The 55256-nt window shown below is 66.7% G+C and carries 54 protein-coding genes and 1 tRNA gene; 35 read left to right on the top strand and 20 right to left on the bottom strand.

Translation table 11 applies throughout. The features are described from left to right. Positions 1-208: 208 nt before the first annotated feature. The 6 genes from Q0632_RS00295 to nirB form a co-directional block, all read right to left on the bottom strand. Entirely contained in the window at positions 209-1447 is a 1239-nt protein-coding gene (locus tag Q0632_RS00295; RefSeq protein WP_298923148.1) for an NAD(P)/FAD-dependent oxidoreductase, read from the bottom strand. 31 nt (positions 1448-1478) lie between these two features. Then, positions 1479-2270, bottom strand: coding sequence for a uroporphyrinogen-III C-methyltransferase (gene cobA / locus Q0632_RS00290; RefSeq protein WP_298923146.1), 792 nt, complete (start codon positions 2268-2270; stop codon positions 1479-1481). Further along, complete coding sequence (ybiB, locus tag Q0632_RS00285) at positions 2267-3199, bottom strand: DNA-binding protein YbiB (RefSeq protein ID WP_298923144.1); 933 nt, start codon at positions 3197-3199, stop codon at positions 2267-2269. The genes cobA and ybiB overlap by 4 nt, the downstream gene beginning before the upstream one ends. Positions 3200-3267: 68 nt before the next feature. Next, positions 3268-6060: a nitrate reductase gene (locus tag Q0632_RS00280; RefSeq protein ID WP_298923875.1), complete on the bottom strand. Its 2793-nt coding sequence runs from the start codon at positions 6058-6060 to the stop codon at positions 3268-3270. A gap of 15 nt (positions 6061-6075) precedes the next feature. Continuing rightward, positions 6076-6498, bottom strand: a complete 423-nt coding sequence (nirD, locus tag Q0632_RS00275; RefSeq protein WP_298923873.1) for a nitrite reductase small subunit NirD — start codon at positions 6496-6498, stop codon at positions 6076-6078. Positions 6499-6500: 2 nt separating this feature from the next. Further along, a complete protein-coding gene (nirB, locus tag Q0632_RS00270; RefSeq protein ID WP_298923142.1) occupies positions 6501-8948 on the bottom strand; it encodes a nitrite reductase large subunit NirB in 2448 nt (815 codons plus the stop codon). Positions 8949-9219: 271 nt separating this feature from the next. Here nirB and Q0632_RS00265 point away from each other — a divergent pair, with 271 nt between their 5' ends. Next, entirely contained in the window at positions 9220-10467 is a 1248-nt protein-coding gene (locus tag Q0632_RS00265; protein WP_298923140.1) for a type IV pili methyl-accepting chemotaxis transducer N-terminal domain-containing protein, read from the top strand. Positions 10468-10491: 24 nt separating this feature from the next. On the opposite strand, the gene Q0632_RS00260 is transcribed toward Q0632_RS00265, so the two are convergent. The 4 genes from Q0632_RS00260 to Q0632_RS00245 all read right to left on the bottom strand — a co-directional run bounded on the left by Q0632_RS00260 (position 10492) and on the right by Q0632_RS00245 (position 15012). After that, on the bottom strand, positions 10492-11298 hold the full coding sequence (locus tag Q0632_RS00260; RefSeq protein ID WP_298923139.1) for an ABC transporter ATP-binding protein: 807 nt from the start codon (positions 11296-11298) through the stop codon (positions 10492-10494). Continuing rightward, positions 11295-12224 carry a nitrate ABC transporter permease gene (gene ntrB, locus Q0632_RS00255; protein WP_298923137.1) on the bottom strand — a complete coding sequence of 310 codons (930 nt, stop codon included), beginning with the start codon at positions 12222-12224 and terminating at the stop codon, positions 11295-11297. The genes Q0632_RS00260 and ntrB overlap by 4 nt, the downstream gene beginning before the upstream one ends. Before the next feature lie 9 nt (positions 12225-12233). Continuing rightward, positions 12234-13481, bottom strand: a complete 1248-nt coding sequence (locus Q0632_RS00250; protein WP_298923135.1) for a CmpA/NrtA family ABC transporter substrate-binding protein — start codon at positions 13479-13481, stop codon at positions 12234-12236. Positions 13482-13785: 304 nt separating this feature from the next. Next, positions 13786-15012 carry a nitrate regulatory protein gene (locus tag Q0632_RS00245; protein ID WP_298923133.1) on the bottom strand — a complete coding sequence of 409 codons (1227 nt, stop codon included), beginning with the start codon at positions 15010-15012 and terminating at the stop codon, positions 13786-13788. Positions 15013-15060: 48 nt separating this feature from the next. Here Q0632_RS00245 and tsaD point away from each other — a divergent pair, with 48 nt between their 5' ends. After that, positions 15061-16107 carry a tRNA (adenosine(37)-N6)-threonylcarbamoyltransferase complex transferase subunit TsaD gene (tsaD, locus tag Q0632_RS00240; protein WP_298923131.1) on the top strand — a complete coding sequence of 349 codons (1047 nt, stop codon included), beginning with the start codon at positions 15061-15063 and terminating at the stop codon, positions 16105-16107. On the opposite strand, the gene Q0632_RS00235 is transcribed toward tsaD, so the two are convergent. Further along, a complete protein-coding gene (locus Q0632_RS00235) occupies positions 16100-16480 on the bottom strand; it encodes an Hsp20 family protein (protein ID WP_298923129.1) in 381 nt (126 codons plus the stop codon). The two genes, tsaD and Q0632_RS00235, sit on opposite strands and share 8 nt — an antisense overlap. Positions 16481-16579: 99 nt before the next feature. Between Q0632_RS00235 and Q0632_RS00230 the strand changes: the two genes are divergently transcribed. From Q0632_RS00230 to Q0632_RS00105, 26 genes are all read left to right on the top strand, one after another. Continuing rightward, entirely contained in the window at positions 16580-17857 is a 1278-nt protein-coding gene (locus Q0632_RS00230) for a branched-chain amino acid ABC transporter substrate-binding protein (protein ID WP_298923127.1), read from the top strand. A gap of 9 nt (positions 17858-17866) precedes the next feature. Next, entirely contained in the window at positions 17867-19030 is a 1164-nt protein-coding gene (locus Q0632_RS00225; RefSeq protein ID WP_298923125.1) for a pyridoxal phosphate-dependent aminotransferase, read from the top strand. A gap of 123 nt (positions 19031-19153) precedes the next feature. Further along, positions 19154-19420, top strand: coding sequence for a 30S ribosomal protein S15 (rpsO, locus tag Q0632_RS00220; RefSeq protein WP_298923123.1), 267 nt, complete (start codon positions 19154-19156; stop codon positions 19418-19420). A gap of 200 nt (positions 19421-19620) precedes the next feature. Next, positions 19621-21852: a polyribonucleotide nucleotidyltransferase gene (gene pnp / locus Q0632_RS00215; RefSeq protein WP_298923121.1), complete on the top strand. Its 2232-nt coding sequence runs from the start codon at positions 19621-19623 to the stop codon at positions 21850-21852. A 59-nt stretch (positions 21853-21911) separates the two neighbouring features. After that, positions 21912-22895 carry an NAD(P)H-quinone oxidoreductase gene (locus tag Q0632_RS00210; RefSeq protein WP_298923119.1) on the top strand — a complete coding sequence of 328 codons (984 nt, stop codon included), beginning with the start codon at positions 21912-21914 and terminating at the stop codon, positions 22893-22895. Between the two features lie 13 nt (positions 22896-22908). Next, a complete protein-coding gene (tpiA, locus tag Q0632_RS00205) occupies positions 22909-23670 on the top strand; it encodes a triose-phosphate isomerase (RefSeq protein ID WP_298923117.1) in 762 nt (253 codons plus the stop codon). A gap of 28 nt (positions 23671-23698) precedes the next feature. Continuing rightward, the gene (gene secG / locus Q0632_RS00200; RefSeq protein WP_298923115.1) at positions 23699-24109 is read left to right on the top strand and encodes a preprotein translocase subunit SecG; all 411 of its coding nucleotides are present in this window, start codon (positions 23699-23701) and stop codon (positions 24107-24109) included. 126 nt (positions 24110-24235) lie between these two features. Beyond that, a tRNA-Leu gene (locus tag Q0632_RS00195) sits at positions 24236-24320 on the top strand. 59 nt (positions 24321-24379) lie between these two features. After that, positions 24380-24751: an NADH-quinone oxidoreductase subunit A gene (locus Q0632_RS00190; protein ID WP_298923113.1), complete on the top strand. Its 372-nt coding sequence runs from the start codon at positions 24380-24382 to the stop codon at positions 24749-24751. Positions 24752-24781: 30 nt separating this feature from the next. Then, complete coding sequence (locus tag Q0632_RS00185; RefSeq protein WP_172220173.1) at positions 24782-25261, top strand: NADH-quinone oxidoreductase subunit B family protein; 480 nt, start codon at positions 24782-24784, stop codon at positions 25259-25261. 10 nt (positions 25262-25271) lie between these two features. After that, positions 25272-25886 (top strand): NADH-quinone oxidoreductase subunit C, encoded by a 615-nt coding sequence (locus Q0632_RS00180; RefSeq protein WP_298923108.1) that lies wholly within the window; start codon positions 25272-25274, stop codon positions 25884-25886. A gap of 5 nt (positions 25887-25891) precedes the next feature. Further along, the gene (locus Q0632_RS00175) at positions 25892-27145 is read left to right on the top strand and encodes an NADH-quinone oxidoreductase subunit D (protein WP_298923106.1); all 1254 of its coding nucleotides are present in this window, start codon (positions 25892-25894) and stop codon (positions 27143-27145) included. Further along, on the top strand, positions 27142-27627 hold the full coding sequence (nuoE, locus tag Q0632_RS00170) for an NADH-quinone oxidoreductase subunit NuoE (protein WP_298923104.1): 486 nt from the start codon (positions 27142-27144) through the stop codon (positions 27625-27627). The genes Q0632_RS00175 and nuoE overlap by 4 nt, the downstream gene beginning before the upstream one ends. Further along, positions 27624-28976, top strand: coding sequence for an NADH-quinone oxidoreductase subunit NuoF (gene nuoF, locus Q0632_RS00165; RefSeq protein ID WP_298923102.1), 1353 nt, complete (start codon positions 27624-27626; stop codon positions 28974-28976). The genes nuoE and nuoF overlap by 4 nt, the downstream gene beginning before the upstream one ends. A 14-nt stretch (positions 28977-28990) precedes the next feature. After that, positions 28991-31126, top strand: a complete 2136-nt coding sequence (gene nuoG / locus Q0632_RS00160; protein WP_298923100.1) for an NADH-quinone oxidoreductase subunit NuoG — start codon at positions 28991-28993, stop codon at positions 31124-31126. After that, positions 31123-32199 (top strand): NADH-quinone oxidoreductase subunit NuoH, encoded by a 1077-nt coding sequence (nuoH, locus tag Q0632_RS00155; protein WP_298923098.1) that lies wholly within the window; start codon positions 31123-31125, stop codon positions 32197-32199. Before nuoG ends, nuoH begins: the two co-directional genes overlap by 4 nt. Positions 32200-32203: 4 nt before the next feature. Then, positions 32204-32719: an NADH-quinone oxidoreductase subunit NuoI gene (nuoI, locus tag Q0632_RS00150; protein WP_298923096.1), complete on the top strand. Its 516-nt coding sequence runs from the start codon at positions 32204-32206 to the stop codon at positions 32717-32719. A 24-nt stretch (positions 32720-32743) separates the two neighbouring features. Continuing rightward, positions 32744-33394 carry an NADH-quinone oxidoreductase subunit J gene (locus Q0632_RS00145; protein ID WP_298923093.1) on the top strand — a complete coding sequence of 217 codons (651 nt, stop codon included), beginning with the start codon at positions 32744-32746 and terminating at the stop codon, positions 33392-33394. After that, a complete protein-coding gene (gene nuoK / locus Q0632_RS00140) occupies positions 33391-33699 on the top strand; it encodes an NADH-quinone oxidoreductase subunit NuoK (RefSeq protein WP_153585205.1) in 309 nt (102 codons plus the stop codon). Before Q0632_RS00145 ends, nuoK begins: the two co-directional genes overlap by 4 nt. A gap of 7 nt (positions 33700-33706) precedes the next feature. Further along, positions 33707-35734 (top strand): NADH-quinone oxidoreductase subunit L, encoded by a 2028-nt coding sequence (gene nuoL, locus Q0632_RS00135; protein WP_298923086.1) that lies wholly within the window; start codon positions 33707-33709, stop codon positions 35732-35734. 18 nt (positions 35735-35752) lie between these two features. Further along, positions 35753-37228: an NADH-quinone oxidoreductase subunit M gene (locus Q0632_RS00130; RefSeq protein ID WP_298923084.1), complete on the top strand. Its 1476-nt coding sequence runs from the start codon at positions 35753-35755 to the stop codon at positions 37226-37228. A 10-nt stretch (positions 37229-37238) separates the two neighbouring features. Then, on the top strand, positions 37239-38726 hold the full coding sequence (gene nuoN, locus Q0632_RS00125) for an NADH-quinone oxidoreductase subunit NuoN (protein ID WP_298923082.1): 1488 nt from the start codon (positions 37239-37241) through the stop codon (positions 38724-38726). A 12-nt stretch (positions 38727-38738) separates the two neighbouring features. Then, entirely contained in the window at positions 38739-39044 is a 306-nt protein-coding gene (locus Q0632_RS00120; protein ID WP_298923080.1) for a DUF2818 family protein, read from the top strand. After that, positions 39041-39619, top strand: coding sequence for an NUDIX hydrolase (locus Q0632_RS00115; RefSeq protein WP_298923079.1), 579 nt, complete (start codon positions 39041-39043; stop codon positions 39617-39619). Before Q0632_RS00120 ends, Q0632_RS00115 begins: the two co-directional genes overlap by 4 nt. A 9-nt stretch (positions 39620-39628) precedes the next feature. Continuing rightward, entirely contained in the window at positions 39629-40066 is a 438-nt protein-coding gene (locus tag Q0632_RS00110; protein ID WP_298923078.1) for a DUF1178 family protein, read from the top strand. Positions 40067-40082: 16 nt separating this feature from the next. Beyond that, positions 40083-40580: a thioesterase family protein gene (locus Q0632_RS00105; RefSeq protein ID WP_298923077.1), complete on the top strand. Its 498-nt coding sequence runs from the start codon at positions 40083-40085 to the stop codon at positions 40578-40580. A 6-nt stretch (positions 40581-40586) separates the two neighbouring features. On the opposite strand, the gene Q0632_RS00100 is transcribed toward Q0632_RS00105, so the two are convergent. Both Q0632_RS00100 and Q0632_RS00095 read right to left on the bottom strand, forming a co-directional pair. Continuing rightward, entirely contained in the window at positions 40587-40985 is a 399-nt protein-coding gene (locus Q0632_RS00100; RefSeq protein ID WP_298923075.1) for a 4-oxalocrotonate tautomerase family protein, read from the bottom strand. Positions 40986-41054: 69 nt separating this feature from the next. Beyond that, on the bottom strand, positions 41055-41471 hold the full coding sequence (locus Q0632_RS00095) for a MarR family winged helix-turn-helix transcriptional regulator (protein ID WP_298923072.1): 417 nt from the start codon (positions 41469-41471) through the stop codon (positions 41055-41057). Positions 41472-41573: 102 nt separating this feature from the next. Here Q0632_RS00095 and Q0632_RS00090 point away from each other — a divergent pair, with 102 nt between their 5' ends. Further along, positions 41574-41984 (top strand): low affinity iron permease family protein, encoded by a 411-nt coding sequence (locus Q0632_RS00090; protein WP_298923071.1) that lies wholly within the window; start codon positions 41574-41576, stop codon positions 41982-41984. 6 nt (positions 41985-41990) lie between these two features. Here Q0632_RS00090 and Q0632_RS00085 read toward each other — a convergent pair whose 3' ends face one another. Then, positions 41991-43772, bottom strand: coding sequence for an ABC transporter transmembrane domain-containing protein (locus tag Q0632_RS00085; RefSeq protein WP_298923069.1), 1782 nt, complete (start codon positions 43770-43772; stop codon positions 41991-41993). Positions 43773-43844: 72 nt separating this feature from the next. Here Q0632_RS00085 and Q0632_RS00080 point away from each other — a divergent pair, with 72 nt between their 5' ends. From Q0632_RS00080 to Q0632_RS00065, 4 genes are read left to right on the top strand one after another with little or no spacing between them, the layout of a single operon-like run. Further along, a complete protein-coding gene (locus tag Q0632_RS00080) occupies positions 43845-44330 on the top strand; it encodes a MarR family winged helix-turn-helix transcriptional regulator (RefSeq protein ID WP_298923067.1) in 486 nt (161 codons plus the stop codon). 5 nt (positions 44331-44335) lie between these two features. Next, positions 44336-45760: an efflux transporter outer membrane subunit gene (locus tag Q0632_RS00075; RefSeq protein WP_298923065.1), complete on the top strand. Its 1425-nt coding sequence runs from the start codon at positions 44336-44338 to the stop codon at positions 45758-45760. Positions 45761-45790: 30 nt separating this feature from the next. Then, a complete protein-coding gene (locus tag Q0632_RS00070; RefSeq protein ID WP_298923063.1) occupies positions 45791-47086 on the top strand; it encodes an efflux RND transporter periplasmic adaptor subunit in 1296 nt (431 codons plus the stop codon). Between the two features lies 1 nt (position 47087). Continuing rightward, positions 47088-48650 carry a DHA2 family efflux MFS transporter permease subunit gene (locus Q0632_RS00065; protein WP_298923061.1) on the top strand — a complete coding sequence of 521 codons (1563 nt, stop codon included), beginning with the start codon at positions 47088-47090 and terminating at the stop codon, positions 48648-48650. Between the two features lie 21 nt (positions 48651-48671). Here the strand turns inward: Q0632_RS00065 and Q0632_RS00060 are convergent, their stop codons facing one another. From Q0632_RS00060 to Q0632_RS00050, 3 genes are read right to left on the bottom strand one after another with little or no spacing between them, the layout of a single operon-like run. After that, positions 48672-50246, bottom strand: coding sequence for a phospholipase D family protein (locus tag Q0632_RS00060; RefSeq protein ID WP_298923059.1), 1575 nt, complete (start codon positions 50244-50246; stop codon positions 48672-48674). A gap of 13 nt (positions 50247-50259) precedes the next feature. Further along, positions 50260-50877, bottom strand: coding sequence for a hypothetical protein (locus Q0632_RS00055; protein WP_298923057.1), 618 nt, complete (start codon positions 50875-50877; stop codon positions 50260-50262). Further along, positions 50843-51334, bottom strand: coding sequence for a hypothetical protein (locus tag Q0632_RS00050; protein WP_298923055.1), 492 nt, complete (start codon positions 51332-51334; stop codon positions 50843-50845). The genes Q0632_RS00055 and Q0632_RS00050 overlap by 35 nt, the downstream gene beginning before the upstream one ends. A 100-nt stretch (positions 51335-51434) precedes the next feature. Between Q0632_RS00050 and Q0632_RS00045 the strand changes: the two genes are divergently transcribed. Beyond that, the gene (locus Q0632_RS00045) at positions 51435-51920 is read left to right on the top strand and encodes a BON domain-containing protein (protein WP_298923053.1); all 486 of its coding nucleotides are present in this window, start codon (positions 51435-51437) and stop codon (positions 51918-51920) included. Here the strand turns inward: Q0632_RS00045 and Q0632_RS00040 are convergent. Next, positions 51917-52903, bottom strand: coding sequence for a recombination-associated protein RdgC (locus tag Q0632_RS00040; RefSeq protein ID WP_298923050.1), 987 nt, complete (start codon positions 52901-52903; stop codon positions 51917-51919). The genes Q0632_RS00045 and Q0632_RS00040 overlap by 4 nt on opposite strands. 94 nt (positions 52904-52997) lie before the next feature. Here Q0632_RS00040 and Q0632_RS00035 point away from each other — a divergent pair, with 94 nt between their 5' ends. Continuing rightward, positions 52998-53702, top strand: a complete 705-nt coding sequence (locus Q0632_RS00035) for a glutathione S-transferase N-terminal domain-containing protein (protein WP_298923048.1) — start codon at positions 52998-53000, stop codon at positions 53700-53702. 22 nt (positions 53703-53724) lie between these two features. Here the strand turns inward: Q0632_RS00035 and Q0632_RS00030 are convergent, their stop codons facing one another. Next, positions 53725-54783 carry a carotenoid 1,2-hydratase gene (locus Q0632_RS00030; protein ID WP_298923046.1) on the bottom strand — a complete coding sequence of 353 codons (1059 nt, stop codon included), beginning with the start codon at positions 54781-54783 and terminating at the stop codon, positions 53725-53727. 186 nt (positions 54784-54969) lie between these two features. Beyond that, positions 54970-55256 (bottom strand): transposase (locus tag Q0632_RS00025; protein ID WP_298923044.1); only part of this gene is annotated, 287 nt, incomplete at its 5' end.

Below are 55256 nucleotides of genomic sequence, written 5' to 3'. Positions count from 1 at the left end.
ATTTCAAAATGTGCCGGGAGAAGATCAGGCTCCGGGCGGGGGTCCCCAACTGTAAGTTGATCAGGCCGTTGGGGTTTGCCAGCAAAGCCCGAGATTATAGCCTCCCCGCGGCTTTGGGCAAGCGGCACCGTCCAAGCCCCCCGCGCGGCGGGAAATCTGGCCGAATTCCCCGGCCCGCCCCAGGCGCACCGCCGGGCTTGGGTGCGCCCTAGGCCTGGGCCTGGGCCATCGCCTGGGCGCAGGCATGGCCGCTGGCCCAGGCCCACTGGAAGTTGTAGCCGCCCAGCCAGCCGGTCACGTCCACCACCTCGCCGATGAAGTACAGGCCGGGCTGCTTCGATTCCAGGCTTTGCGAGGACAGGTCGCGCGTGTCCACGCCGCCGGCCGTGACTTCGGCCTTCTTGTAGCCCTCGCTGCCGGTGGGCACCAGCTCCCACTGGACCAGGCGCGCGGCCAGCGCAGCCAGGGCCTTGTCGCTGGTATCGGCCACCGGCCGCTGCCAGGCCGCATCCTGCTGCACCCAGGCCTCGGCCAGGCGCGAGGGCACGATGGCCGCCAGCTCGTTGACCAGCAGCTTGCGCGAGCTGACCTTGGCCTGGGCCAGGGCCTCGATCAGGCCCGCCTCGGGCGCCAGGTTCAGGCGGATCGACTCGCCGCTGCGCCAGTAGCTGGAGATCTGCAGCACGGCCGGCCCCGACAGGCCGCGGTGGGTGAACAGCAGGTCTTCCTGGAAGGCCATGCGCTGCTTCTTCGTCCCGGTCTCGATCACCACAGGCAGGGCCAGGCCGGCCAGCTGCGCATAGGGGGCCCAGGCCTCGCCGTCGAAGGTCAGGGGCACCAGGGCCGGGCGGGGTTCGACCACGCGCAGGCCGAACTGGCGCGCGACGCGGTAGCCGAAGTCGGTGGCGCCTATCTTGGGGATGGACAGCCCGCCGGTGGCGATGACCACGTGGCGGGCCTGGACCACGCCCCGATCGCTATCGATTTCATAGCGGTAGGCGTCCGTTCCATGAGGGCTGGAGGCCGATTCGCGGATATTTTCGACTTTGCAGGGCTGCCAGCGGGTGACGCCGCCGGCCTCGCACTCGGCCAGCAGCATGCGGATGAAGTCCTCGGAGGAGCGGTCGCCGAACAGTTGGCCCTTGTGCTTCTCGTGGAAGGGGATGGCGTGTTTTTGCACCAGGGCGATGAAGTCCTGCGGCGTGTAACGCGACAGGGCCGAGCGGCAGAAGTTCGGGTTCTCGCCCAGAAAGTGCTTGTGCGGCGCGCGCGGGTCGAGGTCGCGGTTGGTGAAGTTGCAGCGCCCGCCACCGGCGATGCGCACCTTCTCGGCGACTTTTTCGCTGTGGTCGACCAGCAGGACCTTCAGGCCCAGCTGGCCGGCGACGCCGGCGCAGAACAGGCCGGCCGCGCCGGCGCCGATGACGACGGTATCGAAAGATTGCATGCGCCGCAGTGTATGCGGCGGGGCGACCCGCTCAGGCGGCGCGCGAGTGGGTCTGCGTTGCGGTGCTTGCAGCCACGCCGCGCACCACGTCACCCACGACGATGACCGAGGGGCTGGCCAGCTGCTCGCTGTCCAGCGTGGCGGCCAGCGCACCCAGCGTGGTCACGGCGTGGCGCTGGTCGGGCAGGCTGGCGCGCTGCACGATGGCCACCGGCGTGGAAGCCGGCAGGCCGGTGAGCAACTCCTGCTGGATGCGCGTGGCGCCGGTGACGCCCATGTAGATCACCAGAGTCAGGCGGGCGTCGCGCACCGTCGCGGCCAGCGCGCGCCAGTCCGTGCCTTCGGCGCCGGGCCGCGCATGGCCGGTGACGAAGACCACGCCATGGGCATGCTCGCGGTGGGTCAGGGCCACGCCCAGCGAGGTGACTGCCGCCAGGCCCGCCGTGATGCCGTTGACCACGCGCACCTCGATGCCGGCGGCCTTCAGGTGCTCGACCTCCTCGCCGCCGCGGCCGAAGATGAAGGGATCTCCACCCTTGAGGCGCACCACGTTCTCGCCCTCGCGTGCCGCCATCACCATCAGCTTCTCGATGAAGGCCTGCGGTGTGCTCTTGCAGCCGCCGCGCTTGCCGACGTGGACGATGCGCGCACCCGGCGCGGCCAGTGCCACGACCTCGTCGCTGACCAGGTCGTCCACCATCAGCACGGTGGCCGCCTGGATGGCCTTGACGGCCTTGAGCGTCAGCAGCTCCGGGTCGCCGGGGCCGGCGCCGACCAGGGTGACCAGGCCTGCGCCGGGAAAGGTGTCGATGCTGCTGCTCATGCTGTTTCTGCCATGGGGGTCGGGGTGGATGCGTGGACCAATTGCAAGATATGTTCCACCTGCAGGGCCAGCGAGTCCGGCACCGGTTTGCGCCCTGCCAGCACATCCTGGATGTAGGCGGCGGTGGTTTCGGGCGAGATGTCCTTGGGCAGGTCGGGCAGATCGGTGAGCGTGCCCTTGCGGCCTTCCTGCAGCGCCACCCGCCGACCGGCAATGAAGCCGTCCATCTGCGGCAGGCGGCGGGCGTCGGCCACCACTTCGCCCTCGGTGCCGCGCAGCAGCAAGGCCGTGGAGCCCATCAGTTCGAACACCTCGGCCATCGAGATGGCGTATTCCGGATGGGTGTAGCTGCTGACGATCACGGCCGGGCCGGCGCAGGGATTCATCAGCTTGACCAGGCTGTGGCCGGAGTTGCGCAGGCCGACAACCCGCCGCACGTCCAGCAGGCGTTTCAGGCCGGGGCTGAGCAATTCGGTCGGCAGGTAGGCCGCTTCGCCGTTGGCAATCGGACCCACCGAGGTGCGCGCACGCATGCCCAGGGCCTCGAGCACGTGCGGGACGAAAACGCGGCTGGTCTCGGTGGCCGTGCCGTGCACCAGCACGGGCACGCCGCGCTGCGCCAGCAGCAGGGCCAGCAGGGGCGTGAGCACCGGCAGCTTGCGCGCGCCGTTGTAGCTGGGCAGGACCACCAGCGGCTTGTCACCCGCGGGCACATGGTTCAGGCGCGCAGCCATGGCATCGAGAAAGCCGGCCATCTCCTGCGCTGTCTCGCCCTTGATGCGCATGGCCAGGCAAAAGCCGCCCAGTTCCAGGTCGCTGACCGTGCCGTCCAGGATCTGGCCGAACAGGTCGGTGGCCTGGGCGCGGCTGAGCGAACGCGCGCCCTGCTTGCCGCGGCCGATTTCCTTGATGTACTGGCTGATGCCCATGGTCTTTGCTTGTTGCCCCGATTTTCACAGAGCGCTGATGACTTCCAGCTATATGCCGAATATGGCCATCATGCCGCCTGCGGCAGGGCGCTGGCCGGCAGGCTGGCGCGCACCATGCGCTTGAGTTCGGGCACGCAGGAGCCGCAGTTGGTACCGCACTTGAGCGCTGCCTGCAGCGAGGCCAGGCGCGCTTCGGGGCCGCCGGTGGCGCTGGACAGCTGGTGGGCGATCGCCGTGTCGCTGACATTGAAGCAGGTGCAGATCTGCTTGCCAGCGGCGCGCACGGCCAGCGGCGGCTGGCCGCCGGGCGCCAGCAGCTGGCGGCCATAGGCCTGGGCCGGCAGTTCGTCCTGCAGCAGGGTGCGGATCCAGGCCTGGGCGCTGGTGTCGCCGGCCAGCACAAAGGCTTCCAGCTGGGCCTGGTCGCCGTGGCGTACCAGGCGCATGGCGCGGCGCTGGCCCTTGCGCTTGTCGGCATAGCGCAGGGCGTCGGCCCCACCCACGCCCATCAGGCCCTCGATGCGTTGCAGCAGCTCGTCGGGCGGCGCCTCATGGGCTGCGGCGCGCAGCATCACGCCGGCGCGCTCGCGTCCGAAGGGCACACAGGAGGCGAAGGGGAACAGGCCCATGATCTGGCGCAGCTGCTCGCGCGTCGCCAGGGCGTCGGCCTCGGGCAGCCAGGCCAGGGCCAGCAGCGACCAGGGCAGTTCGGCCTTGAGGATCTTCACCGCCGCGTGTTTGAGTTCGGGCTGCTTGGAGCTGGGGCAATAGGCCGAGGTGGTCAGCGCGTTGACGCCAGCGAGCCGCTCGCCGCTGGCGGAGCAGCCGCTGAGGAACTCGCCGCCCCAGTGCATGGCCATGAAGGCCTGGTTCAGGCCCAGCGCGTTGCTGGCCTGCGCCGGCACCACGATGGAGCCGCGCTTGCTGGTGACGTGGACCAGGTCTCCTTCGACCAAGCCGCGGCGCTGCATGTCCTGAGGATGCAGCTCGATGGACGGCTCGGCCACATGGCCGAACAGCCGGCCCAGCGTGCCGGTGCGGCTCATGCCGTGCCAGTGGTCGCGCAGCCGGCCGGTGGTCAGCGAAAAGGGATAGCGCGACTCGCGCGGCTCGGCCAGCGGCTTGTAGACCGTGTTGGCGAAGCGCGCTTTGCCATCGGCCGTCGGGAAGACGCCGTCTTCGTACAGCCTGGCCTTGCCTGTGCTTTGCCCTTCGCGCAGCGGCCATTGCTGCGGCGCGCGCTCCAGCATGGCGTAGCCCATGCCGGTGATGTCCAGGTCGCGGCCGCGGGTCGATTCGCGGTGCTCGTTCCAGATCATTTCGGCGCCGGCGTCGGTCAGGGGATAGGGGAAGAGCGTGGGCTGGCCGGGCCGCAACTGTTTTTCGAGCCGCTGCGCGAATTCCACCGCGATCGCCCAGTCATGGCGCGTGCCGCCGGGCGCCGGCACGGCAGGCAGCACCCGGCTGATGCGGCGTTCGCTGTTGGTGACGGTGCCGGTCTTCTCGCCCCAGCTGGTGGCCGGCAGCAGCAGGTCGGCGTAGTCGCAGCTGGCGGTGGTGGAAAACGCCTCCTGCACGACGATGAATTCGGCGCGCTGCAGGGCGCGGCGCACCGTGGCCTGGTCGGGCATGGACTGGGCCGGGTTGGTGCAGGCAATCCACAAGGCCTTGATCTCGCCGTCGGCCGCGGCCTGGAACATCTCCACCGCAGTCTTGCCCGGCTTGTCCGGCACCGAGGGAACACCCCACAGTGCCGCGACTTCGGCGCGGTGCTGCGGGTTGGCCATGTCGCGGTGGGCACTGAGCAGGTTGGCCAGGCCGCCGACCTCGCGCCCTCCCATGGCATTGGGCTGGCCGGTCAGCGAGAAGGGGCCGGCGCCGGGTTTGCCAATCTGGCCAGTGGCCAGGTGCAGGTTGATCAGGGCGGCGTTCTTGGCCGTGCCGCTGCTGGACTGGTTCAGGCCCTGGCAGTACAGGCTGAGTGTTGCGGGGGATGTTGCGAACATCTTCGCCGCGGCGAACAGGTCTTCCTTGGTGATGCCGCAGATCTGGGCCACCAGCTCGGGCGTGCAGTCGCGCACCGTGGCCTTGAGTTCGTCGAAGCCGCTGGTGTGGGCGGCGATGTAGGCGGGGGCTGTCCAGCCCTCCCACAGCATGATGTGCAGCAGGCCGTTGAACAGCATCACGTCCGTGCCCGGCTGGATGGGCAGGTAGAGATCGGCGATCTCGGCGGTGTCTGTCTTGCGCGGGTCGCAGAAGATGATCTTGAGCTGCGGGTTGGCGGCCCTGGCGTCCTCGATACGGCGAAACAGGATGGGATGGGCCCAGGCCGTGTTGCTGCCGACGATGAAGATGCAGCCGGCGTGGTTGACGTCGTCGTAGCAGTTGGGCGGCGCATCGGCGCCCAGGGTGAGCTTGTAACCGGCCACCGCGCTGCTCATGCACAGGCGCGAGTTGGTGTCGACGTTGTTGGTGGCGATCAGGCCCTTGGCCAGCTTGTTGAAGACGTAGTAGTCCTCGGTCAGCAACTGGCCCGAGATGTAGAAGCCGACCGCGTCGGGCCCGTGCTCCTGGATGACGCGACCGAAGCGAGCGGCCGCCAGGTCCAGCGCCTCGTCCCAGCCGACGCGCTGCGGTGTGTCGCCGCGCTGTTCGCGGCGCATGGGATGCAGCAGGCGGGCCTGGCGGGTGATGGGTGCGGTGGCGGTCAGATGCAGGGTCGAGCCCTTGGTGCACAGGCGGCCGAAGTTGGCCGGATGGTCCGGGTCGCCGCGCACGCCGGTGATCTGCTCACCCTCGCTCTCGATCACCACGCCGCAGCCCACGCCGCAGTAGGGGCAGGTGGACTTGGTTTCTTTCAGGGCCATGTGCAGGACTCAGGCTGTGTGCGGTGCCTGCACGTCGAAGGTCTGGTCGCCGACGGCGCCGGTGCTGGCCTGGGGACCGGCCTTGGGGGCGGCCAGGTCCAGCGCCAGGGTGGCCAGCTCCACCGCGTCCAGCAGCACCTGGCCGGCCTCGACCTTGCAAGCGAATCTGGGCGTGCAGCCTTCGTCCGCGCCCTTGGCGCAGCCATCGTCCAGGCCGATGGTCCAGTTGTGCAGCGGGCAGGCGACGCTGGTGCCGAAGACGATGCCCTGCGACAGCGGGCCGCCCTTGTGCGGGCAGCGGTCCAGCAGGGCGAAGACCTGGTCCTCGCTGTTGCGGAACACCGCCACGTCCACCCCTTGGGGCCGCGCCACCCGGCGCGAGCCCAGCACCGGGATGTCTTCGACCCGGCAGATGACGGTCCAATCGTTCATGTTCATGCCTTTTGCTCCGCCAATTCCAGCTTGTTGAACTGGCGGGTGTCGACCGCCGCCTTGTCGTGCTCGAACCAGGGGTCGGGCTCGCCGTCCAGGCTGAACTGCAGGCGATCCCACAGGGCCTTGCGGCCTTCGTGGTCCTCCAGGATCTTCTGCTTCACATGCTCCATGCCGACCCGGCCCACGTAATGCACGGTGCGCTCCAGATACCAGCCTTCCTCGCGGTACAGCTGCAGGAAGGCGCCGGAATACTCCAGCACCTCGGCGGCGGTCTTGAGCTTGCAGAAGAACTGGCCGGCCTCGGTCTTGATGCCGCCGTTGCCGGCGATGTAGATCTCCCAGCCGGAGTCGACGCCGATCACGCCCACGTCCTTGATGCCCGACTCGGCGCAGTTGCGCGGGCAGCCGGAGACGGCGAGCTTGACCTTGTGCGGCGCATACATGCGCCACAGGGCGCGCTCCAGGTCCTTGCCCATCTGCGTGCTGTCCTGCGTGCCGAAGCGGCACCACTCGCTGCCCACGCAGGTCTTGACCGTGCGCAAAGCCTTGGCATAGGCGTGGCCCGAGGGCATGCCGATGTCCTTCCAGACGTTCTGCAGGTCTTCCTTCTTGACGCCCAGCAGGTCGATGCGCTGGCCGCCTGTGACCTTGACGGTGGGGATCTTGTACTTGTCCACCGCGTCGGCGATGCGGCGCAGCTCGTCGGCCGTGGTCTCGCCGCCCCACATGCGCGGGATCACCGAGTAGGTGCCGTCCTTCTGGATGTTGGCGTGGCTGCGCTCGTTGATGTAGCGGCTTTGCGGATCGTCCTGGTACTCCTTGGGCCAGGTCGACAGCAGGTAGTAGTTGACCGCCGGCCGGCAGGAGGCGCAGCCGTTGGGTGTGCGCCAGGCCATGGCCTTGTAGACATCGGCGACGGCCAGCAGGTGGTCGGCCTTGATGGTGTCGCGCACTTCCTGGTGGCTGCGGTCGGTGCAGCCGCACATGGCCTTTGTCTTGGGCGCGGCCGAATAGTCGCCGCCGGCGGTGAACATGATGATCTGCTCGACCAGGCCGGTGCAGGAGCCGCAGGAGGCGCTGGCCTTGGTGTGCTTGCGCACCTCGTCCAGGGTGAACAGGCCTTTTTCCTTGATGGCCTTGCAGATCGTTCCCTTGCTGATGCCGTTGCAGCCGCAGACCTCGTCGGCGTCTGCCATGGCAGCGGCGCGGTTCTGTCCCTGGTGGCCGGTGTCACCCAGGTTGGACTCGCCGAACATCAGCTTGTCGCGGATCCCGGCCACGCTGCGGCCCTCGCGCAGCAGCTTGAAGTACCAGCTGCCGTCCACTGTGTCGCCATACAGGCAGGCGCCCACCAGCTTGTCGTCCTTGATCACCAGCTTCTTGTAGACGCCGCCGAAGGGATCGGACATCACCAGCTCCTCGGTGCCTTCGCCGCCCATGAATTCCCCGGCGGAAAACAGGTCGATGCCGGTGACCTTGAGTTTGGTGGAGGTGAGCGAGCCGGTGTAGCGGCCGATGCCGTACTGGGCCAGGTGGTTGGCCGCCACCTTGGCCTGCTCGAACAGCGGCGCCACCAGGCCGTAGGCGATGCCGCGGTGCGCCGCGCACTCGCCCACCGAATAGATGCGCGCATCGGTCACGGTCTGCATGGTGTCGTTGACCACGATGCCGCGGTTGCAATGCAGGCGCATGGCCTCGGCCAGCTGGGTGTTGGGGCGGATGCCCACGGCCATGACCACCAGGTCGGTTGCGACCTCGGTGCCATCCTTGAACTTGATCGATTGCACGCGACCCTCGGCGTTGCCGGTGAGCTCCTGGGTCTGGGCGCCAATCATGAACTTCAGGCCGCGGTCTTCCAGCGACTTTTGCAGCAGCTTGCCGGCCACATCATCGAGCTGGCGCTCCATCAGCCAGGGCATGACGTGGACCACGGTGACCTCCATGCCGCGCAGCATCAGGCCGTTGGCCGCTTCCAGGCCCAGCAGGCCGCCGCCGATGACGACTGCCTTCTTGTACTTGGTCGAAGCATCGATCATCGCGTTGGTGTCGGCGATGTCGCGGTAGGCGATCACGCCTTGCAGGTCCTTGCCCGGCACAGGCAGGATGAAGGGATTGGAGCCGGTGCACATCAGCAGCCTGTCGTATTCCTCTTCGGTGCCGTCGTCGGCGCGCACGATGCGCTTGACGCGGTCGACCTCGACCACCTTCTTGCCGGCGTGCAGGGTGATGCCGTTGTCTTTGTACCAGTCCCAGGAATTGAGCACGATCTCGTCCAGGGTCTGCTCGCCAGCCAGCACCGGCGACAGCAGGATGCGGTTGTAGTTGGGATGCGGCTCGGCGCCGAACACGCTGATGTCGTACTGGCCGGGCGCGATCTTGATCAGCTCTTCCAGGGTGCGGACGCCGGCCATGCCGTTGCCGACCATCACGAGTTTCATCTTCTTCATCGCGGAACTCCTGTCTGGGAAAGGGGGACGCCGTTCATTGCGCGCCGGCCTCTGAGGGAGGCACAGCAGCAAAGACTGGAAGGGGGGGCGGTCCGAGGCCAGGCTTGGCGGCTCGAACTGGACAGCGCACGGCGTTGTGCGCGCGACCGAAGGCAGGGATGCACGGTCCGGGTGCAGCGTCACACCCGTTGGCAAGACTGAGGCATGGACCGTGCCAGTTGTGCGGGGCTTGCACTATGCTGGAGACCCTTTTGCCTGCTGCTGCGCCGCCGTGACCACTGTTTTGCTGATCCAATCGCCCGACCCCGCCGCACCGGCGCTGGCCGCCGACCTGCGCGCCGCCGGCTTCACCCTGCAGGACAGCATGGAACCGGTGCATCTGGTGCGCGAGGCCGTGCGCGGCAGTCCCGATGTCCTTGTCTGCTGGGTGGCGCGGCCCGATGCCGCCTTCTTCACGGCGCTGCGCACCCTGCAGGCTCAGCAGGCCCTGCCGGTGCTGGTGTTCACCCAGGATGCCGGCGTCGAGGCCATGACCCAGGCGCTGGAGGCCGGCGTCCACGCCTGGGTGGTCCAGGGCTATGCGCCGCAGCGCCTGCGGCCTCTGGTGCATCTGGCGCAGGCCCGCGCCGCCCACGAAGCGCGCCTGCGCGGCACGCTGGCCGACCTGTCCGAGCGTTTCGAGGAGCGCAAGCTGGTCGACCAGGCCAAGGGCCTGCTGATGCGCGCCAGCCGGGTCTCGGAGGAGGAGGCCTTCGGCTTGTTGCGCACCGCTTCCATGCATGGCAACCAGCGCGTCGGCCAGGTCTCTCGCCAGGTCATCGATGCCGCGCGCACGGCCGAGGCGATCAACCGGGCCGGCCAGCAGCGCATGCTGTCGCAGCGCCTGGTCAAGCTCTATGCATTGGCCTGCAGCCAGACCGATGCGCCCGCCGCCCTGGCTTTGCTGCGCCAGTCGGTGCAGCGGGTCGACGAGAACCTCAAGGCACTGGACAAGGGCCTGTCCGATGCCACCTACGGCGACCTGCTGCGCGCCACACGCGCCGGCTGGGAGGGCTTGCGCACCACGCTGGAGCAGGCCCCGGTGCTGCAGCAGCTGGCGGCCCTGGACAGCCAGGCCGAGGCCATGCGGTTGCAGGCCGACGCCCTGGTGCTGGCGCTGGAGGGCTCCGGCCAGGCAACGACCGTGCATGTGGTCAACGTGGCGGGCCGCCAGCGCATGCTGTCGCAGCGCGTGGCCAAGCAGGCCCTGTTGGGCGTGACGGGCGCGCTGCTGCAAGAGAGCATCGTCGCTGTCGAGGAAGGTTTGGCCAGCCTGGCTGCCGCGCCCTTGTCCACGGGCGAGATCCGCGAGCTGCTGGCGGCGGCGCAGCAGGCCTGGGCCGCGCTGCGCACGGCCTTGCCGCGCGCAGGCGATACCGCAGGCCGGCGCAAGCTGGCCGCTGCCAGCGAAGAGCTGCTGGCGCTTTTCGAGCGGCTGACGGCGGCGTACCAGCACAGCGTCCAGGTTCTGTTGGGTTGACGGCGGCACGGCCAGCGGCGGGGTTCAGGCCGCCTGCTTCTCCACATGGGCCTGGCGCGTGTAGAGGAAGTCGATCACTGCCTTGCGGTAGTGCACGTATTGCGGGTCTTCGGCCAGCGCCACGCGGTTGCGCGGGCGCGGCAGCTCCACGCTCAGGATCTCGCCGATGGTGGCGGCCGGCCCATTGGTCATCATCACGATACGGTCGGACAGCAGCACTGCCTCGTCCACGTCGTGCGTCACCATCACCACCGTGCTGCGTGTCTTGGCCACGATCTGCAGCAGCTCGTCCTGCAGCTTTGCGCGCGTCAGCGCATCCAGCGCGCCAAAGGGCTCGTCCATGAGCAGCACCTTGGGCTCCATCGACAGGGCGCGTGCTATCCCCACCCGCTGCTTCATGCCCCCGGAGATTTCGCCCGGGCGCTTCTGCGCCGCGGCGGTCAGGCCCACCAGGGCCAGCGCCGCCTCGGTGCGGGCCTTGAGCTGCGCCTTGTTCTCGGTGGCGGCGAACACCCGTTCGACCGCCAGGTAGACGTTTTCGAAGCAGGTCAGCCAGGGCAGCAGGGAATGGTTCTGGAACACCACGCCGCGGTCCGGGCCGGGGCCTGAGATCTCGCGGTTGGCGCAGATCAGGGTGCCGTCGCTGGGCAGGGTCAGGCCGGCGATCAGGTTGAGCAGGGTGGACTTGCCGCAGCCCGAGTGCCCGATCAGTGCCACGAACTCGCCCTTGGCAACCGCTAGGTCGATGTCGCGCAGCGCGACGAAGGGACCCTTCTTGGTCTTGAAGGTCTGGCCCACGCCCTGGATCTCGATGTACTTGCTGTCACTCATGATTTGACCTCTTCAAAGGTGAATGCCGTGGCCAGCTTGATCAGCGCGAACTCCAGCAGCAGGCCCACCATGCCGATGACGAAGATGGCGATGATGATGTTCTTGACGTTGAGGTTGTTCCACTCATCCCAGACCCAGAAGCCGATGCCGACGCCGCCGGTCAGCATCTCGGCCGCCACGATCACCAGCCAGGCCGTGCCCACCGCCAGTCGCACGCCGGTCAGCATGTAGGGCAGGACGGCGGGAAACAGGATCTTGGTGAAGATCTTCCATTCGCTCAGATTGAGCACGCGGGCCACGTTCATGTAGTCGCTGGGCACGCGCTGCACGCCGACGGCGGTGTTGATCACCATCGGCCAGATCGAGCAGATGAAGATGGTCCAGATGGCGGCCGGGTTGGCGCCCTTGAACACCAGCAGGCCGATCGGCAGCCAGGCCAGGGGCGACACCGGCCGCAGCAGGCTGATCAGCGGGTTGAACATGCGTGACAGGAAGGTGAAACGGCCAATCAGGAAGCCGGCCGGGATGCCGACGATGGCCGCCAGTCCGAAGCCCATGGCCACGCGCTTGAGCGAGGACAGGATGTTCCAGCCGATACCCTGGTCGTTCGGGCCCTTGGAATAGAAGGGGTCGCTGAAGACGCCGACTGCCTGCTTGAAGGTCTCGGCCGGCGAGGGGATGCTGGCACCCGTGCCCATGGACACCATGGCCCAGATGCCGACCAGGAAGGCCAGGCCCAGCACCGGCGGCAGCACCTGCAGCCACAGGCCGCGCCAGTCAAAGGGCTGGCGCGTGACGGCTGTCGCGGGCTTGGTGTGCATGGGCTCGTTGGCCGCCACGGCATGGGCGGCCGAAGGCCCGGTGCGCGGCGATTCGGAGGGCTCGGGCATGACAGAGGTAGGGGTGTGGAATACGGCGCTGACCATGGCGGCTCCTTAAACGCGGACCTTGAACGAGTCGGCATACTTCTTCGGGTCCTTGCCATCCCAGGTGACGCCGTCGATCATCTTGACGCTGCGCATCACGTCCTTGGGCACGCTGGCCTTGGCCTGGGTGGCGGCCTGCTTGTACAGGTCGATCTGGTTGATCTGCTTGGCGACGGCCAGGTAGTCCGGATGCTCCTTGAGCAGGCCCCAGCGCTTGTGCTGGGTGAGGAACCACATGCCGTCGGTCAGATAGGGCATGCCCACCAGACCATCGTTGTAGAACTTCATGTGGTTGGGGTCGTCCCAGGTCTTGCCCATGCCATCCTGGTAGCGGCCCAGGATGCGCTGGTTGATGGCGTCGACGCTGGTGTTGACGTAGCTCTTGTCGGCCACCGTCTCGGCCATCTTCTGCTTGTTGGCAAGGCTGGCGTCGATCCACTTGCCGGCCTCGATGATGGCGGCCGTGACGGCGCGCGAGGTGTTGGGATACTTCTTGACGAACTCCGCCGTCGTGCCCAGCGCCTTTTCGGGATGGTCCTTCCAGATGTCCTGGGTGGTCACGCCGGTCACGCCGATGCCGTCGATGATGGCGCGGTGCCCCCAGGGCTCGCCCACGCAGTAGCCATCCATGTTGCCCACCCGCATGTTGGCCACCATCTGCGGCGGCGGCACGGTGATGACCTTGACGTCCTTCATCGGGTTCACGCCGTATGTGGCCAGCCAGTAATACAGCCACATGGCATGGGTGCCCGTGGGGAAGGTCTGGGCAAAGGTGTATTCGCGCTTTTCCGTGGCCATCAGCTTGGCCAGCGAGGCGCCATCGACGGCGCCCTTGTCGGCCAGTTTCTTGGACAGCGTGATGGCCTGGCCGTTGTGGTTCAGGTTCATCAGGATGGCCATGTCCTTCTTGGGGCCGCTGGTGCCCAGGTGCACGCCGTAGATCAGGCCCCACAGCACGTGGGCCATGTCCAGTTCGCCGCTGACCAGCTTGTCGCGCACGCCGGCCCAGGAGGCTTCCTTGGTCGGGATGATCTTCACGCCGTATTTCTTGTCGAAGCCCAGCACCGAGGCCATGACCACGCTGGCGCAATCGGTCAGCGGGATGAAGCCGATCCTGACTTCCTCTTTCTCTGGCTTGTCCGAGCCCTGGGCGTAGACCATGCTGCGCAGGGCGGGCGAGACACCGGCCACGCCAACAGCGGCGGCCTGCAGCACGGTGCGTCGTGAGAGTTTGGTGCGAAGTGTGTCGTGGTTCACGGTGTTCTCCAGGCAGAAGTCAAAGCAAAGGCAAAAAAGAAAACGGCGCCCATCGCACCACTGCCTTGCAGTGGGGATGGACGCCGTTGTCCAGAGATTCAGGGTTGAAAACCGCAACCTGTGCCGCCGTTGGCCCAGGTCTCCCGGAGTTCAAAGCAGGGACTGTGCCAGCCTGCGCATTTGACCTTGTTTTCCCTCTGTGGAGGCCTGTTTTCCGGCCTGCTGGAGCGCTGCTGGCCCGCACGGTTTTGGGCCTTTTCGTGCCTGGGCGGGCACGACTTTTGTGCGCCGCCGCAAAAAGAACTCAGCGGCCGGCCGGCAGGGCCTGGGCCAGGGCCAGGACGGCTTCGGCGACGTCGATCAGGCGCCGCTTCTGGTTCATGGCCATCTGGCGCAGGGTCTTGTAGGCCTCTTCTTCGGTCAGTTGCCGGTGCGCCATGAGCAGGCCCTTGGCGCGTTCGACCACTTTGCGCTCCTTGAGCGTCGCACGCACGGTGTCGAGCTCGTCGCTCATGGCCTGCAGGCGCTGGGCCTGCTCCTGCACCATGCCCAGGATGGAACGCTCCAGATGCGGGCCATAGCGCGTCGGCATGCCAGGCCCGGCGCCGCCGGCCTGGCGTGACAGGTCCTCCAGGATGGCCTGCTGGTCGCGCAGCTCTTCCCGGGCCTGCAGGATGCGGCGTTCGCACAGCCGCCGCAGATTGGCTTCCAGCACGTCCTCCACCGTCTTCATGGCGTCGATGCGGCGGGTGCAGCACTCGTACCAGGTCTGGCTCAGGCCGGGGTCCAGCGCCGCTTCGGCGCGGGCGGTGCAGCCGACCCGGCGCAGACGCTCCTGTTCGGCCCGCACGCTGGCGTCCTGGCTGGCGTGGCAGGCGGCCAGCACGGCGGCATCGCTGAAGTCCTGAAACACCTGGAAGCAGGAGTCCTGCGATTCGATCAGATGGCGCCACTGCTGCTGGCTGGGCAGGTCGGCCTGGCCCGAGGCGAACACCGCCGCGCCGCAGGCACGCTCCTGGCCGGCGAACTCCTTGCCCTGCATGAAATTGAACAGGGCGACCAGGGCGCGCGAGATCTCCGGATCGGTGGCGCTGTCGGCCGCCTCGAAGACCACGGCCAGCAAGCCCGCAATCAGGCGCACAAAGGCGACGGTGGCCTCGCGCGGTGTGAGCGCCTGGGTGGCGATGCGCTGGCGCAAGGCGGGCAGGGTGTCCAGGGCGTGCAGGACGATGGCGACCCTGCTGAACAGGCGGGCGCCGTTGCGAACACGCCCGGTCTCGGTGTCCAGCAGGTCGAACTGGGCCAGCACGTCCTGCGCGGCGCGCTCGCATTCGAGCACCTGCTGCAGGCGCTGGTCGCCATAGCGCACGCCATGCGAGCCCAGGTAGATGTTGGAAATGCCGCGTTCGCGCTGCAGGGCATGGACCAGGCGGCCGACCACGCCCACCAGTTCACTGGTGCGGGCGAGCTGTTCGAGCTCGCCGATCTCGCACTGGCGGGCGGCAACGAGAAAGTTCAGGCGCGAGGTCATTGCCAGGGCATCAGCAACAAGCGTGCCGCGCAGACTTACACTTCATGCATGCTTGTCCTGGGAATCGAGTCGTCGTGCGACGAAACCGGCGCTGCGCTGGTCGAGGCGGGCGCCGTCGGCGTGCCGCGGCTGCTGGCCGACGCGCTGCACAGCCAGATTGAAATGCACCAGGCTTATGGCGGCGTTGTGCCCGAGCTGGCCAGCCGCGACCACATCCGCCGCGTTCTGCCGCTGACCGAACAGGTGCTGCAGGCCAGCGGCCGCCGCCTGGATGAGGTGGACGTGGTGGCCTACACCCGCGGCCCCGGCCTGGCCGGGGCGCTGCTGGTGGGCGCCGGCGTGGCTTGCGCGCTGGGCGCGGCTCTGGACAAGCCGGTGCTGGGCGTGCACCACCTGGAGGGCCACCTGCTGTCGCCCTTCCTCAGCGCCGATCCGCCGCAATTCCCCTTTGTCGCCCTGCTGGTCTCGGGCGGCCACACCCAGCTGATGCGGGTGGACGGCGTGGGCCGTTACGAACTGCTGGGAGAGACCATCGACGACGCCGCCGGCGAGGCTTTTGACAAATCGGCCAAGTTGTTGGGCCTGGGTTACCCCGGCGGCCCGGCGCTGTCGCGGCTGGCGCAACAGGGCAGCGGCACGGCCTTCAAGCTGCCGCGGCCGCTGTTGCACAGCGGGAATCTGGACTTTTCGTTTGCCGGACTGAAGACTGCGGTGATGACGCAGGCCAAGAAGCTGGGCGACGAGCTGGAGGCGCGCAAGGCCGACCTGGCGGCCTCGACCCAGGCCGCCATCGTCGACGTTCTGGTGAAAAAGTCTCTGGCGGCGTTGGAGGTCACGGGCCTGCAGCGCATCGTGGTGGCCGGTGGTGTGGGTGCCAACAGCCTGCTGCGCGAGCAACTCAACGCCGCGTGTGCGAAACGCAGCGTGCGTGTGCACTACCCCGAACTGCAGCTGTGCACCGACAACGGCGCCATGATCGCCATGGCTGCGGCCATGCGTTTGCAGGCCGGAATGCAAACAGCCAGCGGGGTTTACGCATTCGACGTAAAGCCCCGCTGGCCGTTGGCCGAGCTGTCGCAGACAGCGCTTAGCTGATCACGATCTGCTTGACGTTGCTGACCGGGACCTTTTTGGCCAGGGCCAGGGTCAGCACGCCGTTTTCCAGCTTGGCACTGGTGGCTTCGACGTCGATGTCCTGCGGCAGCTCGTAGGCGGCCTTGAACTGGCGCTTGGCTTCGGCCTTGGTCTCGATGCGCACCACGGCGCCTTCGACGTTGATGGCCAGTTCGTCGCGGGTGATGCCGGGCACGTCCAGGGTCACGGTCCAGGCCTTGTCGTCCTGCTCGACGTTGAGGCCACGGGCGGTGTTGGCGGAGAAGGCGTCATTGACGAAGCGCTCGAAGCTGCGGTCGAATGAACGGTACTGGGGCGAGACGGCGCGGGTGCGGACAACGGGTGCGAAAAACATGGTGGCTCCTTCAAGCTGTGGTCACTTACACTGCGCGGCTTTCAACCGATTGCCGCTTGCATCCTATCTGCGCATCCGCGGCTTCTTTTCAAGAGAAACATGCAAGCTAAAAATCTGCGCCGTGGGGTCTTGAAATCATTGGCAGCAGCGCTATGTCTGCCCGCCCTCGCGCTGGCCCAGGGCACGCCGCCGATGGTGAAGATCGCGGTGATCGAGGGCTTTTCCGGCGGCAACGCCAACGGCGGTGAGGCGGTCTTTCGCAACCTGGTGTGGGCGGTGGAGCGTGTCAACCAGCGCGGCGGCGTCAAGACCGCCGAGGGCGTGCGCCGGCTGGCGCTGGAGCGCTACGACAGCAAGGGCCAGACCGAGGAGGCGCTGTCGGCGCTGCGCTCGGCCATCGACGACGGCGCGCGCTTCATCCTGCAGGGCAACTCCTCGGCGGTGGCCGCGGCCATCATCGACGCCATCAACAAGCACAACGAGCGCGAGCCGGGTCGGCGCGTGCTGTTTCTCAACTACTCGGCCGTCGATCCCATCCTGACCAACGAGAAGTGCAGCTACTGGCACTTCCGTTTCGACGCCCACGCCGACATGCGCATGACGGCGTTGATGTCGGTACTCAAGGAGGACAGGGCGCTCAAGTCGGTCTACCTGCTGGGTCAGGACTACAGCTTCGGCCAGGCCGTGCTGCGCGAAGCCCGTCGCCAGCTCGGTGCGCTGCGGCCCGACGTGCAGATCGTCGGCGATGAATTGCACCCGTTGCTGCGCGTGAAAGATTTTTCCCCCTACGCCACCAAGATCAAGGCCAGCGGCGCCGACGCGGTGATCACCGGCAACTTCAGCAACGACCTGACGCTGCTGGTGAAGGCTGCGCGAGAGGTGGGCTTCGACGGCAAGTTCTACACCTTCTACGGCAACGCGCTGGGCGCCCCGGCGGCGCTGGGCGAGGCTGGTGTGGGCAAGGTGCTGGCAGTGGCCGACTGGCTGCCCAATGTGGCCGCGGCGCAGAGCGAGGCCTTCTACCAGGCCTTCCGCCAGCGTTATCCCAAGCCGGCCGACGACTACGTCCACATGCGCATGCAACTCATGATCGAGGCCCTGGCCCAGGCCATCGACCGCGCGGGCTCGGTGGAGGCGGGCGCCGTCGCCCCGCAACTGGAGCGCGCCAGCGTGTCCTTCTTTGGCCAGGGCGGCAGCATGCGCGCGGCCGACCACCAGTTCCAGCAGTCGCTGGTGGTGGGCGTGATGGACCGGCAGGGCACGCCGGGCGTGAAGTTCGACGTCGAAGGCTCTGGCTACGGCTTCCGGGTGGTCAAGACCATTGCGCCGGCGCAGGCGGAAATGCCGCAGTCCTGCAAGATGGTGCGGCCCTCCTAGAATCGCCGCATGCGCCAGGCCATCCAGAACCTCGAAGAGTCGAAAATCCGTGAAGTCGCCAACGCCGGCATGGGGCGCAGCGACGTGCTGGCCTTCTGGTTCGGCGAAAGCGACGAGGTCACGCCCGACTTCATCCGCCAGGCAGCGATCGAGTCGCTGCAAAAAGGCGAGACCTTCTATGCCCACAACCTGGGTCTGCCCGAGCTGCGCGAGGCCGTCGCGGCCTACGCCAGCGCCTTGCATCCGCGCGTCACGAGCGACCGCATTGCCATCACCTCGGGCGGTGTCAATGCCCTGATGCTGGCGGTGCAGGCCCTTGTGGACGCCGGCGACGAGGTGGTGGCGGTGACGCCGGTCTGGCCCAATCTGACGGCCCAGCCGCTGATCATGGGTGCGAGGCTCAAGACCGTGGCCCTGAAACCCGTCAACGGCGCCTGGACCCTGGACCTGCAGGCCTTGCTGGACGCCATCACGCCGGCCACCAAGCTGCTGATCGTCAACGCTCCCAACAACCCCACAGGCTGGACGCTCAGCCGTGCAGAGCAGCAGACCATTCTCGAGCATTGCCGCAAGACCGGCACCTGGATCCTGGCCGATGAGGTCTACGAGCGGCTGTACTACGAGCCCACCGCCAACGGCTGTGCGCCCAGCTTCCTGGATGTGGCTGCGCCCGATGACCGCCTGGTCGTGGCCCACAGCTTTTCCAAGAGCTTTCTGATGACGGGCTGGCGCCTGGGCTGGCTGGTGATGCCGCCGGCCATGACGCCGCAGATGGGCAAGCTGGTCGAATTCAACACCTCTTGCGCCAGCGTGTTCACCCAGCGCGCAGCCATTGCGGCGCTGCAGCGCACGGACGAGGTGACGCCGCGCGTGGTGGCCCACCTCAAGCAGTGCAGGGACACCCTGGTGCCCCTGCTGCAGGCCCTGCCCGAGGTGCGGCTGCAGCCGGCAAAGGGCGGCATGTATGCCTTTTTCCAGCTGGAAGGCCATGCCGACTCCCTGGCCGTGGCCAAGCGCCTGGTGGCCGAGGCCGGCCTGGGCCTGGCCCCGGGCAACGCCTTCGCCCCCGAGGCGCAGGGCTGGCTGCGCTGGTGCTTTGCCTCCAAAGACCTGGCCCGGCTGGGGCAGGGCGTGGACAGGCTCAAAGCCTGGCTGGCCGCCCAGGCCCGTTGAGGCATTCCGGGCTATAATCCCGAGGCTTTGCATTTCTGCAAGCGCACGTGGGCCGCAGTTCCAGCTGCCCACGCAAGTGAAACCCTCCTCATGGCCCAGAGCCGTGAAATCCAAGGAAAACCAATGATCGCATCCTCTATCAAGGCCGAAGTCGTCAAGGCCAACGCGCGCGCCGCCAATGACACCGGCAGTCCCGAAGTGCAAGTGGCCCTGCTGACCGCCCGCATCAACGAGCTGACGCCCCACTTCAAGACCCATGCCAAGGACCACCACGGTCGCCGCGGCCTGCTGCGCATGGTGAACCGCCGCAAGAGCCTGCTGTCCTACCTCAAGGGCAAGGACTTCGACCGCTACGCCGCCCTGATCGCCAAGCTGGGCCTGCGCAAGTAAAGACAATTTGCAGACAAGAACGCCTGAGTTAGCCCGCTAGCTCAGGCGTTTTTCACTTCGGAGACGGCAAGACGGATGCGCGCTGTGTCATTCCACCAGGCTTCGCCCATGAGGGCTGCTGGAATGGCATCGTGTTCGACACCGCCAGCCTCCGGGACCCCGACGCAGCCTGATGCGCCGACAACCAGGAGAAACAGAACATGAGCATCTTCAACAAAGTCACCAAGTCCTTCCAATGGGGTCAGCACAAGGTCACCCTGGAAACCGGCGAAATCGCCCGCCAGGCCTCTGGCGCAGTGGTGGTGGACATCGAAGGCACCGTGGTGTTGTGCACGGTGGTTGCCTCCAAGTCGGCCAAGCCCGGCCAGGACTTCTTCCCGCTGACCGTCGACTACATCGAGAAGACCTACGCCGCCGGCAAGATCCCCGGCAGCTTCTTCAAGCGCGAAGCCAAGCCCAGTGAACTGGAAACGCTGACCAGCCGCCTGATCGACCGCCCGATCCGCCCGCTGTTCCCCGAAGGCTTCCTCAATGAAGTGCACGTGGTCATCCACACCGTGTCGCTCAACCCCGAGGTCGATCCCGACATCGCCGCCATGATCGGCTCCAGCGCCGCGCTGGCGATCTCCGGCATCCCGTTTGCCGGCCCGATCGGCGCCGCCCGCGTCGGCTACATCAACGGCGAGTACGTCCTGAACCCGGGCCAGACCCAGCGCAAGGATTCCAAGCTCGACCTCGTCGTCGCCGGCACCGAAGTCGCCGTGTTGATGGTCGAGTCGGAAGCGCAGCAGCTGTCCGAGGAAATCATGCTGGGCGCCGTGGTCTACGGCCACGACCAGAGCAAGATCGCCATCAACGCCATCCACGAGCTGGTGCGCGAAGCCGGCAAGCCGGTCTGGGACTGGCAGCCGCCGGCCAAGGACGAGGCCTTCATCGCCAAGGTCACGGGTTTTGCTGAAGACAAGCTGCGCGCCGTCTACCAGATCCGCAGCAAGCAGGCCCGCACCCAGGCCCTGCGCGAAGCCAACGCCGCCATCGTGGCCGATCTCAAGGCCGACGGTGCCGAGTTCGACAACGCCAAGGTCAACGAACTGCTGTTCGAGATCGAAGCCAAGATTGTGCGCAACCAGATCCTGTCGGGCGAGCCCCGCATCGACGGCCGCGACACCCGCACCGTGCGCCCGATCGAGATCCGCACCAGTGCGCTGCCGCGCACCCACGGCTCGGCGCTGTTCACCCGCGGCGAAACCCAGGCCCTGGTGATCACCACCCTGGGCACGGAACGTGACGCTCAGCGCATCGACGCGCTGATGGGCGAGTACGAAGACCGCTTCATGTTCCACTACAACATGCCTCCCTTCGCCACCGGCGAAGTCGGCCGCATGGGCTCGACCAAGCGCCGCGAAGTCGGCCACGGCCGCCTGGCCAAGCGCGCGCTGATCGCCGCGCTGCCGAGCAAGGAAGAGTTTCCCTACACGATGCGCGTTGTCTCGGAAATCACCGAGTCCAACGGCTCCTCCTCGATGGCCTCGGTCTGCGGCGGCTGCCTGTCGCTGATGGACGCCGGCGTGCCGATGAAGGCCCACGTGGCCGGCATCGCCATGGGCCTGATCAAGGACGGCAACCGTTTCGCCGTGCTGACCGACATCCTGGGCGATGAAGATCATCTGGGTGACATGGACTTCAAGGTCGCCGGCACCACCGACGGCATCTCGGCGCTGCAGATGGACATCAAGATCCAGGGCATCACCAAGGAAATCATGCAGGTCGCCCTGGCCCAGGCCAAGGAAGCGCGCATGCACATCCTGGGCAAGATGCAGGAAGCCATGGGTTCGGCCAAGACCGAGGTCTCGACCTTCGCTCCCAAGCTCTACACCATGAAGATCAATCCGGAGAAGATCCGTGACGTGATCGGCAAGGGCGGCGCCGTCATCCGCGCGCTGACCGAAGAGACCGGCTGCCAGATCAACATCGAGGAAGATGGCACCATCACCATCGCCGCCACCGACGCCGCCAAGGCCGACGTCGCCAAGCAGCGCATCGAGCAGATCACCGCCGAAGTCGAAATCGGCAAGGTCTACGAAGGCCCGGTTACCAAGATCCTGGACTTCGGCGCCCTGATCAACCTGCTGCCCGGCAAGGACGGTCTGCTGCACATCAGCCAGATCGCCCACGAGCGCGTCGAGAAGGTCACCGACTACCTGACGGAAGGCCAGATCGTGCGCGTCAAGGTGCTCGAGACCGACGAGAAGGGCCGCGTCAAGCTGTCCATGAAGGCCCTGCTGGACCGCCCGGCCGGTGCCTACGAAGGCGAGCCGCGCGAACGCCGCGAACCGCGCGAGCAACGCGAGCCGCGTGAACAGCGCCAGCCGCGCGAGCAGCGCGAGCAGCAGGCCCAGCCGCAGCAGCCGCCGGTCGACTCGCAAGAGTAACGCTATCTTTTTGGTAGCACCCTCCGCCCATTCGGCGGGGGCTTCAGGCCTGAATGACCATGCAAGTTGTTGAAATCAGCTCCTATGGCCCGCCCGACGTCCTGCGTCTGGGCGAGCGCCCCGACCCCGTGGCCGGCGCCGGTGAACTGCTGATCCGGGTCGCCGCCAGCGGTATCAACCGCCCGGACGTCCTGCAGCGCACCGGCAACTACCCCGTGCCGCCCGGCGCCTCCGACATCCCGGGCCTGGAAGTGGCCGGGACCATCGTTTCGGGCGATGCCCAGGCGATGGCTGCCGCGGGTTTCCAGGTCGGCGACCGCGTCTGCGCCCTGGTGGCCGGCGGCGGCTACGCGCAGCTGTGCGTGGCGCCGGTGGGCCAGTGCCTGCCCGTGCCCAAGGGGCTGAGCGACATCGAGGCGGCCTCGCTGCCCGAAACATTTTTCACCGTCTGGAGCAATGTGTTCGACCGCGGCCGCCTGCAGCCCGGTGAGAGCTTCATGGTCCAGGGCGGCACCAGCGGTATCGGCGTGACGGCCATCCAGTTGGCCAAGGCGCTGGGCGCCACCGTCATTGCCACCGCCGGCAGCGACGACAAGTGCGAGGCCTGCCTCAAGCTGGGCGCGGACCACGCCATCAATTACAAGACCAAGGACTTCGCCGAAGAAGCCAAGGCCATCACCGGCAAGGGCGTCGACGTCATCCTGGACATGGTCGCTGGCAGCTATGTGGCGCGCGAAGTCGGCTGCATGGCTGAAGACGGCCGCCTGGTCATCATCGCCGTGCAGGGCGGTACCAAGGCCGAATTCAACGCCGGCCTGGTGCTGCGCAAGCGCTTGCTGGTCACGGGCTCGACCCTGCGCCCGCGGCCCGTGGCTTTCAAGGCTGCCATTGCCGCATCGCTCAAGGCCAGGGTCTGGCCCCTGCTGGAGGGCTGCGCCATCAAGCCCGTCATCCACAGCGTGTTCCCGGCCGCCAGCGCGGCCCAGGCCCACACCCTCATGGAATCCAACCAGCACGTCGGCAAGATCGTGCTGACCTGGTAGGGCCCGACGCGACATGAGCAAGAAGAAACTGATCGCGGGCAACTGGAAGATGAACGGCAGCGTGGCTGCCAACGATGCGCTGGTGCGCGCCGTCATCGCTGGCATGGGCGCAGCCGACGACTGCACCGTCGCCGTCTGCGTGCCGGCGCCTTACCTGGCCCAGCTGCAGATGCTGCGCGCCGGTTCGGCGCTGGAACTGGGCGCCCAGGACGTGTCGGCCCAGGAGCAGGGCGCCTACACCGGCGAGGTGTCGGCCGCCATGCTCAAGGACTTCGGCGCACGCTATGCCCTGGTTGGCCACTCCGAACGGCGCCAGTACCACGGCGAGACCGATGCGCTGGTGGCCGACAAGGCCAAGGCGGCACTGGCGCACGGCATCACGCCCATCGTTTGTGTTGGCGAGACCCTGGCCGAGCGGGAAGCGGGACGGACCGAAGAAGTGGTCAAGCGCCAGCTGGCCGCCGTCATCCACACCAATGGGCATTGCATCAGCGAGATCGCCGTCGCCTACGAGCCCGTCTGGGCGATCGGCACCGGCAAGACCGCCACGCCGCAAGAGGCGCAGCAGGTCCATGCCGTGCTGCGTGCGCAGCTGCATGCAGCCACGGCGCATGCCGACCGCGTCGCCATCCTTTACGGAGGCAGCATGAACGCTGCCAATGCCGCCAGCCTGCTGGCCCAGGCCGACATCGATGGCGGCCTGATCGGTGGCGCCTCGCTGAAGGCGCCCGATTTCCTGCAAATCATCGCCGCCGCCCGCCTCCAGCGGGATTGATGCGCACCAAGAATAGGAGTTATTTCAAATGAACGTTTTTCTCACCATCCTGCTGGCCGTGCAAATGCTGTCGGCCCTGGGCATGATCGGCCTGGTGCTGGTCCAGCACGGCAAGGGCGCCGACATGGGCGCGGCCTTCGGCAGCGGCGGCTCGGGCAGCCTGTTTGGCGCTACCGGCAGCGCCAATTTCCTTTCGCGCACCACGGCCGTCCTGGCCGGCGTGTTCTTCGTCTGCACCCTGGCGCTGGCCTACTTCGGCAACCTGCGCCCGGTCGAATCCGGCAGCGTGCTCGACCGCGCAGCGGTTGCCGTCCCTGCGCCGGCTGCTTCCGGCGCCGCCGGCCAGATCCCCGGCACCACCGTGCCGGCCGCGCCTGCGGCTGCGGTGACGCCGCCTGCCACGCCGGCCTCCGGCGCGGCGCAGATTCCGACCAAATAAGCTTGAACGAATCACTCGGCCAGCTCTGCTGTGCCGGGGAGGAGGCCCGGTTTCCGGGTAAACTCCAAGGCTGCCCGGAAAGCCAATGATCGCAAGATCCCTCATGCCATCCGGGCAGCAAAAACCGCCGTCGTGGTGAAATTGGTAGACACGCTATCTTGAGGGGGTAGTGGCGAAAGCTGTGCGAGTTCGAGTCTCGCCGACGGCACCAACAAAAGAGCCAGCCGGGCGCGCCCCGGCTGGCCATAAAAGCGCGGATCAGGCCCCAAGATGAACCTCGACCAGTACCTTCCCGTCCTCCTGTTTATCCTGGTCGGCGTAGCGGTCGGCATCCTTCCCCAGGCCATCGGCTGGTTCGTCTCCGGCGCGATCGGCGTGCGCAAGCCCGACGCGCAGAAGAACTCCCCCTACGAGTGCGGCTTCGAGGCCTTCGAGGACGCGCGCATGAAATTCGACGTGCGCTACTACCTCGTCGCCATCCTGTTCATCCTGTTCGACCTGGAGATCGCCTTCCTCTTCCCCTGGGCCGTGGCGCTCAAGGAGATCGGCGCCGTGGGCTTCTGGTCGATGATGGTGTTCCTGGCCATCCTGGTCGTGGGTTTCGTCTACGAATGGAAAAAAGGCGCGCTGGACTGGGAATGACATCCCGGCGGCTGCCAAGGAAGTACTGACATGGCTAACGAAGGCATTCTCGACAAGGGCATGGTCACGACGACCGTGGACTCGGTCATCAACTGGGCCAAGACCGGCTCGCTCTGGCCGATGACGTTCGGCCTGGCCTGCTGCGCGGTGGAAATGATGCACGCGGGCGCCGCCCGCTACGACATCGACCGCTTCGGCATGTTGTTTCGCCCCAGCCCGCGCCAGTCCGACCTGATGATCGTTGCCGGCACGCTGTGCAACAAGATGGCGCCGGCCCTGCGCAAGGTCTACGACCAGATGCCCGAGCCGCGCTGGGTGCTGTCCATGGGTTCCTGCGCCAACGGCGGCGGCTACTACCACTACAGCTATTCGGTGGTGCGCGGCTGCGACCGCATCGTGCCGGTGGACGTCTATGTGCCCGGCTGCCCGCCGACGGCCGAGGCCCTGCTGTACGGGATCATCCAGCTGCAGCAGAAGATCCGCCGCACGCAGACGATTGCCCGGGCCTGAGGACATGACGATGACCAATGCCTACGCCGTCAATCCCGACACCCTCAAAGACCACATCGCTGCCACCCTGGGCGCGCTGGCAAAGCGTGTTGACGTCCGGCTCGGCGAGGTGACGGTCACCGTTGCCGCTGCCGACTACCTGGCCGCCGCGAAGATGTTGCGCGACGCGCCCGGCTGCCAGTTCGAGCAGCTGATCGATCTGTGCGGCCTGGACTACGCCGACTACGGCAACGGCGGCTACGACGGTCTGCGCTACTGCGTGGCCACGCACCTGCTGTCGGTCAGCCTGAACCAGCGCGCGCGCCTGAAGGTCTACGCGCCCGACGACGACCTGCCGGTGGTGGACTCGGTCAACGGCATCTGGAGCGCCGCCAACTGGTTCGAGCGCGAGGCCTTCGACCTGTACGGCATCGTCTTCGAAGGCCACGACGACCTGCGCCGCATCCTGACCGATTACGGCTTCATCGGCCATCCCTTCCGCAAGGACTTCCCAGTCTCGGGCCACGTCGAGATGCGCTACGACGCAGAGCGCGGCCGCGTGATCTACCAGCCGGTCTCGATCGAGCCGCGCGAAATCACGCCGCGCATCATCCGCGAAGACAACTACGGCGGCATCAACGGCTGAGCGTCATGGCAGAAATCAAGAACTACACCCTGAACTTCGGCCCGCAGCACCCGGCAGCCCACGGCGTGCTGCGCCTGGTGCTGGAACTGGACGGCGAAGTCATCCAGCGCGCCGACCCCCACATCGGTCTGCTGCACCGCGCGACGGAAAAGCTCGCCGAGACCCGCACCTACATCCAGTCGCTGCCCTACATGGACCGGCTGGACTACGTCTCGATGATGTGCAACGAGCACGCCTACTGCCTGGCCATCGAGAAGATGATGGGCATCGAGGTGCCGGTGCGCGCGCAGTACATCCGCGTCATGTTCTCCGAGATCACCCGATTGCTCAACCACCTGCTGTGGCTGGGCGCGCACGGGCTGGACTGCGGCGCGATGAACATGCTGATCTACTGCTTTCGCGAGCGCGAAGACCTGTTCGACATGTACGAGGCGGTGTCCGGCGCGCGCATGCACGCGGCCTACTTCCGCCCGGGCGGCGTCTACCGCGACCTGCCCGACAGCATGCCGCAGTACAAGGTCAGCAAGATCAAGAACCAGCGCGCCATCGACAGGCTCAACGAGAACCGCCAGGGCTCGCTGCTGGACTTCATCGAGGACTTCACCAAGCGCTTCCCGCACTACGTGGACGAGTACGAGACGCTGCTGACCGACAACCGCATCTGGAAGCAGCGCACCGTGGGCATCGGCGTCGTCACGCCCGAGCGCGCGCTCAACCTGGGCTTCACCGGCCCGATGCTGCGCGGCTCGGGCATCGCCTGGGACCTGCGCAAGAAGCAGCCGTACGACGTCTACGGCCAGATGGACTTCGACATCCCCGTAGGCAAGACGGGCGACTGCTACGACCGCTACCTGGTGCGCGTGGAAGAGCTGCGCCAGTCCAACCGCATCATCAAGCAGTGCGTGGACTGGCTGCGCGTCAACCCCGGCCCGGTGATCACCGACAACCACAAGGTGGCGCCGCCGGACCGCGAATCCATGAAGGCCAACATGGAAGAGCTGATCCACCACTTCAAGCTCTTCACCGAAGGTTTTCGCGTGCCCGAAGGCGAAGCGTATGCCGCCGTCGAGCACCCCAAGGGCGAGTTCGGCATCTACATCGTCAGCGATGGCGCCAACAAGCCGTACCGCCTGAAGATCCGTCCGCCGGGTTTCCCCCACCTGGCCGCGCTGGACGAGATGGGCAGGGGCCACATGATTGCCGACGCGGTTGCCATCATCGGGACGATGGACATCGTGTTCGGGGAGATTGACCGATGATTTCTGAATCGACCAAGGCCCGCTTCGCGACGGAAGTGGCCAAGTACCCCGCCGACCAGAAGCAGTCGGCCGTGATGGCCTGCCTGGCCATCGTGCAGCAGGAACTGGGCTTCGTCAGCCGCGAGAGCGAGAACGAAGTGGCCGCCTACCTGGGCATGGCACCGATCGCGGTGCACGAGGTCACGACCTTCTACAACATGTACAACCAGCAGCCGGCGGGCAAGTACAAGCTCAACGTCTGCACCAATCTGCCGTGCCAGCTGCGCGACGGCCAGAAGGCGCTGGAACACCTGTGCCACAAGCTGGGCGTTGAAATGGGCGGCACCACGGCCGATGGCATGTTCACCTTGCAGCAAAGCGAATGCCTGGGCGCCTGCGCCGACTCGCCTGTGCTGCTGGTCAACGACCGCACCATGTGCAGCTTCATGAGCAACGACAAGCTCGACCAGCTGATCGACGGTCTGAAGGGAGCTTCCGCATGAACGCCGATCAGGTTCTCTCGCAGTTCCAGGCCACGGGTGTTCAGACCTGTTTCCACGGCCGCCATATCGACCCGCAGATCTACAAGGACCTGGACGGCACCAACTGGCGCCTGAAGGACTACGAGGCGCGCGACGGCTACAAGGCCCTGAAGAAGATTCTGGGCGCGGGCGGCGGCGAGCCCATGACGCAGGACCAGGTCATTGCGACGGTCAAGGAATCGGCATTGCGCGGCCGCGGCGGCGCGGGCTTTCCCACCGGCCTGAAGTGGAGCTTCATGCCGCGCCAGTTCCCCGGGCAGAAGTACCTGGTGTGCAACTCGGACGAGGGCGAGCCGGGCACCTGCAAGGACCGCGACATCCTGCAGTTCAACCCGCACATCGTCATCGAGGGCATGATCATTGCGGCCTACGCAATGGGCATCAGCGTCGGCTACAACTACATCCACGGCGAGATCTTCCAGACCTACGACCGCTTCGAGGAAGCGCTGGAAGAGGCCAGGGCGGCCGGCTACCTGGGCGACAAGATCCTGGGCTCGGGCTTCAGCTTCCAGCTGCACGCCGCCCATGGCTTTGGCGCCTACATCTGCGGCGAAGAAACGGCGCTGCTCGAGTCGCTGGAAGGCAAGAAGGGCCAGCCGCGCTTCAAGCCGCCGTTCCCGGCCAGCTTCGGCCTGTACGGCAAGCCGACCACCATCAACAACACCGAGACCTTCGCCGCGGTGCCCTGGATCATCCGCAACGGCGGCCAGGCGTATCTGGAGTGCGGCAAGCCCAACAACGGCGGCACCAAGATCTTCTCGGTCTCGGGTGACGTCGAACTGCCGGGCAACTACGAGGTTCCGCTGGGCACGCCGTTTGCCAAGCTGCTGGAACTCGCCGGCGGTGTGCGCAAGGGCCGCACGCTCAAGGCCGTGATCCCGGGCGGCTCGTCGGCGCCGGTGCTGCCGGCGCACATCATGATGGAGTGCACGATGGACTACGACTCCATCGCCAAGGCCGGCTCCATGCTGGGCTCGGGCGCCGTCATCGTGATGGACGACTCGCGCTGCATGGTGGAGTCGCTCAAGCGCCTGTCGTACTTCTACATGCACGAGTCCTGCGGCCAGTGCACGCCCTGCCGCGAAGGCACGGGCTGGTTGTTCCGCCTGGTGGAGCGCATTCACACCGGCCACGGCAAGCCCGGCGACATGGACCTGCTCAACTCCATCGCGGACAACATCCAGGGCCGCACCATCTGCGCGCTCGGCGACGCAGCGGCCATGCCGGTGCGCGCCATGATCAAGCACTTCCGTCCCGAATTCCAGGCGCTGGTCGACAAGGCGCAGCAGCAGACGGCCGTGCAGGCCTGAGGCGAACGAGAACCATGGTTGAAATCGAACTCGACGGTCAGAAGGTGGAGATCACCGAAGGCAGCATGATCATGCATGCGGCCGACAAGGCTGGCACCTACATCCCGCACTTCTGCTATCACAAGAAGCTGAGCATTGCGGCCAACTGCCGCATGTGCCTGGTCGACGTGGAGAAGGCGCCCAAGCCGATGCCGGCCTGCGCCACGCCCGTCACCAACGGCATGATCGTGCGCACCAAGAGCGACAAGGCCATCAAGGCCCAGCAATCGGTGATGGAGTTCCTGCTGATCAACCATCCGCTGGACTGCCCGATCTGCGACCAGGGCGGCGAATGCCAGCTGCAGGACCTGGCCGTGGGCTATGGCGGCTCCGCCTCGCGCTACGACGAGGAAAAGCGTGTGGTGCCGGTCAAGGACGTGGGCCCGCTGATCTCCATGCAGGAGATGACGCGCTGTATCCATTGCACCCGCTGCGTGCGCTTCGGCCAGGAAGTGGCCGGCGTGATGGAGCTGGGCATGATCCACCGCGGCGAGCACTCCGAGATCACCACGGTGCTCAACGACACCGTCGACTCCGAAGTCTCGGGCAACATGATCGACCTGTGCCCGGTGGGCGCGCTCACCAGCAAGCCCTTCCGTTACAGCGCCCGCACCTGGGAGCTGTCGCGCCGCAAGTCTGTCAGCCCGCACGATTCCACCGGCGCCAACCTGATCGTCCAGGTCAAGGGCAACAAGGTGATGCGCGTGTTGCCGCTGGAGAACAACGACGTCAACGAATGCTGGATCGCCGACCGCGACCGCTTCTCCTACGAGGCGCTCAACAGCGACGAGCGCCTGACCCAGCCCATGCTCAAGCAGGGCGGCGAGTGGAAGTCGGTCGACTGGCAGACCGCGCTCGAGTACGTGGCCAACGGCCTCAATCAGATCAAGGCCGACCACGGCGCCCAGAGCCTGGGCCTGCTGGCCAGCCCGCACAGCACGGTCGAAGAGCTGTACCTGGCCGGCGCCCTGGTGCGCGGCCTGGGCAGCGAGAACATCGACCACCGCCTGCGCAACGCGCAGTTCCCGCAAGCCGAAGGCGTGCGCTGGCTGGGCACCTCGATCGCCTCGCTGTCTGAACTGCAGCGCGTCCTGGTCGTGGGCTCGAACCTGCGCAAGGACCATCCGCTGTTCGCGCTGCGCGTGCGCGGCGCCGCACGCAAGGGCGCTGCCGTCTCGGTCGTCAACGACGTCGAGCACGACTGGGCCATGCCGCTGGCCAATGTGCTGGTCGCGCCGGCCGGCCAATGGGGCCAGGCCCTGGCCAATATTGCCGCCGCCATCGCCGCTGAGAAGAGCGTGTCCGCGCCCGCCGCCGGCACTGCGAACGACAAGGCCACGGCCATCGCCAAGTCCCTGCTGGGCGGCGAGCGCAAGGCCATCCTGCTGGGCAACGGCGCGGCACACCACGCCAACGCCACCGGGCTGCTGGCCCTGGCCAACTGGATTGGCGAGCAGACCGGCGCCAGCGTCGGCTACCTGACCGAGGCGGCCAACACGGTTGGCGCGCAGCTGGCCGGCGCACTGCCCGGCGCCGGCGGCCTCAACGCCGGCCAGATGCTGGCGGGCGGCCTCAAGGCCGTGCTGCTGCTCAACACCGAGCCGCAATACGACTCCGCTGCCGGCCGCGCTGCCGTCGCCGGCCTGAACAAAGCCCAGATGGTCGTGACCCTGAGCCCCTTCAAGGCCAACCTCGAATTCAGCGACGTGCTGCTGCCGATCGCCCCCTTCACCGAGACGCCCGGCAGCTTCGTCAATGCCGAAGGCCGCGTCCAGGGCTTCCACGCCGTGGTCAAGCCCCTGGGCGAGACCCGTCCGGCCTGGAAGGTGCTGCGCGTGCTGGCCAACCTGCTGGGCCTGCCCGGTTTCACGTTCGAGTCGGCAACCGAAGTGCTGGCCGCCGCCCGCGGCGCCCAGGACGCAGCCGCCAGCCACGTGCAAGGCAGCAAGCTGGGCAATGCCACGGCCGCGGCCGTGGATGCATCGGCAGGCGCTGGTACACCGGTCACTGCCTCGATCTACCAGCTCGATGGCACCGTGCGCCGCGCGCCCTCGCTGCAAATGACGGCGGATGCGCGCATGGCCGCCCAGGCCGAAGGAGTGGCAGCATGATCGACGCCATCTACGGCTTCGGCAATGGCCTGATCGGCGCCGGTTGGTGGACCAGCATGGGCTGGCCCGTGCTGTGGACCCTGATCAAGATCGTGGTGGTGGTCGCGCCCCTGATGGGCGCCGTGGCCTACCTCACGCTGTGGGAGCGCAAGGCCATCGGTTTCACCCAGATCCGTGTCGGCCCCAACCGCATCGGTCCCATGGGCCTGCTGCAGCCGATCGCCGACGCGCTCAAGCTGCTGACCAAGGAAATCATCATTCCGACGGTGGCCAACAAGGGCTTGTTCCTGCTCGGCCCCATCATGACCATCATGCCGGCCCTGGCCGCGTGGGCGGTGATTCCCTTTGGCCCGGATGTGGCGCTGGCCAACATCAACGCCGGCCTGTTGTTCATGATGGCCATCACCTCGCTCGAGGTCTACGGCGTGATCATCGCCGGCTGGGCGTCCAACTCCAAGTACGCCTTCCTGGGCGCGCTGCGCGCCTCGGCCCAGATGGTGAGCTACGAGATCGCCATGGGTTTTTGCTTTGTGGTGGTGCTGATGGTGGCCGGCAGCCTGAACATGACCGACATCGTCATGGGCCAGGGCAAGGGCCAGTTCGCCGAGATGGGCGCTGGCTTCCTGTCGTGGAACTGGCTGCCCCTGCTGCCGATCTTCGTCGTCTACTTCATCTCGGGCCTGGCGGAGACCAACCGCCACCCCTTCGACGTGGTGGAAGGCGAGTCGGAAATCGTCGCCGGCCACATGATCGAGTACTCGGGCATGAGCTTCGCGATGTTCTTCCTGGCCGAGTACGCCAACATGTGGCTGGTCTCCATCCTGGCCGTCATCCTGTTCCTGGGCGGCTGGCTGCCTCCGTTCGAGTTCCTGTCCTTCATCCCGGGCTGGATCTGGCTGGGCGCCAAGACCTTCTGCGTGGTCACCATGTTCCTGTGGGTGCGCTCGACGTTCCCGCGCTACCGCTACGACCAGATCATGCGTCTGGGCTGGAAGATCTTCATTCCGGTCACCCTGGTGTGGCTGGTTGTCGTGGGCCTGTGGATGCAGACCCCGTTCAACATCTGGAAATAAGCCAATGAGCACCGCCGTTTCCAACCCGTCCGCCTTCTCGCTCAAGGACTTTCTGTCCAGCTTCATGCTGGTGGAACTGTTCAAGGGCCTGGCCATCACCGGCAAGTACGCCTTCAGCCGCAAGATCACGGTGCAGTTCCCGGAAGAAAAAACGCCGCTGTCGCCGCGCTTTCGCGGCCTGCACGCTCTGCGCCGCTACGAGAACGGCGAAGAGCGCTGCATCGCCTGCAAGCTGTGCGAAGCCGTCTGCCCCGCGCTGGCCATCACCATCGAGTCGGAGCAGCGTGACGACGGCAGCCGCCGCACCACGCGCTATGACATCGACCTGACCAAGTGCATCTTCTGCGGCTTCTGCGAAGAGAGCTGCCCGGTCGACTCCATCGTCGAGACCCATGTGCTGGAGTACCACGGCGAGAAGCGCGGTGACCTGTACTTCACCAAGGACATGCTGCTGGCCGTGGGCGACCGCTACGAAGCCGAGATCGCGGCCAACCGGGCGGCTGACGCCAAGTACCGCTGATGCGGGCCTGAGACAAGAACAACCATGGACGTCAAAACCGGTCTTTTCTACCTTTTCTCGGCAGTGCTGCTGTTTGCAGCCTTCCGCGTCATCACCGCCCGCAACCCGGTCTATGCCGCGCTCTACCTGGTGCTGGCCTTCTTCCAGGCGGCCGCCGTGTGGATCCTGCTCAAGGCCGAGTTCCTGGCGATCTCGCTGGTGCTGGTCTATGTGGGGGCGGTGATGGTGCTGTTCCTCTTTGTCGTGATGATGCTGGACATCAACGTCGACAGCCTGCGCGCGGGCTTCTGGAAGCACTTTCCGCTGGCCGCCAGCGTCGGCGCCCTGATCGCGCTGGAAATGGCCGCCGTGCTGATGGGGGGCTTTCGCCTGGGCGAAGATCCCAAGGCGGTGCCCGCTGCGGCCCAGGCCGTGGCCGGCTACTCCAACACCAAGGAGCTGGGCAAGCTGCTGTACACCCAGTACCTGTACCCGCTGGAAATCGCCGCCGTGATCCTGCTGGTGGCCATCATCGCCGCCATCGCGCTGACCCTGCGCACGCGCAAGGACAGCAAGCACATGGACCCGGCCCAGCAGGTGCGCGTCAAGGCGCGCGACCGCGTGCAGCTGGTCAAGCAGGACCCCACGGTGGCAGCGCCGCCGGCACCGCCCGCTGTCGAAGGAGACAAGGCATGACGCTCACCCTCGGACATTTCCTCTCGCTGGGTGCCATCCTGTTCGCCCTGTCGGTGATCGGCATCTTCCTGAACCGCCGCAACCTGATCGTGCTGCTGATGGCCATCGAGCTGATGCTGCTGGCGGTCAACATGAACTTCGTCGCGTTCTCGTACTACCTGAACGACATGCACGGCCAGGTCTTCGTGTTCTTCATCCTGACGGTGGCCGCGGCCGAGTCGGCCATCGGCCTGGCCATCCTGGTGCTGCTGTTCCGCAACAAGTCGAACATCAACGTCGACGAGCTCAACACGCTCAAGGGTTAAAAAGACAATGAGCACAACCCTCAACGCTTCCACCTTGCTGGTGGTCCCGCTGGCTCCGTTGGCCGGCGCCTTGCTTGCCGGTGTCCTGGGCACCAGCTTCGGTGGCAACTGGATCGGCCGCCGCCTGTCGCACACCCTCACCATCCTGGGCGTGCTGGTGGCCTTCATCATCTCGGCGATGACGCTCAAGAGCGTGGCCGTGGACGGCGCGCGCTTCAACCAGACCATCTACGAATGGATGGTGGTTGGCGGCCTGAAGATGGAAGTGGGCTTCCTGGTCGACGGCCTGACGGCCATGATGATGTGCGTGGTGACCTTCGTCTCGCTGATGGTCCACATCTACACCATCGGCTACATGGAAGAGGACGAGGGCTACAACCGCTTCTTCGCCTACATCTCGCTGTTCACCTTCTCCATGCTCATGCTGGTCATGAGCAACAACTTCCTGCAGCTGTTCTTCGGCTGGGAAGCCGTGGGCCTGGTGTCCTACCTGCTGATCGGCTTCTGGTTCAACAAGCCCACGGCCATCTTCGCCAACATGAAGGCCTTCCTGGTCAACCGTGTCGGTGACTTCGGCTTCATCCTGGGCATCGGCCTGATCGCCGCCTACGCCGGCACCCTGGGCTACGTCGAGACCTTCGCCAAGGCCGGCGAGATCGCCAAGCTGGGTTTCCCCGGCACCGACTGGCAGCTGATCACCGTGATCTGCATCTGCCTGTTCATCGGCGCCATGGGCAAGAGCGCGCAGTTCCCGCTGCACGTCTGGCTGCCCGACTCGATGGAAGGCCCGACGCCGATCTCCGCGCTGATCCACGCCGCCACCATGGTGACGGCCGGCATCTTCATGGTGGCGCGCATGTCGCCGCTGTTCGAGCTGAGCGACACGGCCCTGAGCTTCATCCTGGTCATCGGCGCCATCACCGCGCTGTTCATGGGCTTCCTGGGCATCATCCAGAACGACATCAAGCGGGTGGTGGCGTATTCCACGCTCTCGCAGCTGGGCTACATGACGGTGGCCCTGGGCGCCTCGGCCTACTCGGTGGCCGTGTTCCACCTGATGACGCACGCCTTCTTCAAGGCTCTGCTGTTCCTGGCGGCCGGCTCGGTCATCATGGGCGCGCACCACAACCAGGACATCCGCTGGATGGGCGGCATGCGCAAGTACATGCCCATCACCTGGATCACCTCGCTGCTGGGCTCGCTGGCCCTGATCGGCACGCCGCTGTTCGCCGGCTTCTATTCCAAGGACAGCATCATCGAGGCGGTGCACTTCAGCAAGCTGTGGGGCTCGGGCTTCGCGCACTTCGCGGTGCTCGCCGGTGTCTTCGTCACCGCCTTCTATTCGTTCCGCATGTACTTCCTGGTGTTCCACGGCAAGGAGCGTTTCGACCAGAATCCGGACGCGCACCATGACGACCACCACGACGCGCATGGCCATGACCAAGACGACCACAAGCCGCATGAGTCGCCCTGGGTGGTGACGGCGCCGCTGCTGCTGCTGGCCTTCCCCTCGGTGGTGATCGGCTTCCTGGCCATCGATCCCATGCTCTACAGCGAGTTCCTCAAGGACGCGATCGCCATCGACAACGACAAGCATCCGGCGATGGCCAACCTCGCGCGCGAGTTCCACGGTCCGCTGCAGATGGCCTTGCATGGCCTGACAACCGCGCCGTTCTGGCTGGCAGTGGCCGGCGTGGCCCTGTCCTACTACATGTACATGGTCAACCCGGCGCTGCCCGGCAAGATCAAGGCGCGCGTCGAACCGCTGTACAAGCTGTTGGACAACAAGTACTACATGGACTGGTTCAACGAGAACGTGCTGGCACGCGGCGCGCGCGCCCTGGGCACGGGCCTGTGGCAGGTCGGCGACCAGAAGCTGATCGACGGCACCCTGGTCAATGGCAGCGCACGCGTGGTCGGCTGGTTTGCCGCCGCCTCACGCCGCCTGCAGACCGGCTACATCTACCACTATGCGTTCGCAATGATCATCGGCGTGTTCCTGCTGATGACGTGGTTCGTCTGGTTCAAACGCTAAGGCTGGGAAAGAAGAAAAATGGGTTTGTTGAGCCTTGCCATCTGGACGCCGATCGCTTTCGGTGTCGTCCTGCTTGCCCTGGGGCGTGACGACCAGGCCCGCGCTGTGCGCTGGATCGCGCTGATCGGAGCCGTGATCAGCCTGCTGGCCACGCTGCCGCTGTACCAGGGCTTCAAGCTGGGCACTTCGGCGATGCAGTTCGTCGAGAAAGCGCCCTGGATCGAGCGCTTCAACATCTTCTACCACCTGGGCCTGGACGGCATCTCGTTCTGGTTCGTGCCTCTGACGGCCTTCATCACCGTGATCGTCGTGATCTCGGCCTGGGAAGTGATCACCGAGCGCGTCAACCAGTACATGGGCGCCTTCCTGATCCTGTCGGGCCTGATGATCGGCGTGTTCAGCGCGCTCGATGGCATGCTGTTTTACGTGTTCTTCGAGGCCACGCTGATCCCGATGTACCTGATCATCGGCATCTGGGGCGGCCCCAACAAGATCTACGCGGCCTTCAAGTTCTTCCTGTACACGCTGCTGGGCTCGCTGCTGATGCTGGTGGCCCTGGTCTTCCTGTACAGCAAGGCCGGCGGCAGCTTCGACATCCTGACCTGGCACAAGCTGCCGCTGTCGGCCACCTCGCAGACCCTGCTGTTCTTCGCCTTCTTCGCCGCCTTTGCGGTCAAGGTGCCGATGTGGCCGGTCCACACCTGGCTGCCGGACGTGCACGTCGAGGCCCCCACCGGTGGTTCGGCCGTGCTGGCCGCCATCATGCTCAAGCTGGGAGCCTATGGCTTCCTGCGCTTTTCCATGCCCATCGCGCCGGACGCCGCCCACGAATGGGCCTGGCTGATGATCGCGCTGTCGGTGATCGCCGTCATCTACGTGGGCCTGGTGGCCATGGTGCAGCAGGACATGAAAAAGCTGGTGGCCTATTCGTCGGTCGCCCACATGGGCTTCGTCACCCTGGGTTTCTTCATCTTCAACGACCTGGGCGTGGCCGGCGGCATCGTGCAGATGATCGCCCACGGTTTCGTCTCGGCTGCGATGTTCCTGTGCATCGGCGTGCTGTATGACCGCGTCCACTCGCGCGAGATCGCCAGCTACGGCGGCGTGGTCAACACCATGCCCAATTTCACCGCCTTCGCCTTGCTGTTCGCCATGGCCAACTGCGGCCTGCCTGCCACCGCCGGTTTCGTCGGCGAGTGGATGGTCATCCTGGGCGCTGTCAAGGCCAACTTCTGGCTGGGCCTGGCGGCCGCCACGGCGCTGATCTTCGGCGCGGCCTACACGCTGTGGATGTTCAAGCGGGTCTACCTGGGCCCGGTGGCCAACGACGATGTGCGCGGACTGACCGACATCAACAGCCGCGAATTCCTGATGCTGGGCCTGCTGGCCGCCGCCGTCATGTACATGGGCATCTACCCGAAGCCCTTCACCGACGTCATGAACACCTCGGTGGCCGACTTCCTGAAGCACGTGGCTGCTTCCAAACTGAACTGAACGGACAGCCATGCTGGACAAACTGAGCCTGATCGTCGTTTCGCCGGAGATCCTCCTGCTGGCGATGGCCTGCGTCATCGCCCTGGTGGACCTGGGCGTCGTGAGCCGCCTGCGCACCCTGACCTACGGTCTGACCATGGGCACGTTGGCTGTCGTGGCCTATTTCTGCGCCGACTTCGCGATGGCCGGCGGCACCTTCTACGCGTTCGGCAAGATGGTGGTGAGCGACCCGCTGGGCAACTGGCTGAAGTTCTTCGCCACCATCGCCGTGATGGTCACCCTGGTCTACGGCCGTCCCTACGCCGGCGACCGCGACATGCTGCGCGGCGGCGAGATGTTCACCCTGTCGCTGTTTGCGCTGCTGGGCATGTTCGTCATGATCTCGGGCAGCAACTTCCTGGTGATCTACCTGGGCCTGGAACTGCTGACGCTGTGCAGCTACGCCCTGGTGGCGCTGCGCCGCGATCACGCCACCGCCACCGAGGCGGCCATGAAGTACTTCGTGCTCGGCGCCATGGCCAGCGGTTTCCTGCTGTACGGCATCTCCATGCTGTACGGCGCCACCGGCTCGCTGGACATCAACGAGGTCTTCAAGGCCATCGCCAGCGGCCGCATCAACCACCAGGTGCTGGTGTTCGGCCTGGTTTTCATCGTCGCCGGCCTGGCCTTCAAGATGGGCGCCGTGCCCTTCCACATGTGGATCCCCGACGTCTACCAGGGCGCGCCCACGGCGGTGACGCTGATGATCGGCGCTGCACCCGAGCTGGCCGCCTTTGCCATCGCCATCCGCCTGCTGGTCGAGGGCATGATTCCGCTGGCCCTGGACTGGCAGCAGATGCTGATCCTGCTGTCCGTGGCCTCGCTGCTGGTGGGCAACCTGGCGGCCATCGCGCAGACCAACCTCAAGCGCATGCTGGCCTACTCCACCATCGCCCAGATGGGCTTTGTGCTGCTGGGCCTGGCGGCTGGCGTGGTCAACGGCAACACCAACAACGCCCAGTACGCCTACAGCGCGTCGATGTTCTACATCATCACCTACGTGCTGACCACGCTGGGCAGCTTCGGCATCATCCTGCTGCTGGCCCGTGAAGGCTTCGAGAGCGAGGAGATCGCCGACCTGGCCGGCCTGAACCAGCGCAGCCCGCTGTTCGCCGGCGTCATGGCCGTGTGCATGTTCTCGCTGGCCGGCATTCCGCCGCTGGTGGGCTTTTACGCCAAGCTCACGGTGCTGCAGGCCCTGGTCTCCAGCGGCCAGACGCTGTACATCGGCCTGGCCGTCTTCGCCGTGATGATGTCGCTGATCGGCGCCTTCTACTACCTGCGGGTGGTCAAGGTCATGTACTTCGACAACCCGATCACCGCCACCACCGTCTCGGCCCCGGCCGACGTGCGTGCCGTGCTGTCGATCAACGGCGCCCTGATCCTGGGGCTGGGCATTCTGCCCGGCGGCTTGATGGCGCTGTGCGCCGACGCCGTGATCAAGACGCTGGCGACCTAGTCTTCCTTGGCCATGTCGCAGACCGCCTCCATCTGGCTGGTGATCGCGCTGGCCCTCGCTGGTGCCAACCTGCCGTTTCTGAGCCAGCGCCTGCTGGGCGTGCTGCCGCTGGCGCGCGCCAAGCCCTTGGCCTGGCGACTGGGTGAGCTGGTTCTGCTGTATTTCATCGTCGGCGGCCTGGGCCTGCTGCTGGAGCAGCGCGCCGGCCAGATCGCCGCGCAGCAGTGGGAGTTCTACGCTGTCACTGCCACTTTGTTCGTGACGCTGGCCTTCCCCGGCTTCGTCTGGCGCTACCTGTTCAAACACCGCAGGAAATGAGCACTGGCGACGACACTCACCTGGTCGAAAGGCATCTGGCCAGCCAGGAACTGCTCAAGGGCGGTTTCCTGCATGTGGTGCGCGACACGGTGGCCCTGCCCGACGGCAGCACCGGCACGCGCGAGTACGTGCGCCATCCCGGCGCGGTGGTGGTCGTGCCCATGCTCGACGATGGCCGCGTGGTGGTGGAGCGCCAATACCGCTATCCCATCAGCCGGGTCGTGACCGAGTTCCCGGCCGGCAAGCTCGACGCCGGCGAGGACCCGCTGGTCTGCGGCAAGCGCGAGCTGCTGGAGGAAACCGGCTACAGTGCGCGCGAGTGGGCCAGGGCAGGGGAGATGCACAACGCCATCGCCTACTCCGACGAGGTCATCCACATCTACTTCGCCCGCGGCCTGCAGGCCGGCCAGCGCAAGCTGGACCAGGGCGAGTTCCTGGACGTGCTGGCGGTGCCCCCGTCGCAGCTGTTTGAGGCCGCGCAACGCGGCGAGCTCACCGACGCCAAGACCCTGACCTGCATGCTGTGGCTGCAGAACGTCTTGGCCGGGACTTGGGTTTTGGACTGGCAGTCCTAAACTAGCGCCATGAAGGTCCTGAATCTGCAGTGCGCCCACGGCCACGGTTTCGAAGGCTGGTTCGGCTCGGAAGACGACTTCCAGAGCCAGCTGCAGCGTGGTCTGGTGGAGTGCCCGATGTGCGGCGACACGGCGGTGACCAAGCTGCTGAGCGCGCCGCGCCTGAACCTGGGTGCCGGTAAGCAGGAGCCGGCGCAACAGGTGGCTGCCTTGCCCGACGCGGCGCTGCAGGCCGCCTGGATGAAGATGGCGCGGGAAGTCATCGCCCAGACCGAGGACGTGGGCGAGCGCTTTGCCGAGGAGGCGCGCCGCATCCACTACGGCGAGGTCCAGGAGCGCGGCATCCGCGGCCAGGCCTCGCGCGAACAGACCGAGGCCTTGCTGGACGAGGGCATCGCCGTGATGCCCATGGCGCTGCCCAAGGCCCTCAAAGAGCCCTTGCAGTAAGGCGCCCGGGCCTGCCATGTCCGGTCTGCTGAGGAATCTGCTCACCCTCCTGACAGCATGGCCGCGCTACGGCAGTTGCGCGCCCCATGCCACTGTCGCTTCAAGCTACCGCGTCACGCCGCTGGACACCGGCATCACCACGCTCAAGAGCGACCGCTACCTGCAGATCGCGGAATCAGCGCAGGTCGACTTCCTGCTCAACACCGGTCTGATGGGCGGCTTGCTCAAGCAGCGCATCCAGTTCGTCAACCTGGCCCAGATGGTGCGCTTCGGCAAGGCCGTGCGCCTGTTCGACAAGCTGCAGGTGGACACTCGCGTGGCCTTCGCGGACGGTAAGTGCGCGTACTTCTCACACAGCTTCAGCGTGGGCGGCGAGCCGCGCGCGCAGGTGCTGGTGAAGATGAAGTTCAAGCAGGGCCGCATCACCGTGCCGCCGCAGCAGGTGCTGGGTGCCTTCAGCGGCGACAAGCCCGCCCAACTGCAGCACTGGGACGACAGCCTGCAGGCCTTCTGAGCACGCTCAGCGCTTGCCGGCGATGTAGCGGTATTCCTGCGTCAGGCCGCCGAAACCATAGGCCTCGGCCCGCACGTCCTGCACGTGGATGTAGCTCTCCGGGTGCAGGTCGCCCAGCAGGCGGCCGAAGGCGGCGAAGCTCTCGGCGATGTACTGCGCCTTCTCGTCCTTGGTGTTGGTGCCATCCACCACCTTGATGTCGAAGTAGAAGCTGCTCTTGCCCTGCGCTGCCAGCGTGGCACCGCCCACCACCCAGTGCGCGGGATCCACGTAGTCGATGGCGATGGAGGTCAGCTCACGCTTCTTGTGCAGGATGCGGCTGGTCAGCTCCAGCAGCATCTCGCTGACCTGCGTGGTGAGTTCTGCGCTTGCGGGGCGGCTGAGCTTGACGTTGAGGATGGGCATGGTGGTCCTTTCGATGGCTTGCGAAAAATAGTTAGCTATGCAACTAACTGGGCGAAAAAATGAACCGCTTCATTTCAGGGCGCTGCAGACGGCCCGGACCTTGCCGACGGTGTCGAGGAAATTCTCCTTGCCCACCTGCTGCTGGATGCGTTTGGTCACGGCACCGCTGGCGGCGTTGATGCCGTCCTGCAGGGCCTGGGCCTTGCGCGTGGGAAAGAGCGCCCAGTGCCGCGCATCGACACCGGCGTCGCGCCGCTCCACCAGGCCCAAGGCCTGCAGCCCGTCGATCAACCGCGTGGCCGTGGGGCGCGAGATGGTCAGCTCGCTGGCCAGCCCGGCCTGCGACAGTCCCGGCCTGGCCAGCACCAGCCGCAGCAAGAAGCCCTGCGGCGGCGTCACGCCGAAGGGCTTGAACGCCTGCGTCCATTCCCGCTCGACCAGGCGGGCGAGGGCCGTGGTGTTGAAGTACAGGCAATGGTCGAACATGGGCGCATCATAGGCGCAATTGGTTAGCTATGCAACTAACTCGTCCTGTCCTTGCGGACAAGTGAAGAGAAGCGGGATCTTGCCGGGCAGCGAGAATGCGCGATGAACATCACCTCCCCTTACTCAAGATTCGCCAAGACCGCATCCCGCTTCTGCGGCAGGCCGCGAACCTTCGTGCTGGCGGTTCTCGTGATCGCCGTCTGGGTTGTCACAGGTCCGGTTTTTGGTTTCAGCGACACCTGGCAGCTGGTCATCAACACCGGAACCACGATCGTCACGTTCCTGATGGTGTTCCTGATCCAGAACACGCAGAACCGGGACACCGAGGCCATTCAGATAAAACTGGATGAATTGATCCGGGCAACGCGCGGGGCGCACAACGCCTTGCTGGACCTGGAGGAACTGGAGGACGACGCGATCGACGCCTTTCGGCAAAAGTACCGCAACCTGGCGAACGCAGCGCGTGCCGAGCTCGACCTCGGCACGCAGGACACGGGCACACCTGAGTGTTGAACCCCATCAATCCATGAATTGCAGCGCCGCCAACCTGGCGTAGGTGCCGTTGGCCGCCACCAGCTCGTCGTGCGTGCCCTGTTCAACGATGCGGCCGTGGTCCAGCACGATGATGCGGTCGGCCTGCTGCACCGTGGCCAGGCGGTGGGCGATGACCAGTGTGGTGCGGCCCTGCATGGCCGACTCCAGCGCGGCCTGGACCATGCGTTCGCTCTCCGCGTCCAGCGCGCTGGTGGCTTCATCCAGCAGCAGCAGGGGCGGGTTCTTCAGCATGGCGCGGGCAATCGCGATGCGCTGGCGCTGACCGCCCGACAGGCGCACGCCGCGCTCACCCAGGAAGGTGTTGTAGCCCTCGGGCAGGGCGGTGAGGAAGTCGTGGGCGAAGGCTGCGCGAGCGGCGGCAACCACCTCGTCGTCGCTGGCGCCGGGCTTGCCGTAGCGGATGTTCTCCATCGCGCTGGCCGAGAAGACCACCGCCTCCTGCGGCACGATGCCGATGCGCGCTCGCAGGTCCTGCAGCGAGAGATCGCGCGTGGCCACGCCATCGAGCAGGATGCTGCCCTGCTGCGGGTCATAAAAGCGCAGCAGCAGCTGGAACACCGTGGTCTTGCCGGCGCCGCTGGGCCCGACGAGGGCCACCGTCTCGCCCGGCTGCACCGCCAGGCTGAAGTCCTTCAGCGCCGGGGCCATTGGCCGGGACGGGTAGTGGAAACCGGCTGCTACGAATTCAATAGCGCTTCCAGCGCTCTGGACGGGCGCTGCAGCCGGATTCAATGGTGAAACCACGGGAGAGCGGGCATCCAGCAGCTCCATCAACCGCTCGGTGGCGCCGGCGGCGCGCAGCAGGTCGCCATAGACCTCGCCCAGCACCGCCACCGCGCCGGCCAGGATGATGACGTAGACAACGGTCTGGCCCAGGTGGCCGGCCGTGATGCTGCCGGCCAGCACGGCTTGCGTGCCCTGGTACAGGCCCCAGAGCAGGGCCGCGCTGGTGGTGATGATGATGAAGGCGATCAGCACCGCACGGGCCCGGCTGCGGCGCACTGCCGTGCCGAAGGCATTTGCCGTCGATGCGTCAAAGCGTGCCGCCTCGCGTGCCTCGGCCGTGTAGCTTTGCACCACCGGGATGGCATTGAGCACTTCGGCTGCGATGGCGCTGGAGTCGGCAACCCGGTCCTGGCTGGCGCGCGAGAGCTTGCGCACGCGCCGGCCGAACCAGGCGCTGGGCAGCACCACCACGACCAGGATGGCCAGCACCTGGGTCATCACATAGGGGTTGGTCCACACCAGCATGGCCAGCGCGCCCACGCCCATCACGGCGTTGCGCAGGCCCATGCTCAAGGACGAGCCGACCACGGTCTGCACCAGGGTGGTGTCGGTGGTCAGGCGCGACAGCACCTCGCCGGTCTGGGTGGTCTCGAAGAATTCCGGGCTCTGCTCCAGCACATGGGCGTAGACCGCGTTGCGCAGGTCGGCCGTCACCCGCTCGCCCAGCCAGCTGACCATGTAAAAGCGCGCTGCCGAGAACAGGCCCAGCGCCACCGCCACCGCGAACAGCTCCAGGAAATTGCCGCGCAGCGCCAGCAGCTGCGTGCCCTTGTCGGCGGCCGAGAGCCCGCCGTCGATCAGGCCGCGCAGGGCGACCGGGAAGGCCAGGGTGGCCACCGCCGCCAGCACCAGGAAGAGGCCGGCCAGGGCGATGCGCCCACGGTAGGGCCGCAAAAAGGGCAGCAGGCCGGACAGAGAGCGGGGCGAGCCCTGGGCGGGCTGGGTGGGGGAGGAGGCCATGGCGGCAAGTGTAATGTTGTCTGTGCAAAGACAGCCTTGACAATAAATGCCTAGGCAACTAATATGGCGACCATGGTTACCCCCACCCCAGTGCCCGCCGAGTTCTACGACCCGGCCCATTACAAGCCGGACGAAAGCGTCGGCTACCTGATGCGGCGCATCCTGACCATGGTGTCGGCGGAGGTCGAGCGCGATCTGCTTCCCACCGGTCTGACCAACGCCCAATGGGTGCCCTTGTTCAAGCTCTACGTGGGCTCGGCCAGCACGGTGGCCGAACTGGCGCGCGATTGCAATCTCGACGCCGGTGCCATGACGCGTTTGCTGGACAGGATGGAGGCCAAGGGCCTGGTCAAGCGCCTGCGCTCCAGCGAAGACCGGCGCGTGGTCAACCTCGAGCTCACGCCCGAGGGCAAGGCCGCGGCCAAGCGCATCCCTGTCGTCCTGTGCGGCGTGCAGAACGCCCACCTCGCAGGTTTCACGCGCGAGGAATGGCAAACATTGAAGAGCCTGCTGCGCCGCATCCTGGGCAATGCGCAGGCCATCCAGTCCGAAAGATAAGAAACATGAGTTCCAAGAAACTGTTCGCGCCCACCGCGCTGGTGCTGGCGCTGGCCCTGGCGGGCTGCGCCGACATGTCGGGCATTCAGCCGCAGGCGCAGCAGCGCGACGCGGCCTCGCTGGGCCTGACCGGCACGGCGCCGCAGGCGTCCCAGGTCGACGCCCAGTGGTGGCGCGCCATGGGCGATGCCCAGCTCAATCGCCTGGTCGACCAGGCCATCGCCGGCAACCCCAATCTGCGCATTGCCCAGGCCCGCCTGGCCCGGGCCCAGGCGGTCACCGAAGTGGCCAACTCGGCCAAGCTGCCCCAGGTCAACGCCTCGCTGGACGCCACCCGCCAGCTCTACACCGAGAACGGTCTGGTGCCCAAGCCCCTGGCCGGCACCATCAGCGAGAACGGCACGCTGCGCCTGAGCGCCAGCTGGGAGCTGGACTTCTTCGGCAAGTACCAGGCAGCGCTGGACGGGGCCCTGGGCACGGCCCGCGCCGCGCAGGCCGACGTCGATGCCGCCCGCATCCTGCTGGCCAGCAACGTGGTGCGCAACTACGGCCAGCTGGCCCGCATCAACGACCAGCTGGCCGTGGCCACGCGCACCCTGGCCCAACGCGAAGAGCAGCTGCGTCTGGTGCGCGACCGTGTTGATGCCGGCCTGGACACCCGGCTGGAGCTCAAGCAAAGCGAAGGCAGCCTCCCCGAGGCACGCCAGCAGGTCGAGGCTTTGAACGAGGCCGCCAGCCTGTCGAAGAACGCGCTGGCCGCCCTGGTCGGCCAGCCTGGCATCGCGATCACGCCGGTGACGCTGGCCTCGCTCAAGCTGCTTGGCGCACCGGCCGTGCTGCCGGCCGACCTGCTGGGCCAGCGCGCCGACATCGCCGCAGCCCGCTGGCGCGTCGAGGCCGCGGGCTACGACATCAAGAACGCCAAGGCGCAGTTCTATCCCAACATCAACCTGGTGGCCTTTGCCGGCCTGTCGACCATCGGCCTGGGCCGGCTGCTCGACTCCAACAGCAGCGAGTGGGGCATTGGCCCGGCCATCCGCCTGCCCATCTTCGAGGGCGGCCGCCTGCGTGCCAACCTGCGCGGCAAGACCTCCGACTACGACGCCGCGGTGGAGAGCTACAACGCCGCCGTGATCGATGCGGTGCGCGACGTCGCCGACCAGCTCGCTTCCAGCCAATCCGTGGCGCGCCAGCAGGCGCAGCAGCGGCTGGCGCAGGACGCCGCCGAGGCCGCCTACGACATCTCCATCCAGCGTTACAAGGCCGGCCTGGGCAACTACCTGAACGTGCTCGCCGCCGAGAACGCGGTGCTGGCCCAGCGCCGCCTGGCGGTCGACCTGGCGGCACGCAACCTGGACAGCCAGGTTGGACTCATTCGCGCGGTCGGCGGGGGCTACACGCCCGACACCGTCACCGCCGCCCAGAAATAAAACACGCAAGAAACACCGACAGGAAACGCCATGACTGAAGCTCTCGCCCCCAACGCCGCCGCTGCCGGCAATCCCAAGCGCAAGAAGGCGCTCACCCTGCTGGCCAGCGTGGTCGCCATCGCCGGCCTGGGCTGGGGCAGCTACGAATGGCTGGTCGCCAGCCACTACGAGTCCACCGACAACGCCTACGTGCAGGGCAACGTCATCCAGATCACGCCGCAAATCGGCGGCACCGTCATGGCCATCCTGGCCGACGACACCGACTTCGTGAAGGCCGGCCAGCCGCTGGTCAAGCTCGACCCCGCCGACGCCAAGGTGGCGCTGGACCAGGCCGAGGCCAACCTCGCCCAGACCGTGCGCCAGGTGCGCACCCTGTACGCCAACAACGGCTCGCTGGCCGCCCAGGTTGCACTACACCAGACCGACGTGATCAAGGCGCAAAGCGAGGTCGCCCGCGCCAACGACGACCTGAACCGCCGCCAGTCGCTGGCTGGTAACGGCGCCGTCTCCAAGGAGGAACTGAGCCACACGCAGACCCAGCTGGCCAACGCCAAGAGTGCCTTGTCCGCTGCGCAAGCCGGTGTGCTGGCCGCCAACGAGCAGCTGGCCGCCAACCAGTCGCAGACCGAAGGCACGACCGTCGAACAGCACCCCGCCGTGCTGGCCGCCGCCGCCAAGGTGCGCGAGGCCTACCTGGCGACGCAGCGCGTCGCGCTGACCGCACCGGTGGACGGCTACGTCGCCAAGCGCACCGTGCAGTTGGGCCAGCGCGTGGCTGCCGGCACACCCATGATGTCCATCATCCCGCTCAAGCAGGTCTGGGTCGACGCCAACTTCAAGGAAGTGCAGCTGCGCAAGATCCGCCTGGGCCAGCCGGTCAAGCTGACGGCCGATCTGTACGGCAAGAAGGTCGAATACAAGGGCACGGTCGCCGGCCTGGGCGCCGGCACCGGCGCGGCCTTCTCGTTGCTGCCGGCGCAAAACGCCACCGGCAACTGGATCAAGGTGGTGCAGCGCGTGCCCGTGCGCGTTGTCCTGGACGCTGATGAAGTGGCGAAAAACCCGCTGCGCGTGGGCCTGTCCATGGACGCCGAGGTCGACGTCAGCCAGCAGGACGGCAAGACCCTGGCCGACGCGCCCAGCACCGCCGCGCAATCGGCGCAGATCCTCAAGCCGCAGGACGCCGGTGCCGATGCCGAAGTGCGCCGCGTCATCAGCGCCAACCTGGGTCGCGGCCGCGCCCCGGTGGTCGCACCGCCGGCGCGCGCTTCCGCCGCCCCGGCGCCCACGCTCGCCGCCGCCCCCGCGGCCAATGGCCTGAACTGAGATGGCCGGTCCCGCCGCGCCCGTCGCGCACCAGCCGCTGGAAGGCTCTGCGCGCACCTGGGGCACGATCGCGCTGTCCGCCGCCACGTTCATGAACGTGCTGGACACCTCGATCGCCAACGTCTCGCTGCCTGCCATCGCCGGCGACCTGGGCGTCAGCCCCAACCAGGGCACCTGGGTCATCACCAGCTTCGCCGTGGCCAACGCCATCGCCGTGCCGCTCTCGGGCTGGCTGTCGCAGCGCTTTGGCCAGGTGCGCCTGTTCGTCGCCAGCGTCGTGCTCTTCGTCATTGCCTCCTGGCTGTGCGGCCTGGCGCCCAACATGCCCACGCTGATCGGCTTTCGCGCGCTGCAGGGCTTTGTCGCCGGCCCCATGATCCCGCTGTCGCAGTCGCTGCTGCTGGCAAGCTATCCACGTGCACTGGCCGGGCTGGCCATGGCGATGTGGGCCATGACCACCCTGGTGGCGCCGGTGATGGGGCCGCTGCTGGGCGGCTGGATCACCGACAACATTTCCTGGCCCTGGATCTTCTACATCAACATCCCGGTGGGCATCGCCGCCGCCCTGGCCTCGTGGGCGCTGTACCGCAAGCGCGAGAGCACCATTCGCAAGCTGCCCATCGACACGGTGGGCCTGACCCTGCTGGTGGTCTGGATCGCCGCGCTGCAGATCATGCTGGACCTGGGCAAGGAACACGACTGGTTCCACTCGCCGCTGATCATCGCGCTGGCCGTGGTCGCCGCCGTGGGTTTTGCCTTCTTCGTGATCTGGGAGCTGACCGACAAGCACCCGGTGGTGGAACTGCGCCTGTTTGCGCGGCGCAACTTCTGGGCCGGCACGCTGGCCACCTCCATCGCCTACGGCCTGTTCTTCGGCAACGTGGTGCTGCTGCCGCTGTGGCTGCAGCAGTTCATGGGCTACACCGCCACCGACGCCGGCATGATCATGGCGCCGGTCGGTCTGATGGCCCTGGTGCTCTCACCGCTGGTGGGCAAGACCGTGGGCAAGGTGGATCCGCGCAAATACGCGACCTTCGCCTTCATCGTGTTCGGCCTGGTGCTGTGGATGCGCTCGCACTTCAGCACCCAGGCCGACTTCGGTACCATCCTGGTCCCCACCGTGATCCAGGGCGTGGCCATGGCCTTCTTCTTCATCCCGTTGATGACCATCACCATGTCGGGCCTGACGCCCGAACGCATGCCGGCCGCTTCGGGCCTGACCAACTTCGTGCGGATCACGGCCGGCGCCATGGGCACCTCGATCTCGACCACGCTGTGGGAGAGCCGCGCGGCCCTGCACCACACGCAGCTGGCCGACGCGGTCAACCTGGGCAGCAGCGCCACCCAGTCAACGCTGGCCGGCCTGCAGGCCTCGGGCCTGACGGCGGAGCAGGCCCTGGCGCAGATCAACCGCATGGTCGACCAGCAGGCCTTCACGCTGGCGGCCAACGACATCTTCTATGCCTCGGCGGTGATCTTCATCCTGCTGATCGGCATGGTCTGGCTGACAAAGCCGCAGAAGGCCGGTGCGGGCGCCGCCGATGCGGCGGCAGGGGCGCACTGAGGCTGCTCCGAGCGCAGCCGCTCAGAGCAGCCACTCGATGGGCAGCAGCATCATCAAGCCGACGCCCAGCAGGCGCATCACGCCGGTCTCCGGCGTTCGGTTGTGGGTGATCTCGCCGGCGCCTGTGCGCTCGATCCAGACCACGCTGCCGTTGGGCGCCAGGCGCAGCTCGTAGGCATTGGCCGGGACCTCGGCCTCGACCACCCTGGCCAGCCGGCCGGCCAGGGCAGGGCTCTCCAGCACCACGCCCATCTCGGTGTTCAGGCGGATCGAGCGCGGGTCCAGGTTGAGGGAGCCGACGTAGACACGGCTGCGGTCCACCCCGAAGGTCTTTGCGTGCAGGCTGGCGCCGGAACTGCCGCCGGTGCTGCCACCGATGCCATGCCGTTCGCGTGGCTTGTCCTGTTCGCCCATTGGCAGGGAGCCGCGCTTGAGTTCATACAGCCGAACGCCGGCGCGCAGCAGCTCGCTGCGGTACTTCACGTAGCCCGCATAGACCGGGCCGACGTCGGTCGCTGCCAGCGAATTGGTCAGCACCGTGACATTCACTCCGCGCGCGGCCATGTCCACCAGCGCCTGCGCGCCCTGCTTGCCGGGCACGAAGTAGGGCGAGACCAGGATCAGTTCGCGCTGCGGCACGCCCAGCGCCGCTTCCAGATGCGGCAGCATGTGGGTCTCCTTGCGTTCGGGCGGGTGCAGCACCTTGGCCGGGTCGTCGTGGACCAGGCGGGCTGGCACCCATTCGAGCGGCACCGTGCCGGCAGCCGCGTTGCGCACCAGTTGCATCTCGTGCACGGTGGCGAGGTAGGCTGCGGCCAGGGGACTGGCGCGAAGGCCGTCCCAGGCGCTGCGCACCGCGGCGATCTCGTCGGGACTGGCCGCCGGCAGCAGGCTGGCGGCGGGATAGGCCGAGGGGCTGTTCCAGTAGGCGTCGAAGGAGGCGGAGATTTCCGGCACCACCGCGCCGGCCAGCACCACGTCCAGGTCGGTGAACTCCACCGGCACCTCGATGCCCATGTATTCGTCGCCGATGTTGCGCCCGCCGACCACGCTGACCTGGTTGTCCGCGGTGAAGGACTTGTTGTGCATGCGCCGGTTCAGGCGCGAGAAGTCGGTCAGGTAGGCAGCGGCGCGCCAGTTGCGACTGGCGAAGGGATTGAACAGCCGCACCTCGATGTTGGGATGGGCTTCCAGCGTGGCCAGCGTGGTGTCGAACCCACCGGTGTTGACGTCGTCCAGCAGCAGCCGCACGCGCACACCGCGGTCGGCAGCCTCCAGCACCGCCTGCGCCATCAGGCCGCCGCTGGTGTCGCTGCGCCAGATGTAGTACTGCAGGTCCAGGCTGCGCTCGGCGGTCTGGGCCAGGAGGTAGCGCGCCGCAAAGGCCTCGCGGCCGTCCGGCAGCGCATAGGCACCGGTCTTGCCCGGGTGGGCGGCCGCTGCCGGTGCGGTGGCCCGGCCCAGGCGCGTGGCGCCGGTGTCGCTCAGGGCTGTGCTGGGTATCTGCTGCAGGGGCGCCGGCAAGCTGGCGCAGCCGGCCAGCAGCGCGGCCAGGACCAGGAGCGGCCAGAAGGCAATGCGCCGGGCCTGCACCACGCTGCCTTGCGCGCTACTTCAGCTGCTGGTCGACGGTGTACACGGTCCCGCCCCAGCTTGCCTGCAAAGCCATGCCGGATTCGGGCACCTGGTAGATGTCAATGTACGGGTTGAAGGAGCGCACCATGCCCCCCTGGCCCGCGCTGACCGAGGCGCCGATGTCGGCGCCCGCGTCGCCGGCCAGGATGAATTGGTCCATCGCGCCCTTGCTCTTGAAAACGAAGATCTGGTAGACGCGCTGCTTGCCCACACCCGGGCCGGTGCCGGCGCGTGCACTGGTCATGAAGACCGGCTTCTTGGTCGTGTTGTCGAACAGCACGCCCTTGCCCTTTTGCCCGACCAGGAAGATGGCGTAGATCGACGACACGTCGAACACCGCGTAGCCCGGGGCTTTTTCCAGCGCGGCGCGCACCTCGGGCTGCAGCTTGTAGAGCCGCTCCAGGCCGTCGGTGGCCAGCTTCAGGCGGGCCTCCTGCTCGGCCTGCTTTTCCTGCGCGGTCAGCGGCACCGGCTCTTCGGGCTGCTGGGCCAGGGCAGGACTGCCCCAGGCCAGCGCCAGTGCGGTGGTGGTGGTGGCCAGCAGGGCCGAACGGGGCTCAGGGAGCCAGCGGAACTTGGGCAGCAATTTCATACATCACCACGGCGTGAATTTTGTTTTCGATCTGCAGGTAGCGCGCCAGCTTGCGGCCCGGCAGCACCGGGACCAGGCGGGCGGCCATGGCCTTGCGCAGCTGCAAGGAGAGTTCGTCGGCCGCGCCCGCTTCCTTGAGGATACGGGTGGCCTTCTCGTCGGTCAGGGTGTTGGCGTTGAATTCCTTGGCATAGTTGGCGACGACGGTCGCCAGCTGGCTGTTGGCACGTTGCAGGTCCTTCTGGTAGGCCTCGTAGAGCGGCCAGAAGGCAGTGGCCTCGGCCGGCGTCAGGTCCAGGTTGGCCGAAACCACCTGTTTCTTGTCGGCCATGAGCTTGTCGCGCAGGACCTGCATGGCGCTGTCGGGCGCCGGTGCGGCGGCGGGGGTGCTTTGTGCGAAGCAGGCCGGTGCCAGCAAGGCGCCCGCCAGCATCAGGGGGGGCAGCAGTCTTTTCATGGGCGCTCCTTTCAGGCAGCATGCGATTGATCGACCTTAGCGGCTGGGGCTGGGCGGCGGAATGGGACCTTTGTCCTACCCAGCGGTCAAGGGCATTGACATGAGAATTCTTTTGGGCCTTGTTCTGGCGCTGCCGGCATTGTGCGCCGCGCAGCAGCGGCAGGACTATTTCGGTGATCCTTTTGTCCAGGTGACCTCGGCCCTGGCCGGTTGCCCCACGCCCGAGCCGCCTTCCATGACACCAGAGGAACTGCGCGCCGCGGCCCATGTGCGCTCACAGCACGGCGGCAGCTGCTACCGGGCCGGCCGCTGCCGATTGCCCGACTCCTACCAGTACGACAAGGAGATCATTCCGCGCGTGCAGCTGTACCTGCGCCAGGACGGGCGCTTTGGCGACACCAGCGTGTGGGCGCTGGGAGAGCGCCGCCTGGTCAGCCTCAAGGGCTGCGTGCAGTCGCTGGAGCAGGCGCTGGCGATGGAGCGCGCCGTGCTGCTGGTCGACGACGTGATGGGGGTGATCAACCAGTTGATGGTCGGCACCAGCGGCAAGCCGCCGTATGAGGCGGCCCGCCAGCCAAAGCCCTAGAAGGGCGCGTCGGCTTCTTCTGCGGTGGCCGGTGCCGGTGCCGCGGCCAGCGGGGCGGCTTCGTCCATCTCGCCGCCGAGTGCCTCCAGCAGGTCCGGGATCAGCCCCGACAGCTCGCCGGTGAGAATGGCGGCGTCGGCATCGAAGCCGTCGTCGTCCTTGCCCTTGTCCTGCGCGCCGTCCATCACCACGTCCAGCAGCTTGATCTTGCGCACCTGGGCGCTCTCGGTCAGCACGAAGGAGACGCGCTCGTTCCAGGTCAGGGCCAGCTGTGTGGGCAGCTTGCCTTGGGCGATGTGCTGGGCCACCTCGTCGATCTCCAGCGTGTGGCGCGAGTAGCGCACGGTGGATTTCTGTTCGTCGGGCGTCTTGAGCTCGCAGTCCTGGTCCACCGTGAAGTTGTACGGCGCTTCGCGGGTGGACAGCCAGTGCGACATGCAGGCGCTGGCTGTCATCTGGGTCTGCACCGGCTTCAGGCCGATCGAGGGATGCGAGCCGGGCACTTCGCTCAGCGCTTCGACCAGGGCCGTCACCACCTTGTCGGCGCCCGACAGGCTGCCGGCATCGACCACCAGGAAGCGATTCACCGGGTCCAGCCACAGCAGGGTGCTGGATTTCTTGGTGAAGGCGCGCGGCAGCAGGTCCTGCACGACTTCTTCCTTGAAGGCCTTCTTGATCTTGCCGCCAACGCGCTCGTGGCCGGTCTCCTGCTTGTATTTCTCGATGCGCTCGTCGACCGCGGCCTTGACAGCTGAGGCTGGCAGCGCGCGCCGCTCGGTGCACAGCTTGAGGATCAGGTGGCCGGCCACGCTCTCGGCCAGCACGGTGCTCTTGTTGCCGCGCGGCGGCACCCAGCCCAGGGAATCAGGCTGGGTCGGCCCGCAAGGCAGGAAGCGCGCGGCCTGCAGGGCTGCTTCGAGGGCGTCGAGGGGAGGGAGGACGAAATCGGGGGAGATGCGGAAGAACGAGGAGGCTTTGAACATCGGGAACCTGGGGAAACGACAGCCCATTCTAGGGGGCGCCGTGCAGGAATTCCCGGGCCTGTTTATATTGCGGCTCCCTTCCAAGAAGCACGCAATGACCAAGCTCTCCAAATTCCCCATCACGGCCAAGTGGCCGGCCCAGCATCCCGAGCGCATCCAGCTTTACTCGCTGCCCACGCCCAACGGCGTGAAGGTCTCCATCATGCTGGAAGAGACCGGCCTGCCCTACGAGGCGCACCTGGTGGACTTCGGCAAGAACGACCAGATGACGCCGGAGTTCCTGTCGCTCAGCCCCAACAACAAGATCCCGGCCATCCTCGACCCCAAGGGCCCCGGCGGCAAGCCGCTGGCGTTGTTCGAGTCGGGCGCCATCCTGGTCTACCTGGCGGGCAAGTCGGGCCGCTTCATGCCCAAGAGCGACGCCGGCCGCTACGAGACGCTGCAGTGGCTGATGTTCCAGATGGGCGGCATCGGCCCCATGTTCGGCCAGCTGGGTTTCTTCCACAAGTTCGCCGGCAAGGACTACGAGGACAAGCGCCCGCGTGACCGTTACGTGGCCGAATCCAAGCGCCTGCTGGGCGTGCTGGACAAGCACCTGGAAGGCCGCAAGTGGATCATGGGCAAGGACTACAGCATTGCCGACATCGCCACCTTTCCCTGGGTGCGCAACCTGATCGGTTTCTATGGCGCCGGCGATTTGGTGGGTTTTGGCGAGTTCAAGAATGTGCAGCGCGTGCTCGACGCTTTCGTCGCCCGGCCGGCGGTGGTGCGCGGCCTGAACATCCCGGCCCGGCCCTGAGCCTGAGAGCGTTGTGACCGGCTCATAGGCGCAGTGCCTGTGCGTAGCCGGTCATCTCCAGATAGCCGCGGCCGACTTTGCGGCCATTGCTGTCGAACAGCTCGCTCAGGCCTTCCCAGTAGATCGCGCCGGTGGAGCTGCGGCTGTCCAGCTCCTGGTTGTCCAGCACGGCCTTGACCGTGTAGTAGTCGGCCGGTGTGCGCACCATCCATTCGACCGGGTAGCTGGCCTGAGACAAAGGGCTCTTCCAGCGCCGCTGCGGCCGGAAGACCGCCTCGCCGGGGCTGAAGACATAGAGGCTGCCGCCCTTGGGCGAGCGGAACGAGCCGCCGTCCCACAGCGTACTGCCATCGCGCCGGCGCAGGCGGAAGGCGGTGAGCGCGCTGCCATCGTCGAGGTTCATGCCGAGCCAGTCCCAGCCCACGGCCTGCGGGTGCAGCACCTCGTCGCTCCATTCGTGGTCCAGCCAGGCCTTGCCCTGGATGGCAAAGTCGCGGCCCTGCAAGCGGATGCTGCCGCTGGTGGCCAGCTGCGGCTGGCTGTAGTAATAGCTGGCCTGCTTCGCGTCCGGGCCCTTGCGTGACAAGCCCTTGTCGCCTTGCAGCAGCAGCGCCTGCGTCGGTGCGCACAGCAGGTCCAGGCTGAAGTCGGCTGCGGGCAGGCGCGCGCGGTAGCTGCCATTGGCCAGCCGCTGCAGTGACCAGTCGCGCAGCCGCAGCCGCGTGTCGCCCTCGGCGGCCAGGGCGATGTCGAAGCCCTCACGCGCGATGCGCTGGTCGTGCCAGAGCTTGCCGCCCTGCAGGTCGGTGATGGCCGCGTGCGCGAACACCAGTTGCCTGGCGGCGAACTGCGATGCCATGCCCTGCGTGGCATCGACCCGGCTGCGAAAAAAGGTCAGCTGGAAACCGAACTCACGGTCGCCGCTGCTGGCATGCCCCGTGATGTACCACCACTCGGTGCGCATGGTGGGATGGGCGCCGTGGTCGCGTGGAAATTGCAGTTGCTGGGGCGGCAGGGCGAGGGAGGGCGCGGCCAGGCCCAAGGCGGGGAGGGCGAGGAGGAGGGGGCGGCGGCGCATCATGAAATTGAGGCTGTCGCTATTGTCTGCTTCCGGCCGAGGCTGTGTGGAAACACTCCGGCCCTTGCGCTGATCGATGACCGAAGGCCGCCGAACGGCGGCAAGTTCATACAGGTAGGCTAGAGATGCCTGGGAGCCTATGTGGGCCGGTTTGGCGTCTTCGCGGAGCTCTGAAGCGTCCAAACGGGCTCATGCCCCCAAGAGACGCATCGCTTTCATCGTTTTGGGCATACCCAAGATGCTCAGCACTCGCTTGAGGTTGTAAGCGAGCACCTGCAGGCTCATCTCGGTGCTCACATTGGCGAGTCCTCGGGTCAGGAAGTGGGTTGATCCCATCCAGTGCTTCAACGTGCCGAACACGTGTTCAACGGTGCGTCGCCGCACCGTCATCTGCTTGGGTTTCCTCTCCAGCCTGGCGTGCAGCCGCTCAAGGATCTCCTCGTGCTCCCAGCGGCGCACACGTCGCTCCTTGCCGG

Origin of the sequence: uncultured Ramlibacter sp. (assembly GCF_936925435.1) — a bacterium.
Taxonomy (GTDB): Bacteria; Pseudomonadota; Gammaproteobacteria; order Burkholderiales; family Burkholderiaceae_C; genus Ramlibacter.
The sequence above is the reverse complement of the archived record's forward strand: the minus strand, read 5'-3'. Positions and strand labels throughout refer to the sequence as shown.

Excerpts from the sequence above, each read along its gene's own strand:
- Q0632_RS00295 (WP_298923148.1), bottom strand. The coding sequence starts at position 1,447 with ATGCAATCTTTCGATACCGTCGTCATCGGCGCCGGCGCGGCCGGCCTG.
- cobA (WP_298923146.1), bottom strand. The coding sequence starts at position 2,270 with ATGAGCAGCAGCATCGACACCTTTCCCGGCGCAGGCCTGGTCACCCTG.
- ybiB (WP_298923144.1), bottom strand. The coding sequence starts at position 3,199 with ATGGGCATCAGCCAGTACATCAAGGAAATCGGCCGCGGCAAGCAGGGC.
- nirD (WP_298923873.1), bottom strand. The coding sequence starts at position 6,498 with ATGAACGATTGGACCGTCATCTGCCGGGTCGAAGACATCCCGGTGCTG.
- nirB (WP_298923142.1), bottom strand. The coding sequence starts at position 8,948 with ATGAAGAAGATGAAACTCGTGATGGTCGGCAACGGCATGGCCGGCGTC.
- Q0632_RS00260 (WP_298923139.1), bottom strand. The coding sequence starts at position 11,298 with ATGAGTGACAGCAAGTACATCGAGATCCAGGGCGTGGGCCAGACCTTC.
- ntrB (WP_298923137.1), bottom strand. The coding sequence starts at position 12,224 with ATGGTCAGCGCCGTATTCCACACCCCTACCTCTGTCATGCCCGAGCCC.
- Q0632_RS00245 (WP_298923133.1), bottom strand. The coding sequence starts at position 15,012 with ATGACCTCGCGCCTGAACTTTCTCGTTGCCGCCCGCCAGTGCGAGATC.
- tsaD (WP_298923131.1), top strand. The coding sequence starts at position 15,061 with ATGCTTGTCCTGGGAATCGAGTCGTCGTGCGACGAAACCGGCGCTGCG.
- Q0632_RS00235 (WP_298923129.1), bottom strand. The coding sequence starts at position 16,480 with ATGTTTTTCGCACCCGTTGTCCGCACCCGCGCCGTCTCGCCCCAGTAC.
- Q0632_RS00230 (WP_298923127.1), top strand. The coding sequence starts at position 16,580 with ATGCAAGCTAAAAATCTGCGCCGTGGGGTCTTGAAATCATTGGCAGCA.
- Q0632_RS00225 (WP_298923125.1), top strand. The coding sequence starts at position 17,867 with ATGCGCCAGGCCATCCAGAACCTCGAAGAGTCGAAAATCCGTGAAGTC.
- rpsO (WP_298923123.1), top strand. The coding sequence starts at position 19,154 with ATGATCGCATCCTCTATCAAGGCCGAAGTCGTCAAGGCCAACGCGCGC.
- pnp (WP_298923121.1), top strand. The coding sequence starts at position 19,621 with ATGAGCATCTTCAACAAAGTCACCAAGTCCTTCCAATGGGGTCAGCAC.
- Q0632_RS00210 (WP_298923119.1), top strand. The coding sequence starts at position 21,912 with ATGCAAGTTGTTGAAATCAGCTCCTATGGCCCGCCCGACGTCCTGCGT.
- tpiA (WP_298923117.1), top strand. The coding sequence starts at position 22,909 with ATGAGCAAGAAGAAACTGATCGCGGGCAACTGGAAGATGAACGGCAGC.
- secG (WP_298923115.1), top strand. The coding sequence starts at position 23,699 with ATGAACGTTTTTCTCACCATCCTGCTGGCCGTGCAAATGCTGTCGGCC.
- Q0632_RS00190 (WP_298923113.1), top strand. The coding sequence starts at position 24,380 with ATGAACCTCGACCAGTACCTTCCCGTCCTCCTGTTTATCCTGGTCGGC.
- Q0632_RS00185 (WP_172220173.1), top strand. The coding sequence starts at position 24,782 with ATGGCTAACGAAGGCATTCTCGACAAGGGCATGGTCACGACGACCGTG.
- Q0632_RS00180 (WP_298923108.1), top strand. The coding sequence starts at position 25,272 with ATGACCAATGCCTACGCCGTCAATCCCGACACCCTCAAAGACCACATC.
- Q0632_RS00175 (WP_298923106.1), top strand. The coding sequence starts at position 25,892 with ATGGCAGAAATCAAGAACTACACCCTGAACTTCGGCCCGCAGCACCCG.
- nuoE (WP_298923104.1), top strand. The coding sequence starts at position 27,142 with ATGATTTCTGAATCGACCAAGGCCCGCTTCGCGACGGAAGTGGCCAAG.
- nuoF (WP_298923102.1), top strand. The coding sequence starts at position 27,624 with ATGAACGCCGATCAGGTTCTCTCGCAGTTCCAGGCCACGGGTGTTCAG.
- nuoG (WP_298923100.1), top strand. The coding sequence starts at position 28,991 with ATGGTTGAAATCGAACTCGACGGTCAGAAGGTGGAGATCACCGAAGGC.
- nuoH (WP_298923098.1), top strand. The coding sequence starts at position 31,123 with ATGATCGACGCCATCTACGGCTTCGGCAATGGCCTGATCGGCGCCGGT.
- nuoI (WP_298923096.1), top strand. The coding sequence starts at position 32,204 with ATGAGCACCGCCGTTTCCAACCCGTCCGCCTTCTCGCTCAAGGACTTT.
- Q0632_RS00145 (WP_298923093.1), top strand. The coding sequence starts at position 32,744 with ATGGACGTCAAAACCGGTCTTTTCTACCTTTTCTCGGCAGTGCTGCTG.
- nuoK (WP_153585205.1), top strand. The coding sequence starts at position 33,391 with ATGACGCTCACCCTCGGACATTTCCTCTCGCTGGGTGCCATCCTGTTC.
- nuoL (WP_298923086.1), top strand. The coding sequence starts at position 33,707 with ATGAGCACAACCCTCAACGCTTCCACCTTGCTGGTGGTCCCGCTGGCT.
- Q0632_RS00130 (WP_298923084.1), top strand. The coding sequence starts at position 35,753 with ATGGGTTTGTTGAGCCTTGCCATCTGGACGCCGATCGCTTTCGGTGTC.
- nuoN (WP_298923082.1), top strand. The coding sequence starts at position 37,239 with ATGCTGGACAAACTGAGCCTGATCGTCGTTTCGCCGGAGATCCTCCTG.
- Q0632_RS00120 (WP_298923080.1), top strand. The coding sequence starts at position 38,739 with ATGTCGCAGACCGCCTCCATCTGGCTGGTGATCGCGCTGGCCCTCGCT.
- Q0632_RS00115 (WP_298923079.1), top strand. The coding sequence starts at position 39,041 with ATGAGCACTGGCGACGACACTCACCTGGTCGAAAGGCATCTGGCCAGC.
- Q0632_RS00110 (WP_298923078.1), top strand. The coding sequence starts at position 39,629 with ATGAAGGTCCTGAATCTGCAGTGCGCCCACGGCCACGGTTTCGAAGGC.
- Q0632_RS00105 (WP_298923077.1), top strand. The coding sequence starts at position 40,083 with ATGTCCGGTCTGCTGAGGAATCTGCTCACCCTCCTGACAGCATGGCCG.
- Q0632_RS00100 (WP_298923075.1), bottom strand. The coding sequence starts at position 40,985 with ATGCCCATCCTCAACGTCAAGCTCAGCCGCCCCGCAAGCGCAGAACTC.
- Q0632_RS00095 (WP_298923072.1), bottom strand. The coding sequence starts at position 41,471 with ATGTTCGACCATTGCCTGTACTTCAACACCACGGCCCTCGCCCGCCTG.
- Q0632_RS00090 (WP_298923071.1), top strand. The coding sequence starts at position 41,574 with ATGAACATCACCTCCCCTTACTCAAGATTCGCCAAGACCGCATCCCGC.
- Q0632_RS00085 (WP_298923069.1), bottom strand. The coding sequence starts at position 43,772 with ATGGCCTCCTCCCCCACCCAGCCCGCCCAGGGCTCGCCCCGCTCTCTG.
- Q0632_RS00080 (WP_298923067.1), top strand. The coding sequence starts at position 43,845 with ATGGTTACCCCCACCCCAGTGCCCGCCGAGTTCTACGACCCGGCCCAT.
- Q0632_RS00075 (WP_298923065.1), top strand. The coding sequence starts at position 44,336 with ATGAGTTCCAAGAAACTGTTCGCGCCCACCGCGCTGGTGCTGGCGCTG.
- Q0632_RS00070 (WP_298923063.1), top strand. The coding sequence starts at position 45,791 with ATGACTGAAGCTCTCGCCCCCAACGCCGCCGCTGCCGGCAATCCCAAG.
- Q0632_RS00065 (WP_298923061.1), top strand. The coding sequence starts at position 47,088 with ATGGCCGGTCCCGCCGCGCCCGTCGCGCACCAGCCGCTGGAAGGCTCT.
- Q0632_RS00055 (WP_298923057.1), bottom strand. The coding sequence starts at position 50,877 with ATGAAATTGCTGCCCAAGTTCCGCTGGCTCCCTGAGCCCCGTTCGGCC.
- Q0632_RS00050 (WP_298923055.1), bottom strand. The coding sequence starts at position 51,334 with ATGAAAAGACTGCTGCCCCCCCTGATGCTGGCGGGCGCCTTGCTGGCA.
- Q0632_RS00045 (WP_298923053.1), top strand. The coding sequence starts at position 51,435 with ATGAGAATTCTTTTGGGCCTTGTTCTGGCGCTGCCGGCATTGTGCGCC.
- Q0632_RS00040 (WP_298923050.1), bottom strand. The coding sequence starts at position 52,903 with ATGTTCAAAGCCTCCTCGTTCTTCCGCATCTCCCCCGATTTCGTCCTC.
- Q0632_RS00035 (WP_298923048.1), top strand. The coding sequence starts at position 52,998 with ATGACCAAGCTCTCCAAATTCCCCATCACGGCCAAGTGGCCGGCCCAG.
- Q0632_RS00030 (WP_298923046.1), bottom strand. The coding sequence starts at position 54,783 with ATGATGCGCCGCCGCCCCCTCCTCCTCGCCCTCCCCGCCTTGGGCCTG.